Annotated in this window: 49 protein-coding genes (2 of these 49 only partly in view); 27 read left to right on the forward strand and 22 right to left on the reverse strand. The window is 38.0% G+C overall.

Annotation, left to right across the window (positions count from 1 at the left end; translation table 11 throughout):
* On the reverse strand, positions 1-105 hold the 5' portion of the coding sequence (locus tag CLV94_RS06755) for a hypothetical protein (RefSeq protein ID WP_121375648.1). The gene continues 336 nt to the left of window position 1, outside the view; 105 of the gene's 441 nt are visible here — the first part of the coding sequence; its start codon is at positions 103-105; its stop codon lies beyond the left edge, outside the window.
* Positions 106-116: 11 nt separating this feature from the next.
* Entirely contained in the window at positions 117-1,331 is a 1,215-nt protein-coding gene (locus CLV94_RS06760; RefSeq protein WP_121375649.1) for an aminotransferase class V-fold PLP-dependent enzyme, read from the reverse strand.
* 408 nt (positions 1,332-1,739) lie between these two features.
* Here CLV94_RS06760 and CLV94_RS06765 point away from each other — a divergent pair, with 408 nt between their 5' ends.
* From CLV94_RS06765 to CLV94_RS06780, 4 genes are all read left to right on the forward strand, one after another.
* Positions 1,740-2,612 carry a heme/hemin ABC transporter substrate-binding protein gene (locus CLV94_RS06765; RefSeq protein WP_121375650.1) on the forward strand — a complete coding sequence of 291 codons (873 nt, stop codon included), beginning with the start codon at positions 1,740-1,742 and terminating at the stop codon, positions 2,610-2,612.
* An 89-nt stretch (positions 2,613-2,701) separates the two neighbouring features.
* The gene (locus CLV94_RS06770; protein WP_121376253.1) at positions 2,702-3,736 is read left to right on the forward strand and encodes a FecCD family ABC transporter permease; all 1,035 of its coding nucleotides are present in this window, start codon (positions 2,702-2,704) and stop codon (positions 3,734-3,736) included.
* A gap of 1 nt (position 3,737) precedes the next feature.
* On the forward strand, positions 3,738-4,514 hold the full coding sequence (locus CLV94_RS06775; RefSeq protein ID WP_121375651.1) for a heme ABC transporter ATP-binding protein: 777 nt from the start codon (positions 3,738-3,740) through the stop codon (positions 4,512-4,514).
* Positions 4,515-4,525: 11 nt separating this feature from the next.
* Positions 4,526-5,563, forward strand: coding sequence for a hemin-degrading factor (locus tag CLV94_RS06780; protein ID WP_121375652.1), 1,038 nt, complete (start codon positions 4,526-4,528; stop codon positions 5,561-5,563).
* A gap of 184 nt (positions 5,564-5,747) precedes the next feature.
* Here the strand turns inward: CLV94_RS06780 and CLV94_RS06785 are convergent, their stop codons facing one another.
* Complete coding sequence (locus CLV94_RS06785; RefSeq protein WP_121375653.1) at positions 5,748-7,157, reverse strand: HmuY family protein; 1,410 nt, start codon at positions 7,155-7,157, stop codon at positions 5,748-5,750.
* A 12-nt stretch (positions 7,158-7,169) separates the two neighbouring features.
* A complete protein-coding gene (locus CLV94_RS06790) occupies positions 7,170-9,320 on the reverse strand; it encodes a TonB-dependent receptor plug domain-containing protein (RefSeq protein ID WP_121375654.1) in 2,151 nt (716 codons plus the stop codon).
* Positions 9,321-9,480: 160 nt separating this feature from the next.
* Here CLV94_RS06790 and CLV94_RS06795 point away from each other — a divergent pair, with 160 nt between their 5' ends.
* Positions 9,481-10,827 (forward strand): serine hydrolase domain-containing protein, encoded by a 1,347-nt coding sequence (locus CLV94_RS06795; protein WP_121375655.1) that lies wholly within the window; start codon positions 9,481-9,483, stop codon positions 10,825-10,827.
* Between the two features lie 66 nt (positions 10,828-10,893).
* Positions 10,894-11,571, forward strand: a complete 678-nt coding sequence (locus CLV94_RS06800; protein WP_121375656.1) for a hypothetical protein — start codon at positions 10,894-10,896, stop codon at positions 11,569-11,571.
* 53 nt (positions 11,572-11,624) lie between these two features.
* On the opposite strand, the gene sufD is transcribed toward CLV94_RS06800, so the two are convergent.
* The 4 genes from sufD to CLV94_RS06820 form a co-directional block, all read right to left on the reverse strand.
* Positions 11,625-12,941: a Fe-S cluster assembly protein SufD gene (gene sufD, locus CLV94_RS06805; protein ID WP_121375657.1), complete on the reverse strand. Its 1,317-nt coding sequence runs from the start codon at positions 12,939-12,941 to the stop codon at positions 11,625-11,627.
* A 125-nt stretch (positions 12,942-13,066) separates the two neighbouring features.
* Positions 13,067-13,813 carry a Fe-S cluster assembly ATPase SufC gene (sufC, locus tag CLV94_RS06810; protein WP_121375658.1) on the reverse strand — a complete coding sequence of 249 codons (747 nt, stop codon included), beginning with the start codon at positions 13,811-13,813 and terminating at the stop codon, positions 13,067-13,069.
* A gap of 34 nt (positions 13,814-13,847) precedes the next feature.
* Positions 13,848-15,296 carry a Fe-S cluster assembly protein SufB gene (gene sufB, locus CLV94_RS06815; protein WP_121375659.1) on the reverse strand — a complete coding sequence of 483 codons (1,449 nt, stop codon included), beginning with the start codon at positions 15,294-15,296 and terminating at the stop codon, positions 13,848-13,850.
* Positions 15,297-15,350: 54 nt separating this feature from the next.
* Positions 15,351-15,680, reverse strand: coding sequence for a HesB/IscA family protein (locus tag CLV94_RS06820; RefSeq protein ID WP_121375660.1), 330 nt, complete (start codon positions 15,678-15,680; stop codon positions 15,351-15,353).
* 181 nt (positions 15,681-15,861) lie between these two features.
* Here CLV94_RS06820 and CLV94_RS06825 point away from each other — a divergent pair, with 181 nt between their 5' ends.
* The 5 genes from CLV94_RS06825 to CLV94_RS06845 all read left to right on the forward strand — a co-directional run bounded on the left by CLV94_RS06825 (position 15,862) and on the right by CLV94_RS06845 (position 23,477).
* A complete protein-coding gene (locus tag CLV94_RS06825) occupies positions 15,862-16,719 on the forward strand; it encodes an MBL fold metallo-hydrolase (protein WP_121375661.1) in 858 nt (285 codons plus the stop codon).
* Between the two features lie 125 nt (positions 16,720-16,844).
* Complete coding sequence (locus CLV94_RS06830; RefSeq protein ID WP_121375662.1) at positions 16,845-17,273, forward strand: MarR family winged helix-turn-helix transcriptional regulator; 429 nt, start codon at positions 16,845-16,847, stop codon at positions 17,271-17,273.
* Between the two features lie 67 nt (positions 17,274-17,340).
* On the forward strand, positions 17,341-19,785 hold the full coding sequence (locus tag CLV94_RS06835) for a TonB-dependent receptor (protein WP_121375663.1): 2,445 nt from the start codon (positions 17,341-17,343) through the stop codon (positions 19,783-19,785).
* 132 nt (positions 19,786-19,917) lie between these two features.
* Positions 19,918-21,513: a S8 family peptidase gene (locus CLV94_RS06840; RefSeq protein ID WP_121375664.1), complete on the forward strand. Its 1,596-nt coding sequence runs from the start codon at positions 19,918-19,920 to the stop codon at positions 21,511-21,513.
* 59 nt (positions 21,514-21,572) lie between these two features.
* Positions 21,573-23,477 carry a M1 family metallopeptidase gene (locus CLV94_RS06845; RefSeq protein WP_121375665.1) on the forward strand — a complete coding sequence of 635 codons (1,905 nt, stop codon included), beginning with the start codon at positions 21,573-21,575 and terminating at the stop codon, positions 23,475-23,477.
* A 30-nt stretch (positions 23,478-23,507) separates the two neighbouring features.
* Here the strand turns inward: CLV94_RS06845 and CLV94_RS06850 are convergent, their stop codons facing one another.
* A complete protein-coding gene (locus CLV94_RS06850; RefSeq protein WP_121375666.1) occupies positions 23,508-24,206 on the reverse strand; it encodes a S24 family peptidase in 699 nt (232 codons plus the stop codon).
* A gap of 378 nt (positions 24,207-24,584) precedes the next feature.
* Here CLV94_RS06850 and CLV94_RS06855 point away from each other — a divergent pair, with 378 nt between their 5' ends.
* The 7 genes from CLV94_RS06855 to CLV94_RS06885 all read left to right on the forward strand — a co-directional run bounded on the left by CLV94_RS06855 (position 24,585) and on the right by CLV94_RS06885 (position 33,449).
* Positions 24,585-28,070: a hypothetical protein gene (locus tag CLV94_RS06855; protein ID WP_147406600.1), complete on the forward strand. Its 3,486-nt coding sequence runs from the start codon at positions 24,585-24,587 to the stop codon at positions 28,068-28,070.
* A 64-nt stretch (positions 28,071-28,134) separates the two neighbouring features.
* Positions 28,135-30,504: a zincin-like metallopeptidase toxin domain-containing protein gene (locus CLV94_RS06860; RefSeq protein WP_121375668.1), complete on the forward strand. Its 2,370-nt coding sequence runs from the start codon at positions 28,135-28,137 to the stop codon at positions 30,502-30,504.
* Positions 30,504-30,812: a hypothetical protein gene (locus tag CLV94_RS06865; protein ID WP_121375669.1), complete on the forward strand. Its 309-nt coding sequence runs from the start codon at positions 30,504-30,506 to the stop codon at positions 30,810-30,812. The genes CLV94_RS06860 and CLV94_RS06865 overlap by 1 nt, the downstream gene beginning before the upstream one ends.
* A gap of 279 nt (positions 30,813-31,091) precedes the next feature.
* Positions 31,092-31,571 carry a M15 family metallopeptidase gene (locus tag CLV94_RS06870; RefSeq protein ID WP_121375670.1) on the forward strand — a complete coding sequence of 160 codons (480 nt, stop codon included), beginning with the start codon at positions 31,092-31,094 and terminating at the stop codon, positions 31,569-31,571.
* Positions 31,572-31,576: 5 nt separating this feature from the next.
* Positions 31,577-32,041: a hypothetical protein gene (locus CLV94_RS06875; RefSeq protein WP_121375671.1), complete on the forward strand. Its 465-nt coding sequence runs from the start codon at positions 31,577-31,579 to the stop codon at positions 32,039-32,041.
* Between the two features lie 5 nt (positions 32,042-32,046).
* Positions 32,047-32,367: a hypothetical protein gene (locus tag CLV94_RS06880; protein WP_121375672.1), complete on the forward strand. Its 321-nt coding sequence runs from the start codon at positions 32,047-32,049 to the stop codon at positions 32,365-32,367.
* 44 nt (positions 32,368-32,411) lie between these two features.
* The gene (locus tag CLV94_RS06885; RefSeq protein WP_121375673.1) at positions 32,412-33,449 is read left to right on the forward strand and encodes a patatin-like phospholipase family protein; all 1,038 of its coding nucleotides are present in this window, start codon (positions 32,412-32,414) and stop codon (positions 33,447-33,449) included.
* A 60-nt stretch (positions 33,450-33,509) separates the two neighbouring features.
* Here the strand turns inward: CLV94_RS06885 and CLV94_RS06890 are convergent, their stop codons facing one another.
* Positions 33,510-33,776, reverse strand: coding sequence for a hypothetical protein (locus CLV94_RS06890; protein WP_147406601.1), 267 nt, complete (start codon positions 33,774-33,776; stop codon positions 33,510-33,512).
* A 396-nt stretch (positions 33,777-34,172) separates the two neighbouring features.
* Here CLV94_RS06890 and CLV94_RS06895 point away from each other — a divergent pair, with 396 nt between their 5' ends.
* From CLV94_RS06895 to CLV94_RS06915, 5 genes are all read left to right on the forward strand, one after another.
* A complete protein-coding gene (locus tag CLV94_RS06895; protein ID WP_121375675.1) occupies positions 34,173-34,580 on the forward strand; it encodes a hypothetical protein in 408 nt (135 codons plus the stop codon).
* A gap of 10 nt (positions 34,581-34,590) precedes the next feature.
* Positions 34,591-34,971, forward strand: coding sequence for a ribonuclease P protein component (gene rnpA, locus CLV94_RS06900; RefSeq protein ID WP_121375676.1), 381 nt, complete (start codon positions 34,591-34,593; stop codon positions 34,969-34,971).
* A gap of 74 nt (positions 34,972-35,045) precedes the next feature.
* Entirely contained in the window at positions 35,046-35,858 is an 813-nt protein-coding gene (locus CLV94_RS06905) for a DUF4349 domain-containing protein (RefSeq protein ID WP_121375677.1), read from the forward strand.
* Positions 35,859-35,862: 4 nt separating this feature from the next.
* Positions 35,863-37,500: a S41 family peptidase gene (locus CLV94_RS06910; RefSeq protein ID WP_121375678.1), complete on the forward strand. Its 1,638-nt coding sequence runs from the start codon at positions 35,863-35,865 to the stop codon at positions 37,498-37,500.
* Entirely contained in the window at positions 37,500-38,318 is an 819-nt protein-coding gene (locus tag CLV94_RS06915; protein WP_121375679.1) for an OmpA family protein, read from the forward strand. The genes CLV94_RS06910 and CLV94_RS06915 overlap by 1 nt, the downstream gene beginning before the upstream one ends.
* Here CLV94_RS06915 and CLV94_RS06920 read toward each other — a convergent pair.
* From CLV94_RS06920 to CLV94_RS06935, 4 genes are all read right to left on the reverse strand, one after another.
* Complete coding sequence (locus CLV94_RS06920; RefSeq protein ID WP_121375680.1) at positions 38,315-38,761, reverse strand: GNAT family N-acetyltransferase; 447 nt, start codon at positions 38,759-38,761, stop codon at positions 38,315-38,317. The genes CLV94_RS06915 and CLV94_RS06920 overlap by 4 nt on opposite strands.
* Positions 38,762-38,765: 4 nt before the next feature.
* Complete coding sequence (locus tag CLV94_RS06925) at positions 38,766-39,737, reverse strand: DUF4837 family protein (protein WP_121375681.1); 972 nt, start codon at positions 39,735-39,737, stop codon at positions 38,766-38,768.
* 42 nt (positions 39,738-39,779) lie between these two features.
* Positions 39,780-41,699 carry a LysM peptidoglycan-binding domain-containing protein gene (locus CLV94_RS06930; RefSeq protein WP_121375682.1) on the reverse strand — a complete coding sequence of 640 codons (1,920 nt, stop codon included), beginning with the start codon at positions 41,697-41,699 and terminating at the stop codon, positions 39,780-39,782.
* Positions 41,700-41,801: 102 nt separating this feature from the next.
* Complete coding sequence (locus CLV94_RS06935) at positions 41,802-42,989, reverse strand: phosphoglycerate kinase (RefSeq protein ID WP_121375683.1); 1,188 nt, start codon at positions 42,987-42,989, stop codon at positions 41,802-41,804.
* A 254-nt stretch (positions 42,990-43,243) separates the two neighbouring features.
* Here CLV94_RS06935 and CLV94_RS06940 point away from each other — a divergent pair, with 254 nt between their 5' ends.
* From CLV94_RS06940 to CLV94_RS06950, 3 genes are all read left to right on the forward strand, one after another.
* Positions 43,244-44,014 carry a hypothetical protein gene (locus CLV94_RS06940; protein ID WP_147406602.1) on the forward strand — a complete coding sequence of 257 codons (771 nt, stop codon included), beginning with the start codon at positions 43,244-43,246 and terminating at the stop codon, positions 44,012-44,014.
* Between the two features lie 66 nt (positions 44,015-44,080).
* Positions 44,081-45,229, forward strand: a complete 1,149-nt coding sequence (locus CLV94_RS06945; RefSeq protein WP_121375685.1) for a DNA polymerase III subunit — start codon at positions 44,081-44,083, stop codon at positions 45,227-45,229.
* A gap of 4 nt (positions 45,230-45,233) precedes the next feature.
* Positions 45,234-45,617 carry a DoxX family membrane protein gene (locus tag CLV94_RS06950; protein WP_121375686.1) on the forward strand — a complete coding sequence of 128 codons (384 nt, stop codon included), beginning with the start codon at positions 45,234-45,236 and terminating at the stop codon, positions 45,615-45,617.
* Here the strand turns inward: CLV94_RS06950 and CLV94_RS06955 are convergent, their stop codons facing one another.
* The 8 genes from CLV94_RS06955 to CLV94_RS06990 form a co-directional block, all read right to left on the reverse strand.
* Complete coding sequence (locus CLV94_RS06955; RefSeq protein ID WP_121375687.1) at positions 45,618-47,885, reverse strand: helix-turn-helix domain-containing protein; 2,268 nt, start codon at positions 47,883-47,885, stop codon at positions 45,618-45,620. It abuts the gene before it with no gap.
* Between the two features lie 90 nt (positions 47,886-47,975).
* Positions 47,976-48,554 (reverse strand): OmpH family outer membrane protein, encoded by a 579-nt coding sequence (locus tag CLV94_RS06960; protein ID WP_121375688.1) that lies wholly within the window; start codon positions 48,552-48,554, stop codon positions 47,976-47,978.
* A 217-nt stretch (positions 48,555-48,771) separates the two neighbouring features.
* On the reverse strand, positions 48,772-49,641 hold the full coding sequence (locus tag CLV94_RS06965; protein ID WP_121375689.1) for a class I SAM-dependent methyltransferase: 870 nt from the start codon (positions 49,639-49,641) through the stop codon (positions 48,772-48,774).
* Entirely contained in the window at positions 49,641-50,153 is a 513-nt protein-coding gene (locus CLV94_RS06970; protein WP_147406603.1) for a hypothetical protein, read from the reverse strand. The genes CLV94_RS06965 and CLV94_RS06970 overlap by 1 nt, the downstream gene beginning before the upstream one ends.
* 10 nt (positions 50,154-50,163) lie before the next feature.
* The gene (gene mnmG / locus CLV94_RS06975) at positions 50,164-52,035 is read right to left on the reverse strand and encodes a tRNA uridine-5-carboxymethylaminomethyl(34) synthesis enzyme MnmG (protein WP_121375691.1); all 1,872 of its coding nucleotides are present in this window, start codon (positions 52,033-52,035) and stop codon (positions 50,164-50,166) included.
* A gap of 112 nt (positions 52,036-52,147) precedes the next feature.
* The gene (locus CLV94_RS06980; RefSeq protein ID WP_121375692.1) at positions 52,148-53,584 is read right to left on the reverse strand and encodes a hypothetical protein; all 1,437 of its coding nucleotides are present in this window, start codon (positions 53,582-53,584) and stop codon (positions 52,148-52,150) included.
* On the reverse strand, positions 53,581-54,000 hold the full coding sequence (gene ybeY / locus CLV94_RS06985) for an rRNA maturation RNase YbeY (protein ID WP_121375693.1): 420 nt from the start codon (positions 53,998-54,000) through the stop codon (positions 53,581-53,583). Before ybeY ends, CLV94_RS06980 begins: the two co-directional genes overlap by 4 nt.
* The gene (locus tag CLV94_RS06990; protein ID WP_121375694.1) at positions 53,993-57,322 is read right to left on the reverse strand and encodes a DUF4175 family protein; all 3,330 of its coding nucleotides are present in this window, start codon (positions 57,320-57,322) and stop codon (positions 53,993-53,995) included. The genes ybeY and CLV94_RS06990 overlap by 8 nt, the downstream gene beginning before the upstream one ends.
* 185 nt (positions 57,323-57,507) lie before the next feature.
* Here CLV94_RS06990 and gltX point away from each other — a divergent pair, with 185 nt between their 5' ends.
* Positions 57,508-57,671 carry the 5' portion of a glutamate--tRNA ligase gene (gene gltX, locus CLV94_RS06995; protein ID WP_121375695.1) on the forward strand. It continues 1,351 nt past the right edge of the window, so the window shows 164 of its 1,515 coding nt (coding positions 1-164); it begins with the start codon at positions 57,508-57,510; the stop codon falls past the right edge of the window.

A 57,671-nucleotide genomic window follows, 5' to 3' on the forward strand; every position in this document is an offset into this window, starting at 1 on the left:
AGCCTCATATTCAAAAGAAATGTTTTCGCTTTCCTTTCGCAGTTCCGAGCTGTTACAGCCCTTGGCGAGAACCAGAACCAATACAAATGCAGATAATAATTTCATAGCTTTATAATTTAGGATAACATTGTTTTTGCCTTTTTGACCGCCTCGACCAGCGCATCAATTTCTTCCTTCGTATTGTAAAACGCAAAAGAAGCGCGAATCGTTCCCGGAATATCAAAAAAGCGCATGATTGGCTGTGCACAGTGATGTCCTGTACGCACCGCTATTCCTAGCTTGTCAACAATCGTACCGATATCAAACGGATGGATGCCCTCCACATTAAACGAAATCACCGAAGTCTTATGCTCCGAAGTCCCGTAAATCTTCACGCCCTCGATTTCCAGTAGCCTGCGCGTACCGTACTCCAAAAGCTCATTCTCATAGGCCGCAATCGCTTCAAAACCAATTGAGTTCAAGTAATCGATAGCCGTGCCCAAGACAATTCCCCCGGCAATATTTGGCGTTCCTGCTTCAAATTTATGGGGCAGATCTGCATACGTCGTCTTTTCAAAAGTCACCTCCTTGATCATCTCGCCGCCGCCCTGATACGGAGGCAGCTTGTTGAGCCACGCCTCTTTTCCGTACAAGATACCCGTGCCCGTAGGCCCGCAGATCTTATGGCCCGAAAAGACATAAAAGTCGCAATCCAGTGCCTGCACGTCCGGCTTCATATGCGCTGCAGACTGTGCCCCGTCGATCAAGACTGCCGTTCCAAAACGGTGCGCTTTCGCTATAATTTCTTCTATCGGATTAATGGTGCCCAACGCATTCGAGATATGGTTGACCGCAATCACTTTTGTCTTTTCCGAAAGCAGTCGGTCAAACCCTTCCATGATCAGTTCGCCCTTTTCGTTCATCGGGATAACCGTCAGTTGAGCGCCCGTCCTTTCGCACAGCATCTGCCACGGAACAATATTCGAATGATGCTCCAAAGCCGAAACCATCACCTCATCTCCTGGTTTCAGGAGCGAAGCAAACCCATTAGCGACCAGATTGATGCCATGCGTCGTTCCCGACGTAAAAAGTACCTCGTGGCTATGAGCCGCATTGATATGGCGCTGGATTTTGCCGCGCGAGGCCTCATATGCATCAGTCGCCAATTGGCTCAGCTTGTGCACGCCGCGATGGATGTTCGCATTGATTTCTTCATAATAAGAAGCAATCGCCTCTAAGACTACTTTAGGCTTTTGAGAAGTCGCCGCATTATCGAAATAAACCAACGGCTTGCCGTTCACTTTCTGAGAAAGTATCGGGAATTCGGCTCGAATGGATTGGATATCTAACATGTTATATTTGGAAATAGATGCAAATTTACGGTATGTTTATGTAATACGGTAAGAATTAAGATAGAATTAAAACTTCACCACAGTTCAAGTAAAAAACCGGCCTATTTTACCCTAGCTACTCTATAGTTACTCCATGGTTACTCCATAGATACTCCATAGATAGTCCATGGTGAGTCCATGTCAGCCCATCTCTTGGCAAGATCAAAACAGTATCGCTGAAGACGTAATTTAGAAAGCCGTCGTCCTATTCTTTACAGCAATAGAAAAACAAGACATTCCGAGTACCGTCAAAATAAAGCGCTACAGTAATTTAAGGAAACTTTTAAGATTTTTTACTTTCACGACTACAAAAATAGTTATAGTTTTGCGGTTATTTAGATTTATTTAAAATAACAAACACAGTTACAGATGAAAAAAATAAGCGTTCTTGTTCTTGCAATCGTTTCATTAGCAGTAGTTTCTTGTAAAAAAGAAGAAGCTAAAAAGGAAGAGGCCCCGGCTGAAAAAACCGAAGCCCACAAAATTGTTTCATTAAACGGTGCCGTAACCGAAATTGTTGCCGCTTTAGGTCACGAAAAAGAAATAGTAGGAGTTGATGTCACTTCAACCTATCCAGAAACAATCAAAACCACTGCAGCCGATTTGGGTCACGTTCGCTCGATCACGATTGAATCGATCATTGCCTTGAAACCTACAGTAATCATCGGTACAGAAAAAGACATGAGTCCAGAACTGGCAGAAAAAATAAAAAATGCTGGTATTGAGGCCCACATCCTAAAACAAGAATTCACTCCAGAAGGAACAAAAAAACTAATCGCTGAAGTAGCCGGAATCCTAAAAACAGCCGACTTCAAAGCGTTGACAGATAAAATTGATGCCGATTTGGCTAACGTACAGCCAATCGCAAAAGCCCCAAAAGTATTGTTCATCTATGCACGTGGCGCCGGAACCCTAATGGTATCTGGAAAAAATACGCCGGTTGAAAAAACAATTGCTTTGGCTGGCGGCCGAAATGCAGTTACTGAGTTTGAAGATTTCAAGCCATTGACTCCAGAATCACTAATCAAAGGAAATCCTGATGTAATCTTGTTGTTTACTTCCGGATTAGAAAGCCTTGGCGGTGTGGACGGATTGCTTAAAATCCAAGGCGTTGACAAGACAAACGCAGGAAAAAACAAAAAAATTATTGCTTTAGACGGTGCCTTGATTTCAGGTTTTGGACCGCGTGTTGGCGAAGGTGCCGCGGCATTAAACGCCGAGTTGATCAAAGCCACAAAATAACAAATCCCAAAAGGGTTTAGCTTGCTGGTTGTCTCACGGGCAATCAGCAAGAAAAATTCCTAAAATCCCGAAGGGATGAAATGACCATAATGCAAAATAAGTTACCGTTATATATTTTTTTAAGCCTAGTGTTGTTACTCGTTTTAGCAGCCGGGGCTTTATATATGGGAGTTTACGAATTCGAAAAACACTCGTTCTTTGCCATTTTTCAAGCTATTTTTAACAATGACAGCTCAATTCCGGACAGTGACAAATACGTCCTGCTAGAATTAAGGCTGCCGCGAATCGTGATGTCAATTCTTGTCGGAAGTGCCTTGGCGGTTTCAGGAACCTGCCTTCAAGGCATGTTTAAAAACCCTCTCGCCTCGCCTGACTTGATCGGTATTACCTCGGGAGCGATGCTTTTTGCTGCCGTTTCCATTGTTTTAGGAAGCCATTTCAAGCCGTATATTCCCGAAGTTTTTCACTTTTCGATGCTGAGTATTGCCGCCTTTCTAGGAGCCTTGCTGACCATGACAATCGTGTATCGAATTTCGACTTCTAACGGAAAAACCAATGTGGTCGTAATGCTGCTTTCAGGAGTAGCTATCACAGCCATCAGTTTTGCAACCACAGGATTCCTGATTTACCTCTCTAAAGAAGAACAATTGAGAGACTTGACGTTCTGGAACTTAGGAAGCCTTGGAGGCGCGACTTGGACAAAAAACGCTATTCTAGCGGCCATCATCCTGATTGCCTTTTCGTTCTTGATTACCAAAGGAAAAGCGCTGAATGCGATGATGCTTGGCGAAAGAGACGCACAGCATTTGGGAGTTCCGGTAGAAAAAATAAAAAAGAAAATAGTCGTTTTGACCGCTTTGCTGGTCGGAACCTGTGTTGCTTTTTCAGGAAACATCGGCTTTATCGGCCTGATCGTTCCCTATATTTTAAGATTACTATTTAAATCGAATTACCATATCATCCTGCCCATGTCGGCAATCTTTGGAAGCATCCTGTTGCTCACGGCAGATACCATAAGCAGAACCATTGTACCGCCATCAGAAATTCCGATCGGAATCCTGACAGCGTTTATGGGAGCGCCTATTTTTATTGCTATTTTAATTCGAAACAAAAAATCGATGTGATATGCTAGAAGCCTGCAAGATATCGTATTCGCACAAAAAATTCTCCATTCTGGAAAACATCGACGTGTCTGTTAATTACGGCGAATTGCTCGTAATTGTCGGGCCAAACGGAGCCGGCAAATCAACGCTCTTGAGCATGTTGGCCAACGAAATGGGACAAAGCGAAGAACCTATTTACTTCAAAAAGAAAACATTTGAAGAATGGGACCAGAAAATACTGCCGCAGCACAAGGCAAAATTCTCGCAGCAGAACAGCAACGACATTCCGCTTACCGTAAACGATGTTGTCATGATGGGACGCTATCCTTATTTTAACTCCGTGCCGCAGCAGTCCGACATCGACGCCGTGATGAAATCAATGGCAGAAACCGATGTCGTTGCTATGAAAGACAGAGACTACAACACCCTTTCTGGAGGCGAAAGACAGCGCGTGCACCTGGCCAGAGTATTGGCGCAGCTCGAAAACGACATCGCCCACAAACTCGTTTTTATGGACGAGCCTTTGAACAACTTAGACATCCTGCACCAGCACAGGATACTCCATACCCTTAAAAACTTTACAGAACTAGGCAATACGGCTATCGTCGTACTCCACGACCTCAACCTGGCAGCACAATTTGCAGACCAAGTGCTCCTGCTCAAAAAAGGAAAGATCGTGAGCCACGACAAGCCAGAAAAGGTCTTTACAAAAGAAATCATAAGCAAGGTCTATAACTTTCCTTGCACGATTTGCCTGAACCCGGTAAATCAGAACCCTTTAATAATTTTTGGAACATAATATTTACACAGATGGATACAGTAACAAACAACCTGAAGTCGCAATGGGAAAAGCTAAAAGCCGAAAACCCACATTTAAGAATCCGCAATGCCGCTGAAAAACTAGGCGTAAGCGAAGCAGAATTAGTAGCTACGCAAGTAGGAGAAACCGTAACTAGGCTTCGTCCGGAATTTTCGGCAATCCTTACCGAAGTAGAAACACTAGGAAAAGTAATGGCCTTGACACGCAACGAAGAATGCGTACACGAAAGAAAAGGAATCTACCTAAATCCTGACTTCAGCTCTCCGCATGCAGGACTGTTTGTAGGTGAAGATATCGATTTGCGTATCTTTTTAGGCCACTGGGCAAAAGCTTTTGCCGTAGCCGAGAAATCAGAGCACGGAGACAGAAAAAGCCTTCAGTTCTTCGGAAAAGACGGTTTGGCAATCCACAAGATCTACCTGACAAAAGACAGCAACGAAGCCGCTTTCGACGCTTTAGTTGAAAAATACAAATCAGAAGACCAGTCAACAGCAGAAACAACAATTGAAGTACCGTTGAACATTGACGAAAAAGCAGATGCTGATATTGATGTAGCTGGTTTCCAAACCGCTTGGGAAACCCTAAAAGATACCCACGAATTCTTCGGAATGCTTCGTAAATTCGGAGTAACAAGAACACAAGCCCTTCGTTTGGCTCCAAACGAAAACTTTGCCAAGAAAGTAGAAAAAGACGTAATCGTAAAAATGCTAGAAGGCGCTGCCGAAAGCAAGCTGCCGATCATGGTATTCACTGGAAACAGAGGAAACATCCAAATCCACACCGGATTGGTAAGAAAAACAATGTGGCATGGCGACTGGTTCAACGTAATGGACCCAGATTTCAACATGCACCTTGACATGTCGAAAATCGCACAAACTTGGATCGTAAGAAAACCGACAGAAGATGGCGAAGTTACCGCTATCGAAGTATTCAATGAAATGGGCGAAATCATCGTTCAGTTCTTCGGAAAAAGAAAACCAGGCATTCCAGAACTAAAAGAATGGAAAGAACTGGTTGCCGCTTTGTAGGTATTTAGTTTTAATATATTTGATGCAAGCCTGCCGGTCCGATTGGTCCGGCAGGCTTTTTTTATGACCTTAAACGCATTTAGCAGGCCTCTATTTATTTCAATTCTGCTCGGCATACATTTAGCGCAAAGCAAAAAAAACGGGCCGTAGGGCCCGTTTTAAGAATAAACAATAAAACCTGAGATTATTGCAGCAATGCATATTGGAAAGTAGGATATCCTCTTTCTCCTCCTGCATTAGCACCGCCAGTAAATTTCAATTTATAGATATTTCCAGCTGGATCTTTGATAACAAAGAAACGGTCTGTTTTCAAAACGAATGCTGAAACTGGCAATCCACCAGGACCTGTAGTACTTGTGCTTCTCCAGTTAGAACCAATGTTTCTTTGGTCTTCTGTAAAGCTTGCGTTTACTACATTAGCAAGTGTGAACGTATCGTAGTTCAATGTTTCTGTATTCAATACCTGGTACGATCTTGCACCGCCTTTTAAGTTGGTTACAACGAAATCTGGGTAGTAGTAAGGAGTCGTAGGGCCAACTAAGTTGGTAAAAGTCGTAAAGTTAAGATCCCACTGGTTTTTCTGTGGCTCTACATTTACTACATTTTTAGAAGTCAAGCTAAAGAAGGTAAAGTTGAAAGCAGAATTTTTAGAGATGATTTTTTCTTCGTGAGTCGTAGCATCGATATCAGCATATTGGATTTTGTAGTCGTTGCCGCTTTTAAGGATTCTTACTTTTTTCCAACCTCTTGAACTACCTGAAGCCGAACCTTCAGAACCTGTTGAAGGCGCTGTTTCAGACGGATTGCTTCCCATGTTGATCAAATATACTTTGTTATCAGCATCATTAGCAGAAATTGCAGCGATAGCTGTTTGAGTGATAAGTCCAGCTGGGTGGTCGATTTGCGAAGCCACGCCTTGTCCTTGAGAGATGATCATAGACTCGTCTGCAACCTGAACCTCATCAATATTAGTTGTTTCTAATTGTTTAGCAGCCATTTTCAACGAACCGTTGATTACAACTCTAAAATCAGAACCTCCGTAAAAACCAAGATCCCAAGAAGTTCTTAGCGCTGTAGCGTTGCCGCCGCTGCTCAAGTCGATATACACTTGGTTAGGCTGGTTTGGACCGCCAACTTGTGCAGCCAAAGCCTGACCTAAAGAAGCTGCCTCATTAAAGTTAACTTGGATTTTGTTGTTAGAAGAAACAGAAGCATTAGTCGCGTCAGTAATCGTGAATTTTACATTTTTCACATCGGTCGGAGCCGCATTCGTCAATTTGTTAAAGTTGAAAGAAACAGAGCTCACGTTAGCAGCGTAAGGAATTGTCAGGGTAGTTCCTGTTGCAGCAGGAGCTGTAGTAAAATCTGTACCATACGTTACGGCAGTAGTAGCGAACGAAATGTTCAACGAACCAGCAGCTGTAGTAGGCGCAGAGAAAACAATTTGTACAGGCGTTGTTGCCTCAGTCAAATTTAAAGAAGGCACGCCAAAAGCAACCGAAGTGCTAGATGAACCACCGTTATCGTCATCGCTGTTACAAGCTGAAAAAGCAAGTACTACCAGTGAAAGAATAAAAATTAGATTTTTTTTCATGTTATTTATAGATTAATTAAAATTGAGATTATACGTAAGTTTAAGGAAATACGATCTTCCATACCCCAAAAGAAGGTCAGACCCTGTCACATGCACACCAGTAGTTCCCTGCGTAAGCTGAACGCTGGTAATATCTAAAAGATTTCTGGCACCGACAGTCACTTCAAATTGGTTCTTGAAGAACGATTTGCGGATCGAAGCATCCATCCAGCCATAAGACTCTAGCTCAGACAAGATAAATTCAGCATTGTTATTAACATCGGTCGAAGAGATGTATTGCTGCTGCTTTCCGTTGAATTTGTAATAGATTGAAAACAAAGTATTCCATTTCGGAACATTATACGATACGTTGGAATTCACTTGCAAAGAATACAAGAATTTATCATCCGAAGTAAGATTCAAAGCCGCTAAGTCTATTTTTTGGGATATACCCACCAAAGCCAATCCTACTTTTGCATTCCAGTTCTTATAAGCAAATTGGTGTGTCGAAGAAATATTCCACATCTTATATTTGTCGATGTTCATGTATTTGTAGCTCTGGAAAGGAACAACCTGAGTAAGAATCAAGCTGATTCTGTCATCAACATCCATATACGTAACCGCAAGATTGTTAGAAAGCTGGGCACCCGAATCAAAATAAGTCGCTTTCTTGACGCTTACCTCATACGAAGAACTGGTCTCCGGAATCAAGTTCTCATTCCCTTGAAGATCATGATTCGAATCAACAAAATACGTATAAAGCTCATCAAAGTTCGGAGTCCTGTAGGATTTTCCTAAAGATCCCCTAGCCTCGATGCCATGAGAGAAAAGATACCTCAAACCCAAAGAACTTGCATATTGGTCTTCAAACTTAGATTGAATCGAATAACGCAATCCTGGACGGACAGAGAATTTTTCTGTAAAGCGGATTTCTGCAGCCGTGAAAATATCGTAATTCTCCAGTCTTTTTCGGATATCCTTAACCTGTTGGTTGTCGTCTTTGAAAATCCCCGCAGTCGCATCATAAAAACCTCTTTCATTTACCGCTTCGTAGCCCAACTGCAAGTCAACACTTTTATCTTTAAAGAAATTACTCAACGCACCAGTCGAGTAAATCACCTCTTTAGATTGATACGTCTCTCTGGCATTGTCTGTTTCGTTCTCGCTCTCTAATTGATAATTGAATTTCTCAATATCGCGGGACTGTTTCTGGTGCGATACCGAAACATTATAATTTAACTGGGAAAACAATTTTCCGTACGAATTCAAGTGATGGTAGTATCGGTTTGAGATATACCTTCTATCGTTAGAAAAATGAGTATCCGGAAAAGGATAATTATCAATCGGAATTACGACCGGATTGTAATAATCCACATTCTCTCCGAAATAATCGAATTTGTAGAAAATCCTGAAATCATTCTTGGTATAACCGATTAATCCATTCCCGACCAATTGTTCTTTCGGAAGCCAGCTATAACCGCGCTTCCCGTCATTTTGCATATAATCTTTACCTTCTTGTTTGTCAAAGAATCCGGCGAAATCATTGCGGCTTCCCCCTATTGTGGCAAACCAATTCTCATTAAAACTATGCGAAATCTTGGCATTTTGGATATGCCTTCCTTTGTCAAAAAAAGCAAACTCGTCCGATACCGTTTCTTCTTGCGCAGAAGCCGTAATCTCCCATTTATATTTTGAATTCTTCTTTGTGATGATATTCAAGATTCCCGTCACGGCATTTGCTCCGTGCGTAACGCCCATAGAACCTTCGATGATTTCGATCTGCTCAATATCGTCAAGATTTACCTGTGTCAAGTCAATATTAGTTCCAAGCCCAGTATCGCTGACCAAAGGAACATTATCCACCAATATTTTAAAATATTGAGAATCAAGACCGAACATCGAAACCGTAGAACGTCCATCGCTTCCACTGGTTCTGATAGAAATATTAAGATATTGGTTCAAGACATCGCCAAGATTGTTAGCAGCAAGGCGCTTGATGTCTTCTCTAGAGATGACCCTAACATTATGAACCGATTTTTTTAGGGATTGAGGCTCAAACTGACCCGTAACGACCACTTCTTCCAGCTGGCTGGTTTTTGTAGTATCTTGAAGTTTTTCCTGAGAAAAAGCCGTTAAAGAAAGAAAAAGTGATAAGGAAAGATAAGCCTTTGTATTAATTTGCATTACTATTCATCTTTAGATTAATTCTAAATTGCAAATCTAGCAACCTCTTCCGGTTTATGCAAATTATTTTTACTAATTCTAAATAAAAATGTAAAGTCTTATTATTTTTTATTGATTTACTAATGACATTCTTTTAAATTTACCAAAATCTAAGGCTAACATGAAAAAAAAATTAAAAATAATTGGCTGTATATTACTAGCACTGATTGGATATGCCGCCTGCACTAATTATCCAAAGCTGGATCTGATTTCGGGTTTCTCTGCAAAAAGCATGGCCTCTGGCTTTTTTATTGACCATCGCTCCCAAGAAATGATCACCGCTGGAGATAACGATATCGATATGGTCAGGCTGGCAAAAAACAAAGTATTTGAAAAAGAAGGCTACGCCACATCGTCCGTTTATGGCCTAAAAGAACGAAAAGCCATCTATCGTGAAGGCTTGGGAGTGACCCTGATTAATGATGATTTTGATAATTCTAAGCCCTATGACGTCCCAAAAAGAAATACGACCAAAACCGATCTGCCCTATCCTTATGGCGATAACGAACCAAAAGATACGGCCTTTACAAACATTGACTATACTAAATTAGAAAAAGCAATAGCCAATACTTTTGATAAAAAAGGCGAAAAAAGCAAACGCACCCGCTCGCTTTTGATCGTGTACAAAGACCGACTAGTCGCAGAGAAATACGATTCTGGATTTGATAAAAACTCTAAGATTTTAGGATGGTCTATGACCAAGAGCTTGACAGCAACCTATTTTGGAATCCTCCAGAAGCAAGGAAAAATCAACATCAATAGTCCGGCTCCTATCGCCGAATGGAAAAACGACGAACGTTCCAAGATTACGATCAACGACCTGCTCCACATGAACTCAGGCTTAGAATGGGAAGAGAAATACGACAAGATTTGTGATGCTACCAAAATGCTTTTCGAAGCCGAAGACATGGCCGGAGTACAAAGAGAAAAGCCATTAGTCGGAATACCGAATCAAAGCTGGAATTATTCGTCAGGAACCACCAATCTCTTATCCGGGATCTTGAGAAGCCAATTCAAGACCCACCAAGAATATCTAGACTTCTGGTATTCGGCATTGATTGATAAGATAGGCATGCACTCCATGTTAGTAGAAACCGACATGGCCGGCAACTATGTAGGCTCCTCCTACGCATGGGCAACTACTAGAGATTGGGGGAAATTCGGGCTATTATACCTCAGAAACGGAAACTGGAACGGCGAACAGCTATTTGATAAAAGCTGGGCGGCATATGTTGCAACTCCTACCAAAACTTCCGAAGGACGCTATGGCGGTCATTTTTGGCTGAATGCCGGAGGCAGATATCCTGATGCGCCAAAAGACATGTATTATGCCAGCGGCTTCCAGGGACAGAAGATTTTCATCATTCCGTCGATGGATGTGGTCATCGTGCGTTTTGGCCTGACCGAAGACGAAGCCTTTGATTTTAATGCCATGCTAAAAGGAATCTTAGGCAGTTTCAAGAAATGATTGTATCTTCATCATTACTATTTATCCTTAAAAATTATAACTTCGTAAAAACTAAATGTAAAAAACATGAAGAAAATTGTTCTAGCCATCTTGTTTGTCTCCCTGATGCTTGCTTCTTGCAGCAGTGATGACAGCGGAGAATCAAACGGCGTATCTACAGGAAATTACTGGCCGATGGCCGTAAACAACACTTGGGTTTTTGACGATAACGGTACTAGCTCTGAGCTAAAAATAACAGGTACCGATGTATTTAACGGAACGACCTATTATAAACTTTATGACGCTTCAGACAGTACATTTGGTGTCGAGAATTGGGTTACGAAAAAAGGCGCCACCTATTTTCAAAAAGTCGCTGATGCAACCATCAATCAAGATGGAATAGTAATTAGTATGGAGGGCTATGAAGTCCCGATGTTTAAAGATGATCTACAGCCTAATGCAACATGGAGCGGAACGGTTTCTCCAAAAGTTACCTATAATGTAAACGGACAAACGGCTTCTCTTACGGCTAAAGTCAAATACACAGGAACCATGTTAGAAAAAGCGCCAACCGTAACTCTAAATGGCGAAACCTACACAGATGTCCTGAAAATCAAACTTAAAATTGAAGTCACAATAGCCAATCAACTGACGGTTGCTGACCAGGAGTATTGGTTTGCCAAAGATGTCGGACCGATACGAGAATATCAGTCCACGAATGGCGAAACTAGCGAAAGGACGATAATTGATTACATCCTAAACTAAATAAAAAAGGTTCAAAGTATTTCTTTGAACCTTTTTTTATATTTTGACTGATCTTATAAATCAAATCCCATATTTACGCCTAATTTCATCGCAATGATCTTGGTGATTCTTGCCTTCATAGCCGGAATCTTGATGCTTTCAATCACCTCGTTTGAGAAGGCATACATCAACAGTGCCTTGGCTTCCTTTTGCGGAATCCCTCGAGACTGCATATAAAACATAGCCTTTTCGTCTAGCTGTCCAATCGTGCAGCCGTGAGAACATTTCACATCATCTGCAAAAATTTCCAACTGTGGCTTGGCATTGATCGACGCTTTGTCGCTCAAAAGGATATTGTTATTCTGCTGGAAAGCATCCGTTTTTTGTGCTTCTTTCTCTACATAAATCTTTCCATTGAAAACTCCAGTAGATTTGTCATCGAAAATTCCTTTATAATTCTGATGGCTTTCGCAGTTAGGAGTCGCATGCTGTACCAAGGTATAATGATCGACATGCTGTTTTCCTTCGATAATCGTAATTCCTTTTAGCGTAGAATCAATATGCTCGCCTTGGTGGTAAAAATTCAGGTTGTTTCGTGTCAAATTACCTCCAAAAGAAAAAGTATGCACAGAAGCGTTGCTTTGCTCTTTCTGAGCTATGTAAGTATTGTCAATCAACGAAGCTTCAAGATTGTCATTTTGGATCTTATAATAATCGACAATGGCTCTTTTTTGGACAAAAATTTCGGTAACCGAATTCGTCAAAACGGGATTGTCATTCAAGCTTTGGTGCCTTTCAATAATCTGAACATGGGCATTCTCGCCTACGATAATCAAGTTTCTCGGTTGTACCAAAAGCGCTGCTTCTGTTCCTGTAGAAAAATTAATAATTTCTATAGGCTTTTCTACAACTTTGCTTCTCGGAATGTTGATATACGCGCCTTCATAAGCAAAAGCAGTATTCAAGGAAGTCAGACTCTCCTCTTTGTTGGCTACTTTGTTGAAATATTCATCAATAACCATCTTGTATTTTGGCTTTGTCAATGCCGATGACATCAAGCAGACATCCAAGCCGTCATGGGTCGTAGAAGACAGGAAAGAACTAAACACACCGTCCACAAAAACCACTTTGTAAGTATCTATCTCATGAATGAAATACTTTTTTACTTCTGAAAATTCAACCGCATTTTCCTTTTTAGGAAATACGCTAAAATCATTTTTCAGAATAGTGTTCAACGACGTATATTTCCAAGCCTCCTCCTTTTTGGTCGGAAAACCTTTATTTTCAAAATTCTTAAACGCCTCTGTACGAACATCGTGCAAGTCAGAATCGACATCCACGCGTTCTTCAAAAGCCATAAAAGATGATATTAGTTTTTCTTTTAATTCCATTGTTTGTTGGTCTTAAAGTTGAAAGTCATAAAGTCAAAAGACTTTCTCAGTCAACTATTTTTTTGCCTCCTAAATCAGAAATCAGAAATCAAAAAAAGATTCCCTGCTTTACAATTCTCTGCAAATTAATTTTCTGCCTTAATCCAGTCGTATCCTTTTTCTTCTAGTTCGTAAGCCAGTTCTTTTCCGCCTGATTTTACGATTTTTCCATTGTATAAAACGTGTACAAAATCAGGAACGATATAATCTAAAAGTCTTTGATAATGCGTGATTACTATGATTGCGTTGTTTTCACTTTTCAGCTTATTCACGCCATTGGCAACAATCCTCAAGGCATCAATATCCAAACCAGAATCGGTTTCGTCAAGAATTGCCAATTTCGGCTCCAGCATTGCCATTTGGAAAATTTCGTTTCTTTTTTTCTCGCCGCCAGAAAAACCTTCGTTTAGCGAACGCGATAAGAATTTACGGTCGATTTCTAACAATTCTGATTTCTCACGGATCAACTTAAGCATTTCATTGGCCGGCATTTCTTCCTGACCTTTTGCTTTTCTTGATTCGTTGATCGCCGTTTTCATAAAATTCGTCACCGAAACTCCAGGAATCTCAACCGGATACTGGAATGAAAGGAAAACGCCTTTATGAGCTCTTTCTTCTGGAGCTAGATCTGCTAAATCCTCCCCATCCAATTCGACAGAACCGTCTGTTACTTCATAGTTTTCGTTTCCAGCAATTACAGCAGAAAGTGTACTTTTTCCAGAACCGTTAGGTCCCATGATGGCATGAACTTCGCCGGCTTTCACTTCAAGGTTGATTCCTTTCAGGATGTCCTTGTCTTCAATTCCAGCGTGTAAATTTTTTATACTTAACATTGTTGTCTTTGTGTTTTTATAAAGTCTTTAAAGATTAGCCTACGGAACCTTCAAGAGAAATTTCTAATAATTTTTGTGCTTCAACAGCAAATTCCATAGGAAGTTTATTCAAGACTTCTTTGCTGAAACCATTTACGATCAACGCAATGGCTTTTTCTGTCGGAATTCCTCTCTGGTTGCAATAGAAAACTTGGTCTTCGCCAATTTTACTTGTCGTTGCTTCGTGTTCTATTTTTGCCGATGGGTTTTTCGATTCGATATACGGAAAAGTATGTGCTCCGCAATTATTTCCCATCAACAGCGAGTCGCATTGTGAAAAGTTCCTCGCATTGTCTGCTCTTGAACTGATCTGTACCAATCCGCGGTAGCTGTTTTGTGATTTTCCGGCAGAAATTCCTTTAGAAATAATTGTTGACTTGGTATTTTTTCCCAAGTGAATCATCTTAGTTCCGGTATCCGCTTGCTGATAATTATTGGTTACAGCAATCGAATAGAATTCTCCTACTGAATTATCGCCTTTCAAGATACAAGATGGATATTTCCACGTTACTGCAGAACCCGTTTCTACTTGTGTCCAAGAAATCTTCGCGTTTTTCTCGCACAAGCCTCTTTTGGTCACAAAGTTATACACCCCGCCTTTTCCTTCTTTGTTTCCAGGGAACCAGTTTTGAACGGTTGAATATTTAATTTCGGCATCATCCAAAGCGATTAATTCCACAACCGCAGCATGCAATTGATTTTCATCACGAGATGGCGCTGTACAGCCTTCCAAATACGAAACATAACTTCCTTCATCGGCAATGACCAACGTTCTTTCGAACTGGCCGGTTCCTGCTTGATTGATTCGGAAATAAGTAGAAAGTTCCATCGGGCAGCGAACGCCTTTTGGAATATAACAGAATGAACCGTCTGAAAAAACAGCCGAGTTCAGTGCTGCATAGAAGTTATCTTTTTGCGGCACTACAGAACCGATATATTTTCGGACTAATTCTGAATGTTCTTTAATCGCTTCTGAAATCGAACAGAAAATAATTCCTTTTTCTGCTAGCGTTTTCTTGAAAGTCGTAGCTACAGAAACGGAATCCATTACGATATCGACCGCAACGCCCGAAAGCATTTTTTGCTCATCGATAGAAATTCCAAGCTTCTTGAATGTTTCCAAAAGCTCCGGGTCTACCTCATCAAGGCTTTCGTATTTTGCTTTTTTCAAAGGCGCAGAATAATACGAAATGTCTTGGAACTTTGGCTTTTCATAATGAACATTAGCCCATTCTGGTTCCACCATTTGTTCCCAAGCCCTGAATGCCTCGATTCTCCAATCGGTCATCCATTCCGGCTCTTCTTTTTTCTTAGAAATCGCACGGACAATGTCTTCGTTTAGGCCGACAGGAAATGTATCGGATTCTATATCAGTATAAAATCCGTATTCATACTCTTTATTTTCAAGCTCGATTTTTAAATCGTCTTCTGTGTATTTGCTCATAAATTCTTTTAAGTTTCAACCCTTTCAGGGTTTAAAACCCTGAAAGGGTTAGTATTATAAAGAGAAACTCTCTCCGCAACCGCAAGTCCTGCTTGCATTTGGATTATTGAAAACAAATCCTTTTCCGTTCAAGCCTCCTGAAAACTCAAGAATTGTTCCTGCTAGATACAAGAATGATTTCTTTTCAACGGCAATTTTCACATTATTATCTTCAAAAACCTTATCGTTTTCTCCTATTTCTTTGTCAAATTTTAATTCATATGACAAGCCAGAACATCCACCGCTTTTTACGCCCACTCGAACGTAATCTTTGGCAGCATCAAAGCCGTCATCATTCATCATATCGACGATTTTTTTACTTGCTGTATCAGATACCTTTATCATGGTGATTTAAATTTAGTCTAATTAATTTGCAAAGATACGTCATATTTAGTTTTTTCCATAATCGCTAACACTTTTATAACTATGTTCCTATAGAAAAAGTTTATTTCTGAGAATTAAAAGCAAATGAATTTTAGTAATTTGCGAACAAAAAGCAGTTTTAACTATTTATACCCTAATAAAAATGAAATTATATCCGATCGAAGCAGGTAATTTTAAATTGGACGGCGGTGCCATGTTTGGCGTAGTACCAAAGACAATATGGAACAAAACTAATCCTGCAGACGAAAACAATTTGATCGATATCGCCGCGCGATGTCTTTTGATTGAAGAGGGAAACCGTCTGATTTTAATTGATACCGGAATGGGCGACAAGCAATCGGAAAAATTTTTCGGATATTATTCGCTTTGGGGAAATCATTCCATAGACAAATCGTTGGCCAAGTATGGCTTTCATCGCGATGATATCACTGACGTATTCATGACGCACCTACATTTTGACCATTGCGGCGGAAGCGTTCAGTGGAATAAAGACAAAACTGGATATGAAGTTGCTTTTAAAAATGCTAAATTCTGGACAAACGACAATCATTGGGAATGGGCAACGAAGCCAAATCCGAGGGAAAAAGCCTCTTTTTTGACTGAAAATATTATTCCGATGCAAGAAAGCGGACAGCTGGAATTTATCAAAAGACCGTTAGGTGACCTGCTTAAAAATTCAGAGCTTGGGTTTGACATTTTCTTTGCCGACGGACATACGGAAAAGATGATGATTCCAAAAATCCAACACAAAGACAAGACCATCTGTTTTATGGCCGATCTTTTGCCGACGGCTGGGCATCTTCCACTGCCGTATGTAATGGGCTATGACACTCGCCCGCTACTGACATTACCTGAAAAAGCAAAATTTTTAACGGAAGCCGCCGAAAACAACTATTATTTATTCTTAGAACACGATGCTCACAACCAAATCATCACGGTTGAAAACACAGAAAAAGGAGTTCGTTTGAAAGAAGTTTTTAGTTGCGAAGAAATCCTCTAAGGCTCACTATTTCTCCAACAGCCAAAAAATAAGCTACTTACAATCACAAATAAAATGTTAAATATTTATTTGATATATCAATTATTGATTAATCATGTATATATTTGACTCAAAATCAGACCCAAATGGAAAAATTAAAAGACATCACCTTCTATACTATGGACAAAGCAATTCGAACATATAGAATTTTTGCTCAAAAAAGACTTAGGGATAACGGCTATAAGATTACTATCGACCAATGGCTCATCATAAAAGCAATTTTGGAAAATCCGGGTATTTCGCAACAAGAAATTGGCGAAAAAGTATTTAAAGACAATGCTTCCGTTACTAGAATAATCGAACTTTTGGTAAAATCAGAATACCTCGAGCGCGAAGTAAATCAAAACGACAGGAGAAAATCCAACCTAAAAGTTACCGTTGAAGGCAAGCGAATTATTGAAAAAGTTCACGATTTGGTACTCGAAAACAGAAAAACAGCCTTAGCCGGAATTCTCCCCGAGGAACTGGAAATCTTGAACAAAACTTTAAAGAGGATTATTTCTAACTGCAACTAAAAATCATCATACGACTGCCAACGAACTGGCGAATCATCATCAATCATCAATCAAAAAACGAATAATTATGATACGGCTACTTCTCTTCCTAATCATGCTTGTAATTTCAACCCTCACAAGCTTATTGTATGGCCAGAACACTGAATTGCCAGAAAAAATAACTGTTTCTGGAAAAATTTTGTCCGAAAAAAACGAAGCTGTTTCCAATGCGATTGTCTATCTGGTCCATTCTTCCAACCAAGAACTGGCAAAAACAGAAACCACAGATGAAACCGGAAAATTTATCTTTCAAAATGTTTCCAAAGGAAGTTATCTGATCAAAATTGGGGAAAATGGCAAGACGCGATACACGGGACAGCCGTTTGATGCTGACCAAAACCTAGAACTGCCTTCTGTTGTTTTAAGTGCGGAAGTACAAAACTTAGACGAAGTCGTCATCACCAAAACAAAACCGTATATCGAAAGGCAGGATGGGAAAATGATCCTGAACGTAGAAAGCAGCATTGGTGCTACGGGTTCTTCCGCTTTTGAAGTTTTAGAAAAAGCCCCTGGCGTGAATGTCGACAATAACGACAACATTAGCCTGCGTGGAAAAGGCGGCTTGCTAGTGCAGATTGACGGAAAAGCAGTTCAGATGTCAGGCACCAACTTGGCAAATTACCTGCGTGGCATGCCTTCCGGAAATATTGAAAAGATCGAATTTATTACGAATCCCGGCTCAAAATACGATGCTTCAGGTTCTGCAATCATCAATATCAAGATGAAAAAAGACAAGCGAAAAGGAACAAACGGCAGCATTTCCACAGCTTATGGCCAAGGAAAATATCCAAAAAGCAACAACAGCTTGAGCTTGAACCACAGAAACAAGGATGTGAATATTTTCGGAAATTATAGCTTTGCGTACCGAGAAGGCTTTAATGATTTGGCTTTGAACAGAAGATTTTATGATAATGGCAATTTTACCGGCGCCTACGTGCAGGATAATTTCCTAAAAATGAATTTCAGAAATCATATCGGAAAAATTGGGGCCGATTTTTATGCCAACAAAAGACATACATTCGGGATCGTTGCCAATGCGGTGAGCAATAAATTCAATCCGACAGGTAAAAATGCTTCGGATGTTTATGATGAAACCAATTCGAAAGCATCACGTTTCCAAACCAACAACAATTCGTATGACAATTGGCACAACCATTCCGTAAACCTCAACCACAAGTTTGCAATCGATACATTGGGAACCGAATGGACTACCGATTTTGACTACGCGAATTATGGCAATGAAACCGAGCAGAATTTTAAGACGCGTTATTTCGACCTAAACAATGCAGAGTTCCAAGACCCATATTTCTTATATGGTGATATTGTAGGCGATTTGGACATCTATTCTCTTAAAACGGATTTTGTAAAAACGTTAAACAATATCAAGGTCGAAACCGGACTAAAAACAAGCTATGTCAAGGCCGATAATAACTTGAAATTTTATGATGTCAGTACCGGAATTCCAGTTTTTGATCCGACAAAAAGCAATCATTTTATTTACAAAGAAAACATCAATGCTGCTTATATCAATGCTTCAAAACAATTCGGAAAATGGAACGCCTATCTAGGATTCAGGGTCGAAAACACGAATATTACGGGCGAGCAGCTTGTCGATAATACTTCCTTCAAGAATAATTACACGCAGCTTTTTCCGAGCGGTTTCTTGAGTTATACTTTCAATGACAAAAACAGCCTAGAATTCAATTACAGCCGAAGGATTTCGCGCCCGAGTTATGACCAATTGAATCCATTTAAATTCTTTTTGGATCCGACGACATACAGAGAAGGAAATCCATATCTAAAACCTCAGACGACCCATTCTTTCGAAATGACACATATTTTCAATCAGAAAATTTATACGACCCTTACCTTTTCGAGAACGACCGATAACATTACACAGGTCATTGCTCCTTCTGAAGAAGACCTCCAACTGACGGTACAGACAAATAAAAATCTAAACACAGCCGACATTTATGGCCTATTTATGATTGTTCCTATTGAAATTACCAAATGGTGGAACACAACCAATAGCGTTAATGCTTATTATGGCTCCTATTCTGGTACTGTTGCCAATACGACGTTGGAAAACCAAGGCAATTTTACCTTTAACTGTAATTCGGTCAGCAATTTTAAGATCGGAAATGGCTATTACGCAGAATTTACAGGCAATTACAGAGCAAGAGAAGTCTATGCTTTTATGGATGTTGATCCGATTTGGTATATCAATCTCGGCTTTCAGAAAAAATTCAAGAACAGTACGCTGAAATTAGCCGTCAACGATGTTTTTTACACAAATAAGACAACCGCCGATACCGAATTTACCGATTATAAAGAGCATTTCAAGGTAACCCGAGACACCAGAGTTGCCACTGTATCGTATACTTATAATTTTGGAAGTAACAGCAATCCGCAAAGAAGAAGAGCAGGCGGTGCAGAAGACATCAAGCAAAGAGCAGGTTCTTCAAACGGATAAAAAAAGCGGTTTTAAAACGAATTCATTGAATTTAAAATCAATAGCATTCTAAAATAAAGTTAATTATTTATAAGTTTGTAACAAAGTAGGCGTATTTTTGGCGAAATAATCGAAATCAAATTTTTTTTGAAAATGAAAATAATAAGACTGTCCTTCCTTTCACTTCTATCAGTGTTGGTTTTATCAGGATGTGGTGCTTCAAAAAGCATGGCTCCAGTAACGAGTATCGAAAATCTTCCTTTGAAAACCTCAAAAATCAAAGAAGATGATTTAAAAAGATGGAGCCATCTGGATATCATAAAAGATACTGTTCCGGGAATGAGCGTTGACAAAGCCTATTCTCAATTGATCAAAAACAAAAAAGGCACGAAAGTGATAGTGGGCGTTGTCGATTCAGGAGTAGATATCGAACATCCGGACTTGAAACCTATTATCTGGACCAATCCAAAAGAAATTCCTGGAAACGGAATCGACGATGACAAAAACGGTTATATCGATGACATCCACGGATGGAATTTCCTTGGCGATATAAGCAATGAAACGCTAGAAATGACAAGAATTGTCCGTAAAGGAGACGACGGTTCAGAAAATTTCAAAAAAGCTAAAGCAGCTTACGAAAAAGAGTACCAAGAAGCATTGGCATCAAAACAACAGTTTGATTTCATCAACAATGCGGATAAGACCATCCAAAAAGAATTAAAAAAAGAAAATTATACGTTCGAAGACTTAAAAGCTTTTGAGCCTAAAGATCCGACTGTAAACCAATACAAAAAAGTAATGCTTTCGGTTATTTCGCAAGCTGGACCTGAGTTCAAGTCTGAGCTAAAAGAATACCAAGACCATATCTATAACCAGTTGAACTACAATTTGAATCTTGAGCATGATGGAAGAAAAATCATGGGCGATAATATCGACGACTTAAACGATTCAAAACATGGAAACAACAATGTTACCGGACCTAAAAAAGAAGGTGCTTCTCACGGAACTCACGTTTCTGGAATCATTGCTCAAGTTAGAAACAATGGACTTGGCGGCGACGGTATTGCAAACAATGTAGCAATTATGGCTGTTAGAGCTGTGCCTGACGGAGATGAATACGATAAAGACATCGCTTTGGGTATCCGCTATGCGGTAGATAACGGAGCAAAAGTAATTAACGGAAGTTTCGGAAAAGGATTTTCTCCACACAAACAATGGGTTTACGACGCGATCAAATATGCGGCAAGCAAAGACGTATTGATTGTTTTAGCAGCAGGAAATGAAGGTGCTGACCTAGATGTAGAAGAGCGTTTCCCAAATGACAGAATCGCTTCTGGAGAAATCGCTGACAACGTAATAAAAGTAGGTGCTTTAGATACAACATACGGAACAAACTTAGTAGCAAGCTTCTCTAACTACGGAAGCAAAGATGTAGATGTTTTCGCTCCTGGTGTTAAGATTTACGCTACTTATCCAAACAACGAATACAAATACGAGCAAGGAACCTCTATGGCTTCTCCAAACGTTGCAGGAGTTGCTGCATTGATTCGTTCTTACTACCCATCACTTACAGCTTCTCAAGTGAAACACATTTTGATGGATTCTGGTATTCCAACTAATATTGATGTAGTTCTAAACGGTGAAAAATCAAACAAACGTTCGTTTTCAAAAATTTCGACATCCGGAAAAATGGTCAATGCTTATAATGCCTTGATTATGGCAGACAAAATGGCTAAGACAAAAAAATAAAATTCAACAACTTTCAAGATGGAAGGGAGTTTCCCTTCCATTTTTTATTTTATACACCTATGAAACAACTATTTTTACTTTCAGTATTTTCATTATTCTGTGGAAATGCAAAGGCACAGAACGGTTATTGGCAGCAACACGTCGATTATAAAATGGACGTAAACATGGATGTAAAAACATACCAATACAAAGGAAAACAAGAGCTGGTTTATACGAACAATTCACCAGACACTTTGAAAAAAGTCTTTTTCCATTTATACAACAATGCTTTCCAGCCTGGAAGCGAAATGGACATCAGGCTGCAGACAATTGTTGATCCTGACAAAAGGATGGTCAAGACGTCAAAATCTGGCGGGGTTGAAAAAACCGAAAGCAGAATCAGCCTTTTAAAGCCCAATCAGATGGGCTACCTTAACGTGACCAATTTCATGCAAGATGGCGTTTCGGCTACAACAACCGCTGTTGGAACTGTCTTAGAAGTTGAATTGGTCAAACCCTTGGCTCCAAAAAGCAAGACCAAATTTACCTTAGATTTTGACGGACAAGTACCTGAACAAATCCGCCGCTCTGGAAGAAATAGTTCCGAAGGTGTTGCGCTTTCGATGACGCAATGGTATCCAAAAATGGCCGAATATGATTTTGAAGGATGGCACGCCGATCCGTATATTGGAAGAGAATTTCACGGCGTTTGGGGAAATTTTGACGTAAAAATCACTATCGATAAGAAATACGTTTTGGGAGGAACAGGATATCTCCAAAATAAAAACGAAATCGGACACGGCTACGAAGATGCAGGTGTCGAAGTAAAAATTCCTAGAAAAGTAAAAACACTGACTTGGCATTTCAATGCACCTATGGTGCATGACTTCAGCTGGGCTGCCGACAAAGATTATGTCCACGATATTTATAAAGGCCCGAACAACGTAGAGCTGCATTTCTTCTACAAAGACAAAGCAAAACTTAGAGAAAACTGGAAAAAAATGCAACCAAAAACGGCTGAATTGATGGATTTCTATAATAAAAATGTAGGTCCTTACCCGTACAAACAATACTCTGTTATTCAAGGAGGCGATGGCGGTATGGAATATGCCATGTGTACTCTCATTACTGGAGAAAGATCGTATGGAAGCCTTGTTGGAGTTACAGCTCACGAAATGGCCCACTCTTGGTTCCAACATGTTTTAGCAACAAATGAATCCAAACACGGCTGGATGGACGAAGGATTTACTTCCTATATTTCTGATTTGGCAATGGCAAAAGTTTTGCCGAATAAAGACGAAAAGAATCCATTTGAGTCGGCTTATTCTAACTATTTTTATATGGTTCAGACTGGAAAAGAACAGCCACAATCTACCCATGCAGATCGATTTGAAGAAAATATGGTGTATGGTATCTCATCTTATAGCAAAGGAGAAATTTTCCTTACACAGCTAGGATACATTATCGGACAGGCAAATCTTCAAAAAACACTTCATAAATTTTATAATGACTTCAAATTCAAGCACCCGACACCAAATGACATCAAAAGAACCGCTGAAAAGGTTTCAGGAATGAATTTGGATTGGTATTTGGTAGATTGGACACAGACAACCAATACCATCGATTATGCCATTAAAGAAGTACGAGATGCAGGCGGAAAGACAGAAGTTGTCCTGCAAAGAATAGGAAGAATGCCAATGCCTTTAGACATTGTTGTTACTTATGTGGATGGAAGCAAAGAAACATTCTATGCGCCACTGCAGATGATGCGCGGCATAAAAGAAAATCCATATCCAGGCGTAAAAAGAACTTTCTTGAAAGGCTGGGATTGGGCCTATCCGTCGCTAAAATTTACCATTGACAAAGGAATGGGACAAATCAGCAAGATTGAAATTGATCCCGAAAACCTCATGGCAGATGTCAAAAAAGACAATAACGTATATCCTGCTCCAATTCCGGATAACAGCAAGATCTTGAAAAACTAAATAAAAAAGGCGGACAATTGTCCGCCTTTTTTAATTCATGGCATTAATCCTAATGCTTGCTTTTACCAAAGCCAGCGCTTTTATTTTTGAAAGCTCCACATCTTTATCCTGATGGTGCTTATTTTGGCTTACGAGCCTCACACAGCCCGGATTTTCAGATTTCTGGATATACTTCACGGTAACATATTCTTCGCCGCTCATATCGATCCCTAAAAGGTACATTTCTCCCCAGAATATCTCATTAGCCACATCGTGTATTTCTTTATACAAGACAATATCGCCGCTTTTCAAAAGCGGATACATACTATCTCCCGTCACGTAGACCGCTCCGTCGCATTTAGGCAGATGCGGAATAGAAATATGATCAATCGGATCTTGTGACTGGCTATCTTGAAATAACGGAACAAGACCAGCTATTGCTTCAATATCATAAAGCGGAATCTGCTGGTTTTCAACATAGCTATCCGTTTTTAACTTATATGTCTCAATCTGCTTGTTGTTGAGAATTTCTTCATTATCCAAAAATATATTTCCTTGGCCTGTAAGAAGCCATGCCGGATTCAAATCTTTGTAAATGGAAAGAATATTTTCTAAAACTTGCGATCCGATGCTCTTTCCTTCTTTTACAGCTTTTGAAATACTTCCTCTGCTGGCACCAATGCTATTCTCAAAAGCATAAAAACTTATGCCCTTTTTAACCATATACTGCCCTACTCTTTCTGAAACCATATCCTTATCTACTAATTATTATTTCACAAAAGTAGGAAAAAAATATCTAAATTTAATAAAAATAAGAATTTATTAATATTAATAAGAAAATAATACACTTATTTTTAAATTTAATCCATTGATTAAAAGCAAATTATACTCAATAATTAAAATTATACTTCACATAAACAATGAATTACAATAATTATTAAGCCATTACAAAATAATTGAAAATATTCTTAATATAAATTAGTTTTGTAGATTATTTTCTTCTATATTTGCAGTGTAATAATCTTTAAAAGCCATATAGATTAAAAAAATGCTGTTGTCCGGACAGCAGTATTTATTTATTTGAGGCGATTGTAAGATTTATTTCAAATAAATTTAAAACCAAATAAAATGAGTACACAAATTAAAAACACGCTTTTCAGGTTCGTAACCATGAGAGCACCCGAATTGATCAATGATGAAGAGGTAAAAAACAATTTCATCCAGTTAGCAGAAAGCGAATACACAAAAAGCCATTTCCTTTTAGGAGTTCTTTCAAATCCTAACACTGCAAGAAAAGAACTTTTGCAAAATCTGGCCAATGACTTTGAAGATCAAAATTTTAAATCTAAAAAAGAAATTGATGCTTTAGTCGGAAGTCAGTTCTTGAAATTTTCTTCTTGGCTAATCGCCAACAGAAACTCTCTGACCAAAGAAAAATTAGCAGAAAACGTCCCGTTAAGTATTAAAGCCCTAAGTCTGAATGCAAAAATCCAAGTCTGGGACAATCTCTTTTATCAGATTGTTACTTCAAAATCGGGGTATCTTCGTGAAGACCTGCTATCTATTCTTGTTGCTGACAATTTTATTGAGCACAAAGATTTAGCGATGCTTAATGAACTGGCGCAAGCAAGAATCATCATCCCAAAAACACTTTTGGAAAACGACAACAAACTTACTCCTCCTTCAAAAAAAGGAGTTCTGCGTTCGATCCCCGTTAATTCAAAAGCGCTTGACAAAGAACTAGATTTGTTTATTGCGAATCAAAATATTTTAGAATATCATAGCACTGTAAAAGAGCTGAACGCCATCAAAGAATCGTATCAAAAAGCTTCTCACATTGCTCGTGAAAATGCCTACAAGAAATACGAAAAAGAAGTAGAAAAAATTTATGAAAGCGCAAATACCGTAGAAATAAAATATATTGACAAGGAAACCGGAATCGAAAAGACTCTTGTTGAATATGTTGACTTGAAAATTCCTCAATTTGAATTTACAGCAAATTCAGAAATTGATTTTGCGTTAGGGATAGATAGTCTTTCCGAGCAAGCCGAAAGAACCATTAAAAACCTTCCTCTTACAGGAAATAGTCCGACTTTAAGCCAAGCTATTGCCGTTCTCGAAGATGAGATTACTCTAGAATCGCAAGCACTTATCAATCAAGCCCCAACCGGCCAGACAATTGTAAACAACGGAGGTATTTTAACTCCAATAAATACAAACATCTCGGCTCTTGGAAATGTATTTTCGCTTGTAGGTCAAAATTATTCCGGGAGTTCGCCATTAACACTCTTGTTCAACAATGCTCCCATAGGTGCTGATGTTGTTGGCGCGGAATATACTGTGACTTTCGACAATGGTAGCAGTAATCAAGGAGTCACTTTCAATGACACATGGACAAACGGGAAGTTGCAAGTGACCTTATTCACAGAAAATTTAAATTTTGCCAGAATGAAAAATTTTACGATTTCTGGAGAGCTGATATTAAGCAACAACACTGCTCTGCAAATCAAGGGTAGAGCAGCTATGAGTTTAGTGAGAAACCTGGCCGAATTAACAACCACAAGAGCTTCTGGAAATGGGAGTTTTGAAGTGATTGCCATAATCGACGAAAATAATCCAGGCCAGCCAGGAACAACTCCTGCACTTGACCCTATTCCAACCTATGGTTTTAGGAGACTAGGAATTACCGATTATAGAAAAGTAGAACAAGAAATCTGCTGCTATGTTCCCGGAGAAGTGTCCCATATAGAAAACATCATGGCGCGTGAATTTAAGGAAAAAACGACAAGACGTTCTAGAAAAACCGAAGACACAACCACAACAAGCAATGAACAAGAAACTGAAAAATTAACAGACACTTCAACTACAGAACGCCATGAAATGAATCAGGAGGTTGCTTCAGTAGTAGCGCAAGACACTCATATTGGCGTTCAAGCCGGTATCCATTGGGGAGGAGGAAAAGCATTTGGCGGACAAGTTAATGCTGATTATGCCCACAACACCTCATCTGAAACTTCAAACAGCCAAGCTGTTATGCATGCAAAAGAAATTACTGAAAGAGCTTTGGATCGTGTTGTGTTAAAAGTCAAAGAAGAACGTACCACTAAAATCATTGAGGAATATTCCCAAGAAGACACACATGGTTTTGACAATCGCAAGGGAGACAATCACATTTCTGGAGTATACCGTTGGGTTGACAAAGTTTACAAAAACAAAGTGGTCAATTACGGAAAACGCCTGATGTATGAATTTATGATTCCGGAGCCGTCTTCTTTCCATAATGAAGTGACAAGCGGGAAAAAAGATGCCTTCACAGAAATCTTAACAAAACCTGTTGACCCAAGAACCGTAACTGATGCGTTGGGACTAAAAGACACCAATGTCGTCAACTTAAACACCTACAAACACTGGGCCGCTGTCTATAATGCAGAAATTGAAGCCTATCCAGATGAAGAAATTACTGCAGGAGAATCTTTCAACATTCTTGGACATCCAACCGGCTCGAAAATAGCCGATACAGAATCAAATGCCGGAAATGGAAAAATAAGAATTCCCGAAGGATACCAAGCCTATCGAGCTCTGGGAGTCTTTAATGCCAGCGGTGATAACAATTTGCAAGGAAATATTTTGTCATTATCCATCGGAAATGCTACAAACAAGCATACCGGAAGATTTTACAATTATACCTTGTCATTGGATAGCCTGATACAAAATTTCGGAACAGAAGTGCCTGTTTCCTACACCTTAGGAAATCACGTTGCGGGTGACATTACGGCATCGGTAAAATGCAAATTGACCGAAAAAGCAAAATTGCAATGGCGCCAAAAAGCTTTCAATACCATCATTGAAGCTTATGAAGCAAAACTGGCTGAATTTGAAGCAAAACTATCCGAAGCAAAAGCTACTGGAGAGACAAAAGCAAAAACAAATCCTGGATTCTACCGTCAAGTAGAAAACATGATCTTGCGTAAAAACTGTATCGCCTACATGCTCGGTCATGACAACATGGGAAAAAACATGCTTTTAGGCACTAATGTGAAAGATTTGAAAGTTAGAAATGATGCTGCATTAGACGCCTATACTTCACAAGTGAAATTCTTAGAGCAAGCTTTTGAGTGGGATCTAATGAGCTACTATTTCTATCCGTTCTATTGGGCAAACAAAGAGAAGTGGGCCGAATTGTACAATCCAGAAGAAATGAACGACCCGATTTTCAGAGCATTTCTTCAAAGCGGAATGGCCAGAGTCATTCTAACCGTTCGCCCAGGATTTGAAGAAGCCGTTAACTGGTTTATCGCTACAGGACAAGTCTGGAATGGAGGCCAAGTGCCAACGATCGACGACCCGTTATTTGTTTCTATCATCAAAGAATTGAGACAAACCGAAGGCGAAGTAGAAGAAACTTGGGAAAGCCGAGTGCCAACTTCATTAACCATTATCCAAGCCGGAAGCATGGGATTGAATGTTGCAAATGCACTGCCTTGCAGTTCTGATTGCGACGACAACCTCATGTTCGATAGCGATGGAGAGCCAATTCTTGATGCCGAAGGAAACCCGATTAAGTCATTCGTGAAAACAGATGTCTTGATTGGCGACAGTACGCCAGCCGTATAATATAAGCCAAAATTAATCCTTAAGCCCTGCCGTAAGAAGCAGGGCTTTTTTAACCAAACAAAATATGAGAGCAACAGAATATGGATTACTCCATAACGGAAATTACTCCTATAAAGACGTAAAAAGCAACATATATGCCTTTAACAACGAGATTAGCGTTGCAAATGATGAAACCGATGAAGAAGAGGAAAATGCCTATACAGAAATAGTCTATGTAGAAATTGAGCCTTATGGAGAAGCAAATCCGAACGAATATAAAATTGTTCCAGATGGAGAGATTCTCGATATCAGAGAAGGAAATTATCTCTTAAACTCAAATGCCACATCTGCTACAGAAATAGCAGAACCAGCAACAATACATTTTCAAAACTCAAGTACGACGGCGCAGATCTGCAAGTTCGATAACACCTATTTCGCATTAATTACCAAAAGCGAAATTGGAGCCATTGAATGGAATTTTTTATTGGAAAATGTGGAGATTCAGCCCATTTCTCCTTTAAAAAAGAAAAAGAGAGAAAAGATAACCCTCCTAAACGATATCCTGAAAGAAAAACAACTTTCAGTAATACTCTTTATCTCAAAAGACGGAGCGATGTTGGAAACCGCCTACCAATCAATCGATGATTTATACGAAAATGAAATCGTCCTATTTATTGAGACCAACGACAAAAAGAACCTCTTTGGTTCCGTGGTCAGGATAAAAACAGGCGCAAATGTAACCACCGCTTCAGGTGTACCCTATAAAAAACTAAGCAAGGTCGTCGATTATTTCAACACCCACATCCATAGCGCATCACTGTTAGAAATCATCCAAGAACATGTCGAGGATAAATCCAGCAATTTTTTCATCGTCAAAAGTGCGGTGTGGGGAATTATAAACAAAGTCATAGGCTTTACATCAAAACTAACTTTAGAAGGAATCGAGATTCTTTCCGATGGAATTGCAGGCCTTATAGGTAAGCTAAAGCTCGACGACTCCCAATGGCAATATTATGATGAAAAAGGGCAACCGTTAAAGAATCCTAATCTGTTTTTGCCAGGCCTCGGGGGTATTCAGTACTTGGAGGCAATGAACAAAAAAGGCAAGCCGTTAGACCCGGAAAAAACAAACGCGCTAGCAATAAACAAAATCGTTTATCTGGAAAACGTCCTTAGGAACCAAAAAAGAGACCTGGGAGAGGCGAAATTTTTCAAAGACATTATCAACCAGCAGTTGTATGTGCTGGCAAGAGTCAAGGATTTTTTGAGCGACCCACTAGACAAAACCCTTGAATTGGCAGAAATCACCTTCGTGATGTACAATGCCTTTATCGTTGGCCTCATCAACAGCATCATAGACGCCATTAAAGGCATCTTTGACATCATAACCCTGATCTGTAAAGGGCTAATTGCGCTGCGGGAAAAAGGACAAAACGTTGCCGAAAATCCGCTTAGCTATATCAGCCTGTTCTTTGAAATGATCGAAAACATGCTCGAAACATTAGCCAACCTTTTCAGCAAGGAAAACTTAAAAGCACTGATCGAATTTTTCAAAAAAAGCGGGCTGTTCATCCTGACCTTGCCATCAAAAATATTTAACTGGCTCGCAGAAGGCCTTCAAATGCCAAATCTCGACAAGGTCGCCTATTATATTGGCTACATCATTGGGTTTATCATCCAGCTCGTTCTTGAAATCCTATTCACAGGAGGCGCAAAAACCGTAGCCGACGCCTTTAAAAAACTGGCAGACTCTTTGATAAGTATCTTCAAAACCATGAAGAGTTTCGTTTTTAAGTTTAAAGAAGGAGCCGTCATTGCTTTTGAAAATTTTTTAGCTATTTTCGCTTTTTTTAGAGAAAAATCTAAAAATTTAAAGATTCTTTTGGATGAAGTTTGGGAGTTTATTCAAACTCTGTTTAGAAGAGGCAACAATATTGTAGATGATATCCCGAGCTTGACTAAATCCGAGTTAGATTGGATGGCAAGCCGAAAAATCGGAAATCTAGGAGGAAATATTTTAAAAGCATCACAGATCAGGAAATTGAGAGGTATCCTAAAGCAAAAAGGAATTCATCTAATTGTGGAAGGAGATCTAAAAAACATAACAAAGCTTTTTATACCTGTAGATGATTTCAAAACTATTGATGATTTATTTTACGCCATGCAAGCAAAAGGATTTCCCGGAGGCTTTAATGCTAAAACAAAGCAATTCTTTTTAAGCAAAAAAGCAACTGAAATAGTGAGCTTTCATGAAATGGCTCATTTAAAACACTTTGAAGAAATTGGAGAAAGCTATTTAACCATTTCAAGACTTGAAAAGGAAACTTACGTGTGGGAACAAATTTTTGCTAATAGAAACAAATGGACTAAAGCTGAGTTACAAGATTCCTTAAATTACATGAATGGAATTAGAATTAAAAGCTATAATCTTGAACCTTTAAAAATTAAAATATAATGAAACATACAGAACATGAAATTTTAGAAAAAACAAAAAAAATTCTTCAAGCAATTTTTAAAGATTTATACAAAGAGTCTGATATAGAAAAAGTTGTTTTTTATGAAAAAGACGAATTAATTAGGGGTCAAAACAAAGGGAAACTTCACCCTACTTGGACGGCAGTTATAAAAGCACCTTTTGACAATACCGATTTCTTAACAATTTCCGATGACACGGGCGAGCCTTTATATTACCAAAATTTCAATATGATTGTCTACGAAATAGGCAAAGATGTTAATGGTAATTATTTCAGAAAAGAGAATTAAAACCATGAATTTTCTCATAATTTTTTTCATTCTATAAGTTGCCCAGAATCCCAAAAAACGCCTTGATTTCTCAAGGCGTTTTTTTATCAAAGAAAATCCAGACCTCAGTGTTTTTTTTCATAATCTTCTGACAATCAATGAACAGTATTTTAAAATTCAATCATTTTTTATATTAATTTTAAGCTTGAAAAACACATTTAGTAGAAAATAATCTTGCAATTAACTTGTATGATAGATTATTTTCTATTATATTTGTAACTGTAATCAATTGAAAATAAAATGGATAAATACACAAAACAACGAATCGCCCTGCTTCATCCCATAGTGAGAGAAGAAGCAGCAAAAATTATCGAAGAATGCGACAGCGCGTTGAGCGGAAGAGCAAAAGTCAGAGTCACGCAAGGATTGCGGACGTTTGAAGAACAAGATGCCCTATATGCTCAAGGTAGAACAAACCCCGGCAAAAAAGTGACCAATGCAAAAGGCGGACAATCAATTCACAATTATGGTTTTGCAGTAGATATCTGCTTGATTATTGATGGAAAAACAGCTTCTTGGGATACTGCAAAAGATTGGGACAACGATAAAATTGCTGATTGGTACGAATGCGTGAAAATTTTTGCAAAGCATGGCTGGGAATGGGGCGGCAATTGGAAAACATTCAAAGACATGCCTCATTTTGACAAAAGAAACCTCAATAGCTGGAAAAAATTATCAAAGCTTAAGAAAGATAAAAACGGATATGTAATTCTAAATTAACATCTATGAAAACAATGAGAAACATCGTTGCGCTTTTCTTTTTAGTCTCTCTATCAGTTTCCTGTGAGTCGACAAGGACGGCAATCTTTGATCAATATTCGTATCAGAAAACGACAGAACTAAAAGTAGAAGCCTCAAAATTAATGGACAAGGCAACATCGCCCTATCCAAAGCACCAACAAGAAGCAGAAACTTTTTTGTTGGATGTGGAAAAACTGATGGAATATGAAAAAAACAAGCCCGATAACGAAATTACTTTCGCTATGTGGAAAGTGCTGACCAACGAAGAAAAAAACCTCCTTTCAGGATTTTTCAAGCGCTGGAAAGAGAAAGAATCTTTGTCGCCTGTTTTTCTTCAAGAATCGAAAAAGCAAGTATTGGAAGCCTTGGACTTGCTCATCCAATATGAAATCAAAAAAGACAAAGTGTCAAAAGAAGGACTTTTAGGCCTCATCAACAGTAATAACTAGAAATCATGGATATCGACAAATTATTAAAAGAACTTAAGCAAGAACTTGTCAAACTCTTAGGCGACAAGTACAAAGAATTCAAGCCGGAAATCCAAAAAGACATCAATGATTTTTTGGAAAAATCAAGAGAAAAATTAGAACGCTGGTCGATGTTACTCGCCACAGCATCGCTAACAGAAGAAGAATTTTCATGGTTGCTGAAAAGTCAGCAAGACTTAATCGCCCTTAAAACATTGCAAGGAGCAGGATTATCAAAAATCAGGATTAATAACATCAAAAACACGATATTGCAAACTGTTTTCAAAACAGTCATTATGAGCCTGTAGGCTATAAAATACGACAAGACCCCAAATCTTAAATCATAAAAGCCATGTCAAAAAAAATCAGAATCTTAAGCCTAGACGGAGGCGGAATCCGAGGGATTATTACCTGCGTCATTTTAAAATATATTGAAGAACAGCTCCAAAAGCTGGATAATCCTAATGCAAAAATTGGCGATTATTTCGACCTTATCGCCGGAACCAGCACGGGCGGAATCCTTGCGGTTATTCTTCTTTTTCCCGATAGCGACAAAAAAGCGAAATATTCCGTCGAAACTGCGCTGGATTTATATGCCAAGCATGGCGAAACTATTTTCAATGTCTCATTTTGGCAGCAGCTCATCAATCCGTTTGGGCTTTTCAATGAAAAAATTTCTCAAAGAGCTTTAGAAAGACAGCTTCAGGAAGTATTCGGAAAACTTGAAATCAAAGATTTCATAAAACCCTGCTTGATTACTTCCTATGACATCTTTCACCGAAAAGCAAAATTTTTTACCAGCCATGAAGCGAATTCCGATTTAGAAAATTTCTACGCCAAAGATGCCTGCAGGGCAACCTCAGCAGCGCCGACCTATTTTGAACCTGCCAAAATAAAATCGCTTTACGGTCAAGAATTTACGCTTATCGATGGAGGCGTTTATGCCAACAATCCTGCTTTGTGCGCTTATGCAGAAGCTCGAAAAATTGAATTTTCAAAAGTATTGCAACATCCTGCAAAAAAAGATTATCCTAAAATAAGCGATATGGTTATCGTATCAATTGGCACGGGAGAAGTATTGAAGCCCTATAATTTTAGGCAGTTTGAAAATGCCGGAAAAGTAAAGTGGATTCAGCCACTGATTGACATATTACTTTCGGCAAACGTAGAAACCACCGACTATCATCTCCGTAAAATGTATGAAACGCTCGGTGCCCGAAACAGGCAGAACTACCATCGCTTGATGCCTTCTTTAAAAAATGCATCGCCAGAGATGGATGATGTTTCTTCAAAAAACATCTATGAATTGATTCAAGCAGGTTTGGCCTACATCGATCAGCATCGTGAAGAATTGAATGAAATCGCAAAAAAACTAATAAAACACAGCTAACAAAAAAACCTCTGGAAATTTCCAGAGGTTTTAATAGATAGTTGGTCGGTTAGGATTATACTATTGTTGTTTTTTAGCTGTTGTAGCTGGTTGCGCTGGAGCTGCTGGTTGTGCAATTTCAGCAGTTTTGGTGGTAGTAGTTTCTACTTTTTTGGCTCCATTGGCTTCTTGTTTCACTTCCGTGGTTTTAGAAACTTCTGTTTTCTTTTCAGCGGTTGCAGTAGTTGCTGCATTTTTTACGGCTTCTTTAGTCGTTTTCTTTGGCGTTTCTTGTGCAAATGCTACAACTCCGGTAAGCATGATCGCGCTTAAAATTAATTTTTTCATAGTGAATTTTTTGTGTGATTTATAGTGGTTTGGTATATTTTCCAAGAATAAGGCAATTTCAATGCCATTGACAAAAATTTATCAAATCGACATCTGTTCAAATTGTATAAAACTGACACAAAGTCCCCGTAAATAAAGCGTTTTTATAAAATTTATTAATTGGATTGATATCAAGATTCCCATAATAATTTGTTTCAGAATCATTTTGAAATCTGTAGATTTTTGGGGATTGTGTAGAAATTTTATGTTAAATTTTTGGGGAAACAATGCAATCTAGCGTTATTTTTATTTCAAACTGGCATAGTTTTTATGCAATGGATGGCATGGAGGAATGATTTGCACTCAAATCTTACAATCCAAATATATTTGTAACTTTACCGCTTTATAAATTTTAAGATGAAAGCATTAAAAATAGTAGCCTTCTTATTTTTCTTCGTTGCTGTAACGCAGCAAACTTTTGCACAGAAATACAGATTCAAGACTTCCAGCTACAGCGTTATGGAAAAAAACGCAAAAGGCGGATGGGGAAAATGGTCTGATTTCAAAGACACTAGCCTTATCATCACTTTGGACGGCGATAAGAACCGAATTGTCGTAAACTCAGCACAGACCCAATTGTACAACATTGAAGTATATGGAGAAACGATAGAAAACGAAACAGACAAAACGGTTACTTTTAATTGCATCGACAATAGCGGCGACCGCTGTGTCATCGAAATTATCACCAGAAAAAAACAAGGCAACCGTATCCAATTCTACATCAACTATCCTGATTTAAAAATCGTATATAATATCTATCCGTAAATCCAGGAGAATGACTACCTATCCCAAATCGGAAAAACTAAAAAGCAAGACTACGATTGACCTGATGTTTCGCGAAGGCAAGTCGGTGTCAAAATATCCGTTAAGGCTGGTATATACGAAAGCTGTTCTTGAAGAAGACCAAAAGCTGAAAATCGGGGTTTCTGTTTCTAAAAAATATTTCAAGAAAGCGGTCGACAGAAATTATTTCAAGCGTATACTGCGGGAAACTTACCGACTCAACAAAAAACTTTTGCTCGATTCTTTGGAAGAACCCTATGCATTTATGCTCTTATACCAGACAAAAGACAAGCTGTCTTATGAGGAAATAAATCAGAAAACCATACAGCTTTTTGAAAAATTCCATCTTCAACTAAAACCAAAGGAAGAATAACACTTCGTGCATATAAGTCTGCAACACACTAAAAATGAAAGATTTTTCGTTAACAGATTATAAAACAAACTTATATGAAAACCATCCTCCCAATTTTTATTCTGTTTTTCCTTTTTTCTTGTAAAAATGATGTTGATAACATGGAAGCTGTGTATGTCTCTGCGGCAGAAATGAGCGAGCCTATGGCTGATAAAGTAAGCTATGCTCCCTCGGAATCATCTTCCCCAGAAATTGAGCAGAAAATCATAAAAACGGCCAAACTAACTTTTGAAACTGATGATTTAGCGGAAACAACCGAACAAGTCCGAAAAGCTGTAAAAGAGAACAAAGCCAGTATTGAAAAAGATGTTGAAGGAAAAAACAACCATTCAATTTACCGAAAAATTACAGTCCGGATTCCAAACCAGAATTTTGAAGCATTTATAACTGCCGTTGGAAAAGGCATTTCGTATTTTGATGAAAAAGAAATCTCCTCAGACGATGTTACCGCAGAATTTATTGATACAGAAGCAAGACTGAAGGCTAAAAAGACTTTAGAAGCGCGATATCTAGAACTGCTCAAAAAGGCAGGAAAGGTTTCGGAAATACTAGAAATAGAAAAAGAACTTTCAACAATAAGAGAAGAAATAGAATCGAAAGAAGGTCAGTTAAAATACATGCAAAGTCAAGTAGCGATGAGCTCTGTCTATCTTGAATTTTATAAGACCAAACCCGCAGAAAGTGGTGTGGCGCAATCCTATGGAAACAAAATGGGAAATGCCCTAGAAACTGGTTTTCTTAAAGTTTCAAGTTTATTTTTATGGATTTTAAATGTTTGGCCATTTATTCTTATTTTAGTGGTCTTGTTTTTCATCATCCGCAGAAGGTTCAAAAGAAAAAAAGCTTAAAATTATGTATGCATTTTTAAAAAAGAGATATATCATTCCGGTAGTTGCGGGAGGTCTTTTATATGTTGGGGCGAGTTTCAGAAATGATTTCTTTGAAATTGCAAAACAGATAGAAATATTCACGATGATGTTCAAGACCGTGAATATGAATTATGTAGACGAAACAAATCCGGGCGACCTGATGGACAAGGCAATCAAAAACATGCTTTTGGAGCTCGATCCTTATACGGTTTATTTCAACGAACAAGATGTCGTAAAGTTCAAAATCAACAACACAGGCGAATATACTGGCATAGGAGCCATGATCACTCGAAAAGATGGCAAGCTAATTATCAAGGAGCCGTATAAAAACTATCCTGCCGATAAAGCCGGTTTAAAAGCCGGAGACGAAATTATCCAGATTGGCGATGTCAATCTTGCCGATTTTAAAGACGATGCCTCGCAGTTGCTTAAAGGAAGCAAGAATGCCAAAATCGACATAAAATACATTCGCCAAGGAAAGACAAACAACACGACTTTAGTTTTGGAAGAAGTTGATCTGAAAGCTGTTCCGTTCTTTTCTAAAATAGACGATAAGACAGGCTATATCGTTCTTTCTCAATTTAATGCGAAAGCATCCTTAGAAACAAAACAAGCTTTAGAAAAACTAAAAAACGAAGGTGCCGAAAAAATAATCCTTGACTTAAGAGGAAACCCTGGCGGACTATTAGGCGAAGCCGTAAATATCTGTAACCTTTTTGTGCCAAGCGGCGAAACGATCGTGACTACAAAATCGCATATCGAAAAGCACAACAACACTTATAGGACTTCAAAAGCTCCTATCGACACTGAAATTCCTTTGGTCATTTTAGTCGATGGGAGAAGCGCTTCTGCTTCAGAAATCGTGGCAGGTGCCTTACAGGATTTGGACAGAGCGGTTATTGTTGGCGCCAGAAGTTTTGGAAAAGGACTTGTGCAAAGACCAATCGACTTAACGTATGGAACTCAAGTAAAAGTAACAATTTCAAGATATTATACGCCTTCTGGAAGATGTATTCAGGCGTTGGATTATGCGCATAAAGATAAGGACGGAAAAGCCATCCGCACCGATGAGAAGAACTACAATGCCTTCAAAACCAGAAAAGGAAGAACTGTGTATGACGGTGGCGGTATTCAACCTGACGTAGAACTTGCAGAAACAAAATTGAGCGCTATCACTGAAGCATTGGTCAAAAATGACGGTATCTTTAATTATGTGACCAAATACTATTATACAAAACCAGCTATAGGCGATAAAATCCCAACGGTTACAGATGCAGATTACGCTGATTTTAAAAAATTCCTAAAAGACCAGAAATTTGTGTTTGATACCGAAACGGAGCAATCTTTGAAAAAAACGCTTGAATCGGCTAAAAAAGAAAAAATCGACGAAGACATCAAAGCAGAATTCCAGCAATTGCTTACCGCTTTGCAGAAAAGCGACGAGACGCAGCTGAACAAGCACCAAGCAGAAATTAAGGAACTTATTTTAGACGAAATCATTAGAAGATACCAGTACAAAGAAGGACTTTACCAATATTACACAAAAAATAATTCCGAAATTAAAAAGGCTACTGCCCTGCTGAATAATCCGGCAGAATACAACAAAATACTAGTAAAATAATGCTTCGTTTTCTTAAAATTATCCCCCTGTTTATTTTTGGAATTGTTGCGGCGCAAGAAGAAGTAGTGCATTCCGTTTATTTTGACACCAACAAATTCAACCTGACTGATAATCAGATTGAAGAAGTCACAAAATTTATACAGTCCACCGATTCCGTTCGGATTGAATCCATCAGTATTTACGGCTATTGCGACGATCGAGGCAAAGACGAATATAATTTCAAGCTTTCCAGCAACCGTGCCAATGCCATCAAAGACAAACTGGTCGAAAACGGAATCAAAAGCAAAATCATCGTCACTATCGAAGGAAGAGGAAGGATTCTGATTGAAGACGATATCGACAATATTTCAGAAGTTCGATCTAAAAATCGACGCGTCGATGTCGTGATGAATTTCAAGGAAATTCCGATTGAAAAACTAGAATTGCCAGGCGTTTACAGCGAAATCCGCAAAAACCATGTGGTTGGCGATAGGATTTATTTAGAGAAATTGCTTTTCGAAAAAGGAAGCAGCAAACTCACGATGAAATCAAAAACCGAATTGGACAGGATGGCTAGACAGCTTTTAAAATATAAAAATCTTGAGTTCGAAATCCAAGGACACGTCTGCTGTACGCCTCCCTACCACAAAGAAGCTATCGACAAGCATACTAAAAAACGTAAGCTTTCTGTAAACCGCGCCGAAGCCGTCTACAAATATTTGGCCTTTAAAAAAGTGCCAAAAACACGCATGACGTTTAAAGGTTACGGAAACACACAGCCCCTTGGAAAAGGACCTGATTTAGACCGTCGTGTTGAGTTGGTGATTACGAAGATTTAGCCTTTTTTCATTTCGATATGAGGAATTCCATCTTCAAGATATTCTTCGCTGGTTTGAGCAAAGCCATGGCTTTCATAGAATTTTTTGAGATACAGCTGAGCTGAAATCGTAATCTTGCTTTCTCCAAAATTACTTTTGACGGCCTCGATCGCTTCCCTGATCAAATCATGTCCCCATTTTTTATCACGATAGGTTTCTTTGACAATGACCCTGCCAATAGAGGATTGTTCAAAATAATCGCCTGCTTTAAAGATTCTACAGTAGGCAACTGTTTCGCCTTTATATTCGCCGATTATGTGAATAGCCTTTCTGTCTTTTCCATCGATGTCTTGATAGACGCAATTTTGCTCGACCACAAAGACCTCGCTTCGCAATTCCAACACATTGTATAGTTCGCCGAGAGAAAGCGCCTTAAAAGGCTTTATTTTCCAAATCAGGGACATTTCTTTATTTTAAAATTTTAATACTTTTGATTATCGACTCCAATTCGTGCATCAAATCTCTTTGCGGCGTAGACGGTGCGTAGCAAAATCCTTCGATTATAAGAATCCTGTTATTCTTTTCGTCAATGATGCTGTAATTGATAAAAGGTCCCGACATCGTGTCGTTTCGTAATTCCCAATTTCCTTTGGTTTGATAGGCCTTCATGCCGTCCAAAGTGGTGTTTAAAAGATAGGGTGAATAGGAATCTTCTGTAACCATTTGTGAGTTTTCCGTCGTGCCGTGGATATAAAGACCGCCAATCGAATCGCGAATCTTGACGATATTGTTGATTGCCTCGTCATTTTTTTTGATGCAATGCAACGGTATCTGGTAAATCAAGATGCTGGAATTGCCGCTCTGGATTTCTTTCTTCAGCCACAAAAACTTGTCTTTTTCAAGAACTGCCCGAAATGCTTTAGGCACCTGCAGCGAAATATTGAATTTTTCTTTCAGCTTTTTAGCATCCATCACTGATTTCTGGATGGTCTTTTGGCTCACTTCGATTTCGGTCTGCTGCATCAATGCAATTATTGCAGAAGCATTTTTTTCGAGATGGTCAATAATCATGGCCGTAGTATTTCCGGAAATACGGATAAGGTTTTGAGGAACGGCATACTGATTTTCGGAAATGTCAAATACATTCCGAGCCTCTTTTTTTATATAGAGGATATTCCTGTTTTTGGCCAAAGTGCCTTCGAAAGCGTGAAGTGGATATTGATTGATAGTAAAAAGCGGTTCTTCTTGCGGAAGTCCGTCAACTGGAGCCGCAAATTTTTTCCGGATCGTGTCTCCTATTTCTCCTATCCAGAGCTTGTCATCAATAAAAACAGAAAGCGAATTTGTGTTTCCGATAGATTGCTTATCGGAAATTTTTTCTTCTTTTTGATTGCAGGAAAAGGCAAGAGTTACTAAAAATAAGAGCAATAGCTTTTTCATTGTGTTGCTTTTTGCAATGGAAAAGCTAAAATCCAAGGAAGATTATCCTTGGATTTTAAGCTTCATTCCAGGTTTGATGTTTTCGTTGCTAATATCATTCCATTTTTTGATATTTTCAACGGTAACTCCTGGATATTTTTTAGCAATGCTGAAAAGAGAGTCTCCTTTTTGAACTAAATATTGGTGTACTTTTGATGAAGATGCGATTTGTTGTTGTGCTTTTTCGGCTTTTGTTTCGATAACCGGAGCATTTTCATTCTTGATTAATTTTAGCTTACTACCAGAAAGAACATTGGTGTCTTCTAGATTGTTCCATTCTTTAATTTCGGCAACTGTCACGCCATATTTCTTAGCAATGGCATTTAGGTTATCGCCTTTTTGAACAACATAAAATTCTGATTCGTTTGCTTCTTTGTTATCATTGTCTTCAAGAACAGCTTCTTTAGATTTTGCTTCTTGTTTTTCAACAGCAGCAATAGCTGTTTCTGTAGTATCTTTAGTTTTTACAGCAGGTTTAGCTGTTTTCTTTACTGAAGTTGTAGCCACTCTTTCGCTAGTCACGATTTTAAGGTTGGCACCAAGCATTACGTTGTTATTTTTAAGACGGTTCCATTTTTTGATTTCAGAAACTGAAACGCCATATTTTTGAGAAATCTCGCCAATATTATCGCCTTTCCTAACCTTATGGTATTTTGTCTTGGTAACTAATTTGCTTCCTTTTACGATTTCTGGCTCATCAGAATAATCTACATATGGGCTTCTAGCTTCTGTAGAAGCAATAGCTGTTTCTGTCTGAGTGATTGCTGGAACATTTTGTTTTTTAGAGAAAAAAGGTTTTTCTCTTTTATCGTCTTCAATTTTCGCATACGCATAAATCTTGTCTTCATTAGACGTGAAAACGGCAATTTTTGGAAGCGGTAGTCTCAAGTAGCTGTTTTTCCCTTTGATGCTTGGAACGACATCTAATTTATACCCAGGATTCAAAAGTTTGATTTGTGATTCCGGAATGTCCAATAAATCAGAAATTTGCTTGAAGGTCATCTCACGTTTCACCATTACCGTATCGGTAGCAAAATAGCTGATAGCGGCTCTTTTTGGCTCAATTCCGTGTTCTTTATGGTATTCGTAAATATACATTGTCGCTAAGAAAGCCGGAACATATCCTTGCGTTTCTTTTGGAAGATTTTTTCTGATGTTCCAGTAATTTTGCTGGCCTCCAGAACGTCTGATTGCTTTAGAAACGTTTCCAGGACCGGCATTATACGAAGCCAAAACCAGATCCCAATCACCAAATATTTTATACATGTTGGAAAGGTATTGGCAAGCCGCTTCCGTCGCTTTCAAAGGATCACTCCTTTCATCGACATAAGAAGAAACATCAAGATTGTATTGTTTTCCGGTAGCAAACATAAACTGCCAAAGCCCTGTCGCTCCTACTCTTGATTTTGCATGAGGATTCAAAGCAGATTCTACAACAGCGAGGTATTTAATTTCTAACGGAACGTCGTATTTGGCAAGAGCGGCTTCAAACATCGGGAAGTAATATTCTGAAATCGCCATCAATCTTTCATAGGATCTCTTTCTGTTTTTCAAGAACGACTTGATGATGTTTTCCAACCCCTGATTGTATTCTATGTTGAAAGGAGATTTCGCATCCATTTCTTTCAAACGCGCTTTCAATAAATCGGTAGACAAATCGTAATCCACTTTTTCATCCGGATTGATATTGGCAATATCAAATTCCATTTCTTTGAAAAGGTCTTGATTTGTCAATTCATCCATCCATTCCTTATCGACGCAAGAAGCAACTTCATGATCGACAAATGTGCTTTTTATAGAGTCTAAAACAGATAATTTCGGAGTAATAATTTGTGGTGTGATCTCTTGCGAAACGGCATCTTGCGCAAGAATATTTAAAGAGAAAAAGGGTACTAAAAGTAGTGTTATTTTTGTTTTATTCATAATAGGGAATTATAACTTATTATATTTCAAATAATTATACATATTGCAAACTTAACTTTTTATAACTAATTTTTAAAAGGTTTAGTATAAAAAAATTGTTTTTTAACGTAGTATCGCATCAATTCCAGGCAATGATTTGCCTTCAAGCATTTCAAGCATTGCCCCGCCACCAGTAGAAACATAGCTCATTTTAGGCTCTAATCCGAATTGTTTTACGGCTGCAACAGAATCGCCTCCTCCAACAAGAGAAAAAGCGCCTTTTTGAGTAGCTTCGGCAATAAATTCTCCTAAAGAGATGGTTCCATTTGCAAATTTTTCCATCTCAAAAACGCCTAACGGTCCGTTCCATAAAATTGTTTTTGATTCAAGGATTACTTTTTTGAAACGCTCTAATGATTCAGGTCCAGCATCAAGGCCTTGCCAGCCGTCAGGAATTTCATTTACATTTACGACTTGTGTTTCAGCATCATTAGAAAAAGCATTGGCTGCTATAACATCCACTGGAAGATGAATTTCTACATTTTTTTCTTTTGCTTTCTCCAAAATCTCAAGTGCCAGTTCTAATTTATCGTCTTCGCAAATCGAATCGCCTATTTTTCCGCCCAACGCTTTGATAAACGTAAAAGTCATCCCTCCGCCAATAATCATATGATCTACTTTATCAAGGATGTTTTCGATAACCGTGATTTTTGAAGAAACTTTCGATCCTCCTAAAACAGCAGTCACAGGCTTTTCGGAATTTTTCAAGACTTTATTCAAGCTCTCAATTTCTTTAGCCAATAACGTTCCGAAACATTTGTCATTAGGAAAAAACTGTGCGATAATTGTTGTCGATGCATGCGCTCTGTGTGCAGTTCCGAAGGCATCGTTCACATAAATATCTCCAAGCGAAGCGAGTTTTTTTGAAAAATCAATATCTCCAGCTTCTTCTTCTGAATAAAAACGAAGATTTTCCAGCAACAAGATTTCTCCTGGCTGTAAATTTTTCGATGCTTCTTCAGCTACAGGACCAATACAGTCTTCAGCAAACTTTACTTTTTTGCCAAGGACTTCCGAAGTCTTGTCAAGAATATGTTGTAGAGAATATTTAGATTCTTTTCCTTTAGGTCTGCCTAGGTGTGACATTAAAATCACGCTTCCGCCATCAGCAAGAATTTTATCTATTGTTGGCTTTGCCGCTTCAATTCGAGTCGCATCCGTCACTTTAAAATTGTCATCTAGAGGAACGTTAAAATCGACTCTGATTAATGCTTTTTTATGGTTGAAATTGAAGTCATTCAAAGTTTTCATTGTAGTATCTTTTAGTGGATTTTTTTATTGGATTCACAAATATATGATTTTTAACGAACTAAAAAATATCAAAACATTTAAAATAAGCCTAAATTATTAGCGAAAACGTTATAATTGGCTAAAATCCGGCTCAACAAATTTGGATTTGAAAATTTTGTACATTTATTTCTTATTAAAATTCGCCTACGCTTCTAAAAGTAGAATTATACCTTTTGTTCCTCATTATCAAAAAAATAATCAATTCTTTCAAACGTATGAAACATTCCTTTTTATTTGATCTCGATGCAAAATATATTGTCATCTTTTTATTTTTTGCAATGCTTCTCGCAATTAATCTTGGTTATCGGTTTGGAGTTAAAAAAACAAAAACAGATTCTGATAATTCTGGCATTTTGTCATCATTGCTAGGTTTGCTGGCTTTGATTTTGGCTTTCACTTTCGGAATGTCGGGTTCAAGGTATGAAAATCGAAAAGCCAGCCTTATTGACGAATCCAATTGTATCGGAACAGCAATTTTGCGAGCAGATACTTATCCGGATAGTTTAAAAAAAGCATTTAAAATAGATTTTAGCAGCTATTTGGATTCTCGAGTTTCTTATTTTGAATCCGACAGAGATGATGCAAAAATTAATAAAGCTCTTGCCACATCAGCCGTTATCAGCCAAAAATTATGGACTAGAGCCGCCTCTTATTCCAAAGACAAAGAATTGTTTTTGCCCTCTAACATGATGCTTCCGGCTCTAAATAGCATGTTTGACTCTGCTTCAACTGCCAATGCTGCTTATAATTCTAATGTTCCAGAATCGATCGTATATCTATTGTTGATTTTCTCCGTGATTATCTCTTTCTATATCGGTTATAGCTCTGGTTTTAAGAAGAAGATTGACAAATTTTATATCTTGGGATTTTGCCTTTTGACTTCTATCGTCATCTACATCACTTTAGATTTGGACAGGCCTAGACGCGGTTCCATAAACATGCACAACGAGGTATTTTTGTTTAAAGATTTGAAGAACAGTTTATAAAATCGCGACTTTTTAGATTTTTATAGGTCTGCCCGCTCTTCACCTTTTTTCTCCTATATTTGCTCCATGCTATTTTCAGAAATCCTAGGACAAGAACATATCAAAAGTCATCTTACGAAAAGCGCTGATGCCGGAAGGATTCCGCACGCTCAATTGTTTGTTGGCCCAGAAGGTTGCGGTACTTTGCCCATGGCTTTGGCGTATGCTCAGTATGTCTTGTGCAAAAATTCTGGAGGAGAAAATCAAGGCGAAAATGAAGCTTGTAATGTGAAATTCAATAATATTTCGCATCCTGATCTGCATTTCATCTACCCAACTGTTTCAACCGACGATGTGAAGTCAAAACCTAAAAGCCTAGACTTCATAGCCGATTGGCGCCAATTTTTGCTCGAAAATCCATACGGCGGATTGTTCGACTGGTATAAATACCTAGGCGTCCAAAACAAACAGGGGCTAATTCGTGTTGAAGACGCACAGGAAGTATTGAAATCACTGTCGTTGAAGTCATACGAAGGTGGCTATAAGATTATGATTGTCTGGATGGCCGATAAGATGAATATCGAGGCTTCCAACAAACTTTTGAAAATTCTGGAAGAACCGCCTGAAAGAACGCTTTTTATCTTGATTTCTGAAGATGAAGAATCTATCATCCAGACGATCCGTTCCCGTTGCCAGGTTTTGCATTTCAATGGAATCCATGAAAATATAATTGCCAATGCTTTGGTTTCACGTGAAAATATGGATTTGCGTGAAGCAAAAAAAATCGCGCACCAAGCTCAAGGAAATTTCAGCAAGGCATTGCATTTACTCTATGAAGACAGCGAAGAACAACCTTTTGAGCAATGGTTTGTGTTGTGGGTTAGAGCTGCTTTTAGGGCAAAAGGAAACGCTGCCGCGATCAATGACTTGATTTCTTGGAGCGAACAGATTGCCGGCTTGGGACGTGAAGCGCAAAAGAAATTTTTGCATTTTTGTATCGAAATGTTCCGCCAGGCCTTATTGCTGAATTATCAAACGACAAGCCTTGTTTACATGGAACCCAAAGTGGAGAAATTCAAGCTGGAAAATTTTGCGCCATTCGTAAACGGCAACAATATTAACGACATATTTAAAGAGCTTTCCGATGCTGTCTATCACATTGAACGCAACGGAAATGCTAAGATTATCCTCACCGATCTATCTATTAAACTGACACGATTAATCCATAAAAAATAGCATTATGAACAACACTGCTTCTATTTTAATTTTGGTATTTTTAGCCGTAACCTTTTTACAATCAGGCTATGATAAGGTAATTGACTGGCAAGGAAACGTAGGCTGGCTCAAAGGTCATTTTGAAAAAACATTCATCAAAAATACCGTGCCACAATCCTTGATGCTTATTTTAGTTCTAGAAATAATCGCAGGAATTCTTTGTGTTGCGGGTATCGTCGAGATGCTAGTGAACGGCAAAACGACGTTTGGCTTTTACGGTTCTGTTGTTTCTGCTGTTACCTTGATTTTCTTGCTTTTCGGACAAAGAATCGCAAAAGATTATGACGGTGCTAGGACAATTGCTATTTATTTTGTTCCTGCTATTTTAGGCGTATTTTACATGCAATAATTACAGCGAAGCCTTAAACAATTTCAGCTCGTCCCAAGTAAATTTATTTCCGTATTTTTCTTTCAGTTCGTTGAGAGACTCTTCGTCGTAACCGTCAAAAGCTTTGGCCAGCTCACGAATTTTATCTTCCGGAAGAATGTCTGATATGGAAACCATTCCTGATTGGATTAATTTGGCAAAATGGTTGCTGACTGTCTGCTGCGTAAGCTTTCGAATACCGGCAATTTCTGCCAAGGAATTCTTCTGAAGCCACAACTCATACGTTTCTTCGACGGTAGATTTTTTAGGTTCTTTTTGAGCCTTTTTCTTAGGTGCATAGCGTTCTACTTCATAATCTTCTTCCACCAATGTAGCATGAGTTTTCTTGAATTCTTCTTTGATGGATTCTAATTTTTTCGATTTGTACGATCGTATTTCGGTCGAATCTAGATTTTCTTTGCAAATTTCAAGTTCAGAAGCGACAATTTCAATTAGCAGCTTGGCTTTCATAAGCCGCAAGATTGCCTTGGTCTGCAGTTCTTCTAACGCATAAAGTTCTTGGAAAAATGCTTTAGCTTTTTTGACGCGTTTCACTTCTTCCAATTTCCATAAGATTTCATACTCAAGTGCATCCATAGGCTTCATGAAATAATCATGAGCTGCATTTATTCTTTCTAAAACAAATTGGATATCAAATGCTTCGCCATAGAATAATTTGTCCAGCTGACGCATGAATTTTGCTGCCGGTTCTACAATAGATCCAATAGTTTCTGCCTGCCGCTTTGCCCATTGCATGTGCTTTGACTTTTCTGACTTTTCAGCATCTTCGTTATAGCTGTATTGGTGGTTGCGCCACTCTTGGGCCAATTCTTTCCAATCAAAGCTGTTTTTCAGATAATTATGGACAAAACTTGTGGTTTCTTTTTGCAATGAAGTTTGAAGAAAATCTTCTGAAGCCTTATTCATTGAATACTGCACTACATCTTGGTCGTTCGAAATGCCATTCATCTGCAGCGGAGAAAGCAAAATAAGCCCCTCTAACGAACGAAGTCTCGAAAGCGCCACATACGCCTGTCCAGGAAGGAAAACTTGCGATACGTCAAGCGCAGCTTTATCAAATGTCAGTCCTTGACTTTTATGAACGGTTATCGCCCAGGCTAATTTAATCGGATAGTGCGTAAATGTTCCTAAAATTTCCTCATCAATTTCTTTCGTATCTGGATTAACAAGATATCGGATGTTTTTCCATTCATAACGCTCTACTTCAATCGTCTTGTTTTCATCTGGAAAATGAACTAAAATCTCTTGTTCTGATAAGGATTTTATGATGCCCATCTTTCCGTTGAAATAGTTTTTTTCTAGCGAGAGATCATTTTTGACGAACATGATCTGTGCTCCTATTTTGAGGTTTAGCTTTTCTTCGACAGGGAAAATTTTTTCTGGAAAATCGCCCACAATTTCAGGCAGGTATGTCATTTCCTTTCCTTGCAAATCCGCTAATGATTGAATATTCATTGCATCGGCTTTTGCATTATGGGTAGTCAGTGTAATATAGCCCTTATTTTCCTTTAGGTCAAAATCAGGCTTTACGTACTGATTTAGGTTCTTAATGTCTTTAGAATCAATTTGGTTATTGCGAAGATTGCTTAAGATTGAGATGAATTTATCGTCCGTCTGACGGAAAATCTTTGAAAGTTCTATGTATAATGGCGGATATTGCTGCATAACATGCGAATGGAAAAAGAATTTCCCCCTATAATAATTCCGTAACGTTTCCCATTCTTCATTTCTGATTACCGGCGGAAGCTGGAGCAGATCGCCAATAAACAAAACTTGCACTCCGCCAAAAGGAAAGTCTTTTCTTCTTATGCTCCTCATTGTAAAGTCAATAGCATCGAGTAAATCGGCTCTAAGCATGCTGACTTCATCGATTATCAGTAATTCCATGTTTACGATAACCGATTTTTTAGGTCCAGCCATCCTAAAATGGCGCCTCAGCGTATCTTTAGTTTCGAATTTTACAGTGTCGGAAAAGTGTGGAGCCTTGTTATATTCTGGTATAAATCCGGCAAAAGGTAACTGAAACATCGAGTGAATCGTTACGCCTCCAGCGTTTAAAGCCGCTATTCCGGTAGGAGCTACAACCACAGTATTCTTATGAGTAGATCGGATGATTTCGCGCAAAAGCGTCGTTTTTCCGGTACCTGCTTTTCCTGTCAGAAATAAAGAGCGCTGGGTCTGGTTGATGAATTTTAGCGTGTAGATTGCTTCTTCGGATAGTTCGTGCATTGGCTTATATTTTTCGAAATCGAAAAGTAGTCAATTTTGGATAATTATGCTAAAAAAAATGCCTTCACTTCGGAAGGCATTTAATTGATTTTATTTTTTCTCTTCGGCTTTCGCTTCGTCCTTTTCTTCGGTTTTTGCTGGAGCTTTATAATTGTCGTTCAATTCCTTAACGATTTTATCTGTAAGATCTAACTGATCTTTTGCATACAGGATTGTCGCTGCATCGCCAGTTCCATAGATATAAGTATAGCCGTTTTTCTTACCATACTCTTTAATGTATTTTCTTACTTTACTTACAACAGAATCTCTTTCTACAGCGGCTTCTTGTTGCAATTGCTGGCTCATAGCTTGCTGAGCATACGTTAATTGCTGTTCTTTTTTCTGCAATTCTGCTCCTTTTCTTTGTGCCCATTCTTGTCCGTTTGCTTGTGCATTTCTACGGAAATTATCAGCTTCATCTTGGAATTTTTTCACTTCATTTTGAAGTTCTCTTCCCATCACTTCAGATTTTTCTTTGAATTTGGCCTGAAGATCTTTTGACTCTGTATATTCATCCATCAATTTTACAGTATCAATATAGGCTGTTTTTTCAGATGTTGCTTTTTCCTCAGCTTTGTTGCAAGAAAATAATGAGATTGCAATTGCAATTGCTACTATTGATTTTTTCATTCTATTAGGTTCTTTTTTAATTGGGGTCAAAAATAGGAAAAAAAAGTTATAAATGCTTAAAGTGTTAATTTTCCATGTTTTTCCTAACTATAAAATTAACTTATTGCTTTAAAAATGCATATAAATTATTACTATTGAAATCGGATTCAAATAAAGCGTTTTAAGGCGCTTTCTAGAACAAGTAATATATTTCGATGTTTAGGCAGAAAATAAACTATTACGTGTTTTTATTTTTATTTTTAGCGCTTTTTAGCACATAAATGTGTGAAGAATATTCAAAATTTCGCTTTGCTTTCCAATTTGACTTCAAACCGACAAAAAATGCTTTTATAAAATTCATTTTTCCAGTTTTATATTTTTCGGAAAGAAGGCTGACATAAAAAGAGTCGAATTTCATCGGCAAGATTTTTACCAGCTCAATATTTTCTTTTTGAAATAATTTTCGAATAGCTGTTTTTGAAAAATGCCAAAGATGTCTTGGAACATCATAAGCTGCCCAAAATTCTTTATAATGATTCGCATCATACGATTTGAAATTTGGAACCGCGATAATAATCGAACCATTCGGCTTGAGCAGTCTTTTTAATTCTTTAATCTGATCTTCCAAATTTGGTACATGTTCGAGCACATGCCACATGGTTATGATATCAAATGAATTATTTTCGAAATCAGAGGTATTTAGTTTCAACTCTACTCCTTTTTGATTTGCAATGGATCGTGCTTTTTCGCTTGGTTCAATTCCTACAGCATTCCAACCATTATTTTTTGCAACCGAAAGAAAATCGCCTGTGCCTGCACCAATATCTAAAAGCGCTCCCTTTTTATCCTGTAGATTATTAATCAGCGATAATTTATTTTTTAAAGCGATATTTTTTATAAAATGATATGCTTTTTCAAAAAGAGAGCGTTTTCCATCAGTATGCGAAATATAATCTTCGCTTTCGTAATATCTCGATAGATTTGCTGCATCAGGCTGAGGTGAAGTCACCAGCATATCTAAATTTTCATCATATAACAATTCGAAAATTTCTTTTGAAACAGAATTATCTTTTACGGTTTGGAAATGCTTGAGATTTGTTGAAATCATTATTTAATTTGAATGTATTCGTCTTTGAGGTTTTTGAGGTAAGTCGTTGCCATGTTTTGTAAAATGGATTTATTCGAAAGACAATCTTCGTTAAATTCACTAATCATTGAAATGGCAATAAATTTTGGCTGTCCGCCAACAATGTTGGCAATATTCTCTTGGTTCTTTGCTGCAAAATTAGAAATTCCGAAATATTTGTCAAATTCTGAATTTTCATAAACTATCATCTTATATCTGGCACCATCGATATTAATCCAAAATTCTCTAGTCAGATAATTGTCTAGCTTGTACTTGATAGCTAGAAATTGTTCAAACGGAAGATTGGTCACATTATTTTCAAAGATAAATGCATTCAGTGGTTTTGTACCAAGAATTTCTTTTCCGTTTTCAGCAATATAATAGTCGTCTATTTGATAGCCGGCCTTTGCTCCTATGCAACTCTGTAAAATAAAAATTATCAAAAGAATCGAAGTGATTCCTTTGATAATGCGGTTTTGAGTAATTCGTTCCACGTGAAACATATTATCTTCCCATGTGAATTAATAATACAGAAATATCGCTTGGCGACACACCGCTAATTCGAGAAGCCTGTGATAAAGTCACCGGACGAATCTTTTTAAATTTCTCACGAGCTTCATGCGACAATGATTTAATTTTATCATAATCGAAAGATTCCGGAATTTTTACGTCTTCCAAACGTGTAAGCTTATCAGCGTTATTTTTTTCTTTTTCAATATAGCCTGAATACTTGACTTGAATTTCGGCTTGTTCGAGTACTTCTTTATCCAGATTGTTTTCTTCGATGTATTTTGCAACTTTTTCAAATTTTAGAATATCATCTAAATCAATTTGTGGACGAGAAAACACTTTAAACATTTTATCGGGTTGCGAAATCAACGCTGAACCTTTTTCTTCAAGAATCGGATTTGTTTCTGCTACCGTCACGCTGGTTTCTTTAAAGAAGTTGACAATCGCTTCTGATTCTTTTAGCTTCTTCTCCATTTTTCTCATACGTGTTTCGGATGCCAATCCAATTTCATAAGACATTGGAGTTAATCTGAAATCCGCATTATCTTGACGAAGTAATGTTCTGTATTCTGCACGCGAAGTGAACATTCGATAGGGTTCTTCTGTACCTTTCGTGATTAAGTCATCGATTAAAACGCCAATATACGCTTCGTCTCTTCGTAAAATCAAAGGATCTTTTTCATGCACTTTTAAATGCGCGTTAATTCCCGCCATTAATCCTTGAGAAGCGGCTTCTTCATAACCTGTGGTTCCATTAATCTGACCGGCAAAATACAAACCTTCTACAAGCTTTGTTTCTAGCGTGTGTTTTAACTGCGTCGGCGGGAAATAATCGTATTCGATTGCATAACCAGGACGGAAGAATTTCACATTTTCAAAACCAACTACTGAACGCAACGCTTTAAATTGGACTTCTTCAGGAAGTGATGTAGAAAATCCATTTACGTATACTTCTACCGTATTCCACCCTTCGGGCTCGACAAACAATTGGTGCCTATCTTTATCTGCAAAACGGTTGATTTTATCTTCAATCGACGGACAATATCTTGGACCAAGACTCTGAATTCTTCCATTAAACATTGGAGAACGGTCGAAACCTTCACGCAATAAATCATGTACTTGCAACGACGTATACGTCATATGACACGATTTTTGGTGCGTCAGCGGCTTGGTTTCATCCGAATACGAGAACTTATCAGGAATTGCATCACCAGGCTGTTCTTCCATCTTAGAATAATCAAGTGAACGTCCATCCACACGTGGAGGCGTTCCTGTTTTCATTCTACCTGATGTAAATCCAGCACGAACTAAATCTTCTGTAATTCCGTAAGCAGCTCCTTCTCCTGCTCTTCCTCCACCAAATTGTTTTTCTCCGATATGGATCAATCCGTTCAAAAATGTACCATTGGTCAGAACAACGGATTTGGCTTTGATTTCAATTCCAAGCGATGTCTTGATTCCTTTTATCTTTCCATCTTCGATAATCAATCCATTGACCATTTCTTGATAGAAATCAAGATTAGGTGTTCTTTCGAGCATCAATCGCCATTCTTCAGCAAAACGCATTCTGTCGCTCTGAACTCTTGGCGACCACATCGCAGGTCCTTTTGATTTGTTGAGCATCTTGAATTGAATGGCTGTTTTGTCGGAAACAATTCCGGAATAACCGCCTAAAGCGTCAATTTCTCTCACGATTTGTCCTTTGGCTATACCGCCCATTGCAGGGTTACAGGACATCTGTGCGATGTTCTGCAGGCTCATAGTAACCAATAAGGTTTTTGAGCCCAAATTCGCCGCTGCCGCGGCGGCTTCTGAACCAGCATGTCCGGCTCCAACAACAATCACATCGTATGTATCTTGAAACATTTTATTTTCTCCTTTTCAATTTCAGAAACTGAAATCTTGTTTTGTTCCACGTGGAACGTTATTCTAAATTTGTATTTTTTGAAAGATGTTTACCATTGTTTCACGTGGAACATTAGCGAACAGCTTTAACGACATCTGAATTACCATTAGAAAAAGTAATTCTAAAAACATAAACATTTCTCAAGTCATTGAAAAAAGGAATTGAAACCTTTTTCGAAAAGTAATTCTCAGAAGCAAAAACTTCCCTACCATCAACACTAAAAACTTGTATAGAATTGATTTCTGAACCGGTAGACACAACATTAAAAGAATCAGCTGTATTATAAATCATTGCTTTATCAAAAAGCAAAGGTTTTATTCCTAAACTATTTTCGGTCAAACGACATATTCTATTTACTGGATTAGTATTAAAAGCACTGAAAGAACCTGCAAGCACAATTTTATTATCGGTCAGCCTACTCATAGATTTAACATCTGCATCAAATCCCGTTCCAATATTAAATATTTCGTCAGGTGTCCCATCTAAATTAAGCCTTGCAAAATTATTTAAGCCACTAGCTCCGCCATAGTCAGAAAACTTTCCAGCTATATAGATTTTATTGTCATAGATCCCAATGGAAGTGATTTCATTTATGCTACTCGAACCAGCTGCTGGATATTTTTGAAAACTTCCATCAAATCTACCATTAGACAAAATCTTCACTAAAATATGATTTCCATTTTGGTTATTACTCACACTACCTCCCAACAAATAGCCTCCATCAACAGTAGGATAGATAGTTTTTATTAATCCGAAAAAATCAGAAACAACAAATGCATTATCTAAGCTCCCATCACTGTTTAATCTCGCAACAGGAGTAAATGGATTAGACGACCTTGAAATCAACATCTTTCCGTCGGGCAATAGATAGGTGCAAAAAACCATCCAATCGCTTGGTGTCGCATTATTAGAAAAATTACTAAAAGTAGTGTCTAAGACTCCGCTATTATTAACCTTTGCTAAACCATATTTTGTTTGTGTACCGATTCTATATCCGAATCTTCCTGAAATAAAAATATTCCCCGTATTATCAACAACAACATTACTTATATTAGGTACTGCAAGTAGATCATTTATGTCGAATAATAATGTTACATTTAAAGAAGTATCAACACTACCGTCATTGTTTAATCTCACAATACTTTTTCGAGAAACACCATTGAATGAGCTAAAATTTCCAGCAACAATTATCTTTCCATTAGGATCAATCACGATAGCTGCAATGGTACCAGGAAGTCCTAATCGCGAAATAGGGCCTGCACCAGCATCAAATGAAGTGTCCAAGCTTCCATCGCTATTTAATCTCGCAATCCTATTTCTTGTGATCCCGTCATAACTAGTAAAAGGACCACAAATTAAAATCTTACCGTCTTCTTGAACAGCCGAAGCATTTATTTCATTATTAATGCCCGAAGAAAAATTAGAAAATGTTGGATCTAGAGAAAAAGTTTGAGAAAAAACATTCCCAGATAAAAATAAAAAAATAAATGAAGCGATTAAAACTCTCATGACTTACTTTTATAAATTAATAACTTTTCGTCTTCCTTTTGACGCATCTTCAATTCGTCTTCTTCCGATTTATCTTTGTACCCCGCATAATGCAATATACCATGCACAAGAACTCTTTTTAATTCCTCATCAAAACTTACATTAAAATCCTTAGCATTGTCAGCAACTCTTTCAACAGAAACAAAAATATCGCCATGCAACTCATTTCCTATGCTATAATCGAAACTGATAATATCTGTTAATGTATCATGATCTAGATATTCAACATTTATTTTATGCAGGTATTCGTCATCACAGAAAATGTAATTGATATCTCCTTCCTTCTTTGACTCTGAAAGAATCACATTGGAAAGCCATTCAGAAATAGCCGTTTCATCTGATAATTCAAAATCGGTTTCATAATTAAAACTAATCATCTTTCCTAAAATATTCTTGAACCTTTTGGTTGTAATTTGGCCGCAAAGGTAGTGTTTGTCTGTTTAATATCTCAATACTATTCAAATATTGCTTTAAGGCAGGAGAAACAGCATTTGTCTGGTTATTATAGTCCTTTTTGTTTGTTTGTGATTGGCGCTTTTTCTCTTCTCCTTGCTGCTGGATAGCATTATCTAATTTCAGTAATTCATGCTTCAGATTTAGCATCTTTTGGAGCGTCTCATTTTTAAAACCTTTATTCAGCAAATCTTTTTCAATCTGCTTCATCTGGTTCAAAGCGTTCTGTCCGTTACCACCCATGCCTTCTTTCTCTAAAGCTTTCTGCAATGCATCACGAAGACGTTGCTGTTCTTTATAAATCTCCAGCACCTTGCCGGCATCGCCTTCTCCGTCTTCGCCACCTTCACCTTCATTGGCACCTTTCTTTCCGTCTTTGCCTTTGCCTTCTTTACCGGGTTTTCCATCCCTACCTTCTTTTCCATCGCCAGGCTTCTCACCTTTCTTCATTCCTTCTTTCATCTTCTCGCCCAAGCCTTGTTGTTTCTGAATAATGTCTGGAAGTTGCATACCCTCGCCCTGCCCTTGCTTTGGCTTGCCAGAACCTGATCCAGACATTTGCATCTGCATTTGCATATTGTTCAGAATCTCACTTAAAAAGTCAGCTAATTTATTTGATGAAGCCACTGCATATTGTTGATGCGAAACTCCTTTTGGAATTTGTGCCTCAGATAAATTCTCAAGAGATTTATCGATGTTATAGTGTACATTACCTACTTCTGTTGTGATGTTCTCACCTATTTTTGGATTTCTCAAAGACATCGCAAAAAGGCTATCATCAACATGCTTGAACTGTTGTTTTAAATCTTGCTGTATTTTTAAGTTTTTATTGAATGATAATGACCCTTTTTTAAGGCCTTTAAAATTCTTCATCAGGTCTTCTTGTGAGAAAGAATAGGCTAAAAGATTATCCAAAATCTGACGTAACATTTTGACATCTTCTTCTAGCTGTTCCATCTCACCTCCAGCCATACTTTCCATCATATTACCGCTCATCTTTTTCATCTTCTGGGCGGCGCTTTTTTGTTTAGGCTTGGCCTTAGCTTTCTGATCTTTCTTCAATTCATCAGAAGCTTTTTTTAAATCTTCATCAATACTTTTCTCAGTCTGCTCGTCTTTTGGAAGATCAATCGGTTTTTTTAATTCTTGATTGTCCTTTTCAAGCTGCTCTAATTCCTTCTGAATTTTGTCAAATTCTTTATTAATTTCTTCTTGCTTATCGGTGGAATTCTCTTTGTCTTTATTGGACAAATCTTCTTGTTTTTCTGAAAGCTTGTCTAATTTATCTGCTAACTGTTCTGCTTTCTTTTCAACATAAAATTTCTTTGTCAGTTCAACCAACTGTTCTAAATTCTTGGTTTGATTTTTAGAGCTTTGTTTGAACTTATCAATCTTTTCGAAAAGCTCTTCTTCTCTTAATTTTTCAGATAGTTTTTGCAACTCATCCAAAAGCTTTTCATTCTTTTCTATTTCCTTCTCGGCTTTTTCTAAGCGTTCTTTCAATTCTTCTTTGAATTCATCTTTCTTGTCGGTCTTAAACTTATCCAAGTTGTCTTCCATCTTCTTAGAAAACTCTTTCATCATTTGCTCCTGCTGCTTTTGACGCTGAATAAATTCATTTACTTTTTGCTGATCTTTGAATTCTAGATTCGTTTTTTCTTTGCCTAATTTTTGAAGTTTGTCTAGCTCTGATAACTGTTTATCTTGATTTTTAACTGATTTTTCAAGGCTGTTTATATTCTCATTTTGCTGTTGCAGATTCTGTTCTTCTTTCTCTTCAACAGTAGCCAATCTATCAGAAAAAACTGAAGATTTAGTAGACTTGTAATTGTGCAAAGCATCATTATCAAAAACCTCAAAATAGTACTCATACGAAACACCTTCTTCCACTGGAATCTGTCCTGGAAACGAAAAGATAAATTGATCGAAGACATCCTTTTTTACAGGAAGCCCCATTTTCTTAGCTTCATTCGTTTTTCCTTTTGGATAAAAAACAATCTGCAGTTTTGACAGACCATTATCATCCGAAACTTGTCCGACGATTACATTTTGGTTCAGCTTTAAACTATCGGGAGCATTGTTGACAGCAATAGTTGGGAACTGATCTTTGATTACAGAAATCTGATAATTGAGCTTTTCGTAATGCTTTACTTTAGCATTGGAAGTCAAGATTTGATATTCGGTATTCTGATTTATGCTTTTTGTAATCTGAAATGTATTTTCATTAGCTGAAAATGGCGTAATCTTTTTTAAATCAGACCATTCCACTGATTTAGTAGCCAAAGTACTTACTTTCCAAGTCACTTTTGTTCCTTCTGGGACGATTGCATTTCCGGAACCTTGAATTGTTTCCGATTTCTTATTCAAATACGATGGAAAATTCAAGACCATTTCAAAATTAGCAATGGTAGGAACCGCTACTACGGCCAATTCATAATCTTTAGAGCTCACTTCATTGGCTTCGATATGAAAGCTGATGTTTTTGACCGGCTTCGTAAATTTGTATTCAAAAACGCCAGGCTTTGTACTTTCCATGAAATAGCTTTCGCCCTCAATAAAAATCATGGCATTTTCTGGAACGACTTTGCCTTGTGATTTAACCTGTAATACAAAATCATTTCCTTGTTCTGTCTGCAAAGATGGATTAGTAACCAAAAATGAAAAAGGAGCCGGCGGCGAGAAGCGTTCGTTATATCGCACTACCCTATTAAAGCTTTGCGTAATCATATCGCTGTTCCCTGATATCAAAAAGAAAGCAAAAAACAAAATTGGAATAATTGCCCAAGGTAGATATTTTATGTTGCCTTTAAAATTTATAGCGTTTCCAAACGGAATCGGATTCAAAGTTTTTGCTTTTTGGTCAATTGAAGCTAGTAGTAATTCCGACTGGTTTTTATCGTTTGATAATTGGAGAAAATTTTTCAGCTTATCATCAACTTCCGAAAAATGATTTCCAATGATACTGGATGCTTCTTCATAGTTGATTCCTTTTTGAAGCTTGAATAATTTAAAGAGCGGAAATAGTATAAATCGGAACAAAAGAAAAAGTTCCACGAGGATAAATGTCCAAAACAAAATGGTTCTTCCCAAAGGTTTCAGCCAAAGGAAATATTCGACAAATAGCGTAAATAGCAAATACAGCAATCCTAATCCAACAAAGAAAATTAATCCTTTGAGGAGTTCGTTCGTGTAAAACTTTTTGATGAAAGCTTCTAATTTGTCGTATATCAATGCTTTATTTTCCAAAATCTTGAATGGTTTCTTTATAACCGATAAAAGTAATAATTTATATTAATATGAAAGGTTAAAATTGAGGCCTCTGATTTTAGTTGACAGTTAGGTAATTTAAGGCAAAGACTTTGCTCAAAACTGAAATAGACTAACCGACAACATTTAACTAAAATCGTATCTTTGCACCAAAATTTATTAAAATGTCTAGACCTATTCGTGTTCGTTTTGCCCCAAGTCCAACAGGACCTTTGCATATTGGTGGCGTAAGAACTGCCCTTTTCAATTATCTGTTTGCTAAAAAACATGGTGGCGTTTTTTATCTTCGTGTAGAAGACACCGACCAAAATCGTTTTGTTCCTGGTGC

The organism is Flavobacterium endophyticum (assembly GCF_003634455.1).
In the GTDB taxonomy this organism is placed as follows: domain Bacteria; phylum Bacteroidota; class Bacteroidia; order Flavobacteriales; family Flavobacteriaceae; genus Flavobacterium; species Flavobacterium endophyticum.

Coding starts and splice junctions, on each gene's coding strand:
- CLV94_RS06765 (WP_121375650.1), top strand. CDS start 1,740: ATGAAAAAAATAAGCGTTCTTGTTCTTGCAATCGTTTCATTAGCAGTA.
- CLV94_RS06925 (WP_121375681.1), bottom strand. CDS start 39,737: ATGAAAAAGCTATTGCTCTTATTTTTAGTAACTCTTGCCTTTTCCTGC.
- rnpA (WP_121375676.1), top strand. CDS start 34,591: ATGACTACCTATCCCAAATCGGAAAAACTAAAAAGCAAGACTACGATT.
- CLV94_RS06895 (WP_121375675.1), top strand. CDS start 34,173: ATGAAAGCATTAAAAATAGTAGCCTTCTTATTTTTCTTCGTTGCTGTA.
- mnmG (WP_121375691.1), bottom strand. CDS start 52,035: ATGTTTCAAGATACATACGATGTGATTGTTGTTGGAGCCGGACATGCT.
- CLV94_RS06920 (WP_121375680.1), bottom strand. CDS start 38,761: ATGTCCCTGATTTGGAAAATAAAGCCTTTTAAGGCGCTTTCTCTCGGC.
- CLV94_RS06980 (WP_121375692.1), bottom strand. CDS start 53,584: ATGAGAGTTTTAATCGCTTCATTTATTTTTTTATTTTTATCTGGGAAT.
- CLV94_RS06960 (WP_121375688.1), bottom strand. CDS start 48,554: ATGAAAAAATCAATAGTAGCAATTGCAATTGCAATCTCATTATTTTCT.
- CLV94_RS06935 (WP_121375683.1), bottom strand. CDS start 42,989: ATGAAAACTTTGAATGACTTCAATTTCAACCATAAAAAAGCATTAATC.
- CLV94_RS06780 (WP_121375652.1), top strand. CDS start 4,526: ATGGATACAGTAACAAACAACCTGAAGTCGCAATGGGAAAAGCTAAAA.
- CLV94_RS06945 (WP_121375685.1), top strand. CDS start 44,081: ATGCTATTTTCAGAAATCCTAGGACAAGAACATATCAAAAGTCATCTT.
- CLV94_RS06820 (WP_121375660.1), bottom strand. CDS start 15,680: ATGATAAAGGTATCTGATACAGCAAGTAAAAAAATCGTCGATATGATG.
- CLV94_RS06930 (WP_121375682.1), bottom strand. CDS start 41,699: ATGAATAAAACAAAAATAACACTACTTTTAGTACCCTTTTTCTCTTTA.
- sufB (WP_121375659.1), bottom strand. CDS start 15,296: ATGAGCAAATACACAGAAGACGATTTAAAAATCGAGCTTGAAAATAAA.
- CLV94_RS06800 (WP_121375656.1), top strand. CDS start 10,894: ATGAAGAAAATTGTTCTAGCCATCTTGTTTGTCTCCCTGATGCTTGCT.
- CLV94_RS06775 (WP_121375651.1), top strand. CDS start 3,738: ATGCTAGAAGCCTGCAAGATATCGTATTCGCACAAAAAATTCTCCATT.
- CLV94_RS06785 (WP_121375653.1), bottom strand. CDS start 7,157: ATGAAAAAAAATCTAATTTTTATTCTTTCACTGGTAGTACTTGCTTTT.
- CLV94_RS06870 (WP_121375670.1), top strand. CDS start 31,092: ATGGATAAATACACAAAACAACGAATCGCCCTGCTTCATCCCATAGTG.
- CLV94_RS06885 (WP_121375673.1), top strand. CDS start 32,412: ATGTCAAAAAAAATCAGAATCTTAAGCCTAGACGGAGGCGGAATCCGA.
- CLV94_RS06795 (WP_121375655.1), top strand. CDS start 9,481: ATGAAAAAAAAATTAAAAATAATTGGCTGTATATTACTAGCACTGATT.
- CLV94_RS06950 (WP_121375686.1), top strand. CDS start 45,234: ATGAACAACACTGCTTCTATTTTAATTTTGGTATTTTTAGCCGTAACC.
- CLV94_RS06915 (WP_121375679.1), top strand. CDS start 37,500: ATGCTTCGTTTTCTTAAAATTATCCCCCTGTTTATTTTTGGAATTGTT.
- ybeY (WP_121375693.1), bottom strand. CDS start 54,000: ATGATTAGTTTTAATTATGAAACCGATTTTGAATTATCAGATGAAACG.
- CLV94_RS06830 (WP_121375662.1), top strand. CDS start 16,845: ATGGAAAAATTAAAAGACATCACCTTCTATACTATGGACAAAGCAATT.
- sufC (WP_121375658.1), bottom strand. CDS start 13,813: ATGTTAAGTATAAAAAATTTACACGCTGGAATTGAAGACAAGGACATC.
- CLV94_RS06890 (WP_147406601.1), bottom strand. CDS start 33,776: ATGAAAAAATTAATTTTAAGCGCGATCATGCTTACCGGAGTTGTAGCA.
- CLV94_RS06770 (WP_121376253.1), top strand. CDS start 2,702: ATGCAAAATAAGTTACCGTTATATATTTTTTTAAGCCTAGTGTTGTTA.
- sufD (WP_121375657.1), bottom strand. CDS start 12,941: ATGGAATTAAAAGAAAAACTAATATCATCTTTTATGGCTTTTGAAGAA.
- CLV94_RS06760 (WP_121375649.1), bottom strand. CDS start 1,331: ATGTTAGATATCCAATCCATTCGAGCCGAATTCCCGATACTTTCTCAG.
- CLV94_RS06845 (WP_121375665.1), top strand. CDS start 21,573: ATGAAACAACTATTTTTACTTTCAGTATTTTCATTATTCTGTGGAAAT.
- CLV94_RS06860 (WP_121375668.1), top strand. CDS start 28,135: ATGAGAGCAACAGAATATGGATTACTCCATAACGGAAATTACTCCTAT.
- CLV94_RS06875 (WP_121375671.1), top strand. CDS start 31,577: ATGAAAACAATGAGAAACATCGTTGCGCTTTTCTTTTTAGTCTCTCTA.
- CLV94_RS06940 (WP_147406602.1), top strand. CDS start 43,244: ATGAAACATTCCTTTTTATTTGATCTCGATGCAAAATATATTGTCATC.
- CLV94_RS06865 (WP_121375669.1), top strand. CDS start 30,504: ATGAAACATACAGAACATGAAATTTTAGAAAAAACAAAAAAAATTCTT.
- CLV94_RS06840 (WP_121375664.1), top strand. CDS start 19,918: ATGAAAATAATAAGACTGTCCTTCCTTTCACTTCTATCAGTGTTGGTT.
- CLV94_RS06910 (WP_121375678.1), top strand. CDS start 35,863: ATGTATGCATTTTTAAAAAAGAGATATATCATTCCGGTAGTTGCGGGA.
- CLV94_RS06835 (WP_121375663.1), top strand. CDS start 17,341: ATGATACGGCTACTTCTCTTCCTAATCATGCTTGTAATTTCAACCCTC.
- CLV94_RS06905 (WP_121375677.1), top strand. CDS start 35,046: ATGAAAACCATCCTCCCAATTTTTATTCTGTTTTTCCTTTTTTCTTGT.
- CLV94_RS06790 (WP_121375654.1), bottom strand. CDS start 9,320: ATGCAAATTAATACAAAGGCTTATCTTTCCTTATCACTTTTTCTTTCT.
- CLV94_RS06880 (WP_121375672.1), top strand. CDS start 32,047: ATGGATATCGACAAATTATTAAAAGAACTTAAGCAAGAACTTGTCAAA.
- CLV94_RS06965 (WP_121375689.1), bottom strand. CDS start 49,641: ATGATTTCAACAAATCTCAAGCATTTCCAAACCGTAAAAGATAATTCT.
- CLV94_RS06955 (WP_121375687.1), bottom strand. CDS start 47,885: ATGCACGAACTATCCGAAGAAGCAATCTACACGCTAAAATTCATCAAC.
- CLV94_RS06855 (WP_147406600.1), top strand. CDS start 24,585: ATGAGTACACAAATTAAAAACACGCTTTTCAGGTTCGTAACCATGAGA.
- CLV94_RS06850 (WP_121375666.1), bottom strand. CDS start 24,206: ATGGTTTCAGAAAGAGTAGGGCAGTATATGGTTAAAAAGGGCATAAGT.
- CLV94_RS06825 (WP_121375661.1), top strand. CDS start 15,862: ATGAAATTATATCCGATCGAAGCAGGTAATTTTAAATTGGACGGCGGT.